Origin of the sequence: Mannheimia sp. E30BD (genome assembly GCF_041807785.1) — a bacterium.
Lineage (GTDB): Bacteria > Pseudomonadota > Gammaproteobacteria > Enterobacterales > Pasteurellaceae > Mannheimia.
The window spans coordinates 57,672-115,342 of record NZ_JBGTYX010000007.1; the positions used below are offsets into that span (position 1 = coordinate 57,672).

A 57,671-nucleotide genomic window follows, 5' to 3' on the forward strand; every position below is an offset into this window, starting at 1 on the left:
CCGCCACCGCCAACAGGGGCAAAAATGTAGTCTAAATCTGCTTTCTGCTGAACCAGCTCCAAGCCAATCGTGCCCTGTCCTGCAATCACATCTGGGCTATCAAATGGGTGGATAAAGGTCATTCCCAGTTCGGTTGAAAGCTCAATCGCTTTGGCTTTTGCCTCGTCAAAATTTGCCCCATAGAGCAACACTTCGCCACCGTAACCACGCACCGCATCGACTTTAATTGCTGGTGTATTTTGTGGCATTACAATTAAAGCTCTTAAACCTAAATGTTTCGCTGAAAGTGCCACACCTTGAGCGTGATTACCTGCAGAAGCAGCAATTACACCTGCTTCTTTTTGTGCTTTGGATAAATTCGAAATCATCGCAAAAGCCCCACGCAATTTAAAACTATGCACAGGCTGGCGATCTTCACGTTTAATAAAGACATTATTGCCTAAACGTTCAGACAATTTTTCCATTTTTTGCAGCGGGGTAACTTGGGCGAGATCATAAATGTTCGAGCTTAAAATCGAACGTAAATAATCGATAGATTCGTTTTGTTTGCTTTCACTCATAAGATAGGATTTTGAATATTGTTATAAAGACATTGGTAAATTTTCCGAAAAAATGAACCGCTTACCAGTGGCTTTATAGGTAAAAACTGCACATTTAAAAAAGGATCTCCCTCCAAAACGGAGGGAGATGTAAAAATTAGTGATGACCACCGCAGCCACAACCACCGTGGTTATGATGATGGTGATGATCGTGATCATGACCGCCACAGCAACCGTCGTGACCACCGTGAACGTGTCCGTGAGCGATTTCTTCTGCTGTTGCTTCACGCACGCCAACCACTTCCACAGAGAATAATAACTCTTGGCCGGCTAACATATGGTTACCATCAACAACCACTTCATCACCGTCCACTTCAGTAATCACAACAGGTAATGGGCCTAAGTCTGTGTCTGCGATAAAACGCATACCCACTTCTAGCTCATCTACACCCATAAATACATCTTTTGATACACGTTGAACCATATTGTCGTTATATTCGCCGTAGCCTTCTTCCGGTTTTACACGCACTTCAAATACATCGCCAACCGCTTTGCCTTCCAGTGCTTTTTCTAAACCTTCAACTAGGTTGTTATGACCGTGTAAATACTCTAATGGTTGATTTACTGGCGCTTCATCCACTAACACACCATCTTGAGTACGCACTTGGTAAGCAATGCTTGGTACTAAATCTTTAGTAATTTTCATTTTGAATCCTTTAATTCGCTTAGTTAATAAAAATGGCAAGCCATTGTAACGCTTTATTTTATATTTGCAATCTATCGGCGAATTTTAACCGCTTGCAATCAATATTAATCGATAATATCAGGGGTTACCGCATCAACCACATCAACAGCCGTTCCTACAACACCGCCAACAACTGAAGTAACCAAGCAACCACTTAATAAAACTGTAGCAGAAATTAACCCACACAATTTAATGAATGTTTTCATTTTACAATCCTTACAAAAATGAAAAACAGCCCTAACCAAATGATTAGAGCTGCACAACAATTTAAGCTAAATTATTTCTCTTCAGCAATAAAGCGATAAACTACTGCACCGATGATTGCACCTACGATTGGAGCAACCCAGAATAACCATAATTGTTCAATCGCCCAGCCACCTTGGAATAATGCCACACCAGTTGAACGAGCAGGGTTTACAGAAGTATTTGTTACTGGAATGCTGATTAAGTGGATTAAGGTTAAACCGATTGCGATCGGGGCAAAACCTGCCGGTGCACGTTTATCGGTTGAGCCCATAATGATGATTAAGAAGAACGCAGTTAATACCACTTCAATTAATAATGCTGCCATTAAGCTATAACCGTGCGGAGAGTGTTCACCGTAACCATTGCTTGCAAAGCCAGCTGTTGCATCAAAGGTTGGAATACCTGCAGCTAGCACAGCACTACCACAACCACCGAATACTAACCAGAATGTGCCGAAAAATTCAGCAAAATATTTTTCATTTTTAATCCTTACCCATCAGGGCAAATAACACATAAATGTTTACTTTCCGAAAATGCTATAAATTATAGCCAATAAAAAATATGAGTATCACAGTAAGCCATACATACTCATATTTCTTGTGTAGTAGTATAGACAAGTTTCGTTATCAAATTAAAGCGAAAATACACGTCTATACAAAACTATACAATTCTATTCAAAATCAACGCTACCAGAAGCTGAGGCAGAAATTGTCGTTTTGCCAGCCTCTAATGGCATTACATCGGCAGATTTCCCCATTGCAGCTTGCTCTGTTGCATACATCGCACTTGCCATACGAGATCTGTATTCATAACCACCATCACTCGGTGTTTGTAAATTAACCATACTTAAACGATATTTTTTTGCACCTAAGGCTTTTTGGATAATCTCCGCTTTATCTTGGAATTTTTTGATCACCTCAAGCAACATCTCTTCTTCTAGCGAAGCTACTTTCTCAGGCGATACGCTGAAATAAATAGATTGAATAGCCACATCTTTACCTAAATTTTCTAACACCTCAGCCATTGCCTCGAAATCTTTACTTTTTAGGCTCACGCTACCATAGGCTTGCCAGCCATCAATATTGCCTTTGCTATTGTAATTGGCGTTATTGCTAATGCCCTCAGCCTGTACCTCAATCGCAGGGTGCTTTTTCGCAATTTCCAATACTTTATTTAAATTTTGCGAAACGCTTTTTTTAAGTTCAGGTAATGATTTCCCTGATTTTTGGCTGTAAACCGTTGCTTGCATTAAATCTTGCTCAACGCTGCGAGTTACTTTAGTTGAAAAACTAAAATTTGACGTATTGTTTTTCTCTGTTGAAACCACTGTACCAATAGATGCTACTTCAGCCGTAGCCGTTTCTGCAGAAGCCGCTATGGTCGCTACTGCAAGCGGTAGAATTGTGAGAAAATTTTTCAATTTCATAATCAGTCCTTAAAGGGGTTAAAATTCAGTTATTAGATCTCGCCAGTTTCAGAAAGTTCATTACTCAATCGAAAGTACGAGTACTTGCTCACTATTCTCTATTTTCCAGCGAATGTTATAACCAGCAAGGTTCATTCCATAAATTCTATCGGATACTTTCCCTTGTTGATAAGCTGGGCGGGGGTCTTGAGCAATCACATCTCGAATAAAGGTAAGTGGTTGCTTAATACCAAATTTTGCAAAATTTTGGCAAAATTTGACCGCTTGTTGGGCTTCTTCGCTAAATACAACGGTTAGTTTCCGCTTTGGCTTGTCTTGTGCAAAGCCCGAAACTGCATCAGGTTCGCTATCTGCATAGGCGATGTAAGGTTTAATATCAAAAATGGGTGTGCCGTTTACTAAATCCACGCTGCCTAACTTCAAATACACTTCACCATTCTCAACAACAACCTCTTCCAGTTTTACTTTTGATAAGCCTAGCGGATTAGGGCGATGAGTAGCACGGCTGGCAAAAACCCCCACTCTCTCATTTCCGCCCAAACGAGGCGGACGAACGGTGGCGTGCCAATCTCGTTCAGGAATATGATGAAACTGAAACATTAGCCAAATATGACTAAATTGCTCCAAACCTCGTACTGCATCAGGGCTATTATAGGGTGGAACTAAATGCAAAATACCTTTGCCTTCCGCCACTAAATTAGGCTGACGAGGTACAGAAAATTTTTCATCATAAGGGCTTTCAACGAAACCAATAGGGTTTAATTGAACTGGGGATAATTGCATAGAGGTAGAGTTCATCGGGCTTTTTTCTGTTAAAATAATGACAATTTACGATTATTTTAAATGAAATATAAACGATGAACAAAAATTCTCTTTTTTCGATTTGGTTTACCACCGCACGCCCGAAAACCCTACCACTGGCGTTGGCGTCGATTATTGTGGGTTCAGCCCTTGCACATTGGGCAGGAAAGTTTGATTTTATTACAACATTGCTGGCTTTTATTACCACTATTTTGCTACAGGTTCTATCCAACTTTGCGAATGATTATGGCGACCACGTTAAAGGCTCTGATACCAAAGAGCGAATTGGTCCACTTCGAGCCATTCAGCAAGGGGCAATTAGCAGAGAACAACTTAAAAAAGCAGTGATTATTTTAAGTCTGCTTTCTTTTATTTCAGGCGTGGCATTAAGTGTTTATGCGTTTGAAACCATTCAAGACTTGTTCTTTTTTATCGGGCTGGGCGTGGTGTCGATTGTTGCCGCCATCACTTATACTGTTGGCAAGAAAGCCTATGGCTATTTAGGGCTGGGCGACTTATTCGTACTGATTTTTTTTGGCTTTGTGGCTGTTATCGGCGTGTTTTATCTGCAAGCCCATAGCGTACCGCCAATGATTTTTCTACCTGCTTTCGGTTGCGGATTACTTTCTGTTGCGGTATTAAATATCAATAACTTGCGTGATATTAACCAAGACAGACAAGCTGGCAAAAATACACTGATTGTCCGAATTGGCAGCCAAAACGGGCGAAAATACCACGTTGTCTTATTGGTACTAGCGGTCATTTCTTATCTGATTTTTGCCATTTCGGAATTTGAGCATTGGTATAGTTTCATCTTCTTGCTTGCTGTGCCACTACTCGCAAAACACGCTCGTTTTGTTTATCAGCACCGAGATCCAAAAGAACTTTACCCGATTTTAGGGCAAATGGCAGGGTTGGCATTAATCACTAACTTGTTGTTTAGTTTAGGGATTGTGTTGGGATAAGTTGCAAAATTTCAGCAAAAATGAACCGCTTGTAATAACGATTACAAGCGGTTTTTTTTTAACTAAAACTTACAATTAATTTTCAAGTTCCTCTGCAAAGAGCCCATCTTTTTCGCCACGTTGATAATCTGGATTGAGTAACTTGTTGATGCTATGCCAATCCGCTTCTACTTCTGTATCGCCTTCCGCATAAGCCCCTAATTCGTATGGTGGGTAAACGAAGACAATGCCGCTTGATGTGAAATAGAATTGCTCGGAAACACGGAACTCTTTTTGATTTCCAAGTCCATTATAGTTACCATTTTCATCCACTCGCTCACGGCTGTGAATTTCCCAAAGCATTTCTTTTAGTTGTGCTTGATTTTTTTGGCTGATTAAATCATTTAATCCAATGACCGCTTTTTTATCTAAATCAACATTAATATATTGAGTAAAATGCATTCCGTGAGCACCGCCTGTGTAGGTATAATGGGTCATCAAGAAAGTCGCAATATTATTACGTTGCCCGATAAAAGTGCTGGAAATATGTTCATCATAGCCAATAACAGGCTCGCTTTTCACACTTCCAACCAAACCTTGATAAACCTCTTCATAGTGTTTTTTAAACTCTTCTTCGGTTAGGTTTTTCAGCTTTCTGCCAGCTTCTTCATTGTAATCATAAGCCTGATTAATCAAAAGTTGGTTAAGCCAATCAAAATTGGTTTTTGGTAGAGATACAAACGAACTAACCGTACTTTCTTCTATTGCAAATTCTTCTTTCGGATCAACTTGATGCTTAATCACTTCTTTTTTATCGAAGATTTTTACAATTTCAACCTGTAATGCTGTATTTTGTTGAGCTTTCTCGAGTTCCGCTTTTAATTTTTCATTCTCCGCTTTAACTCCTGAAAGTTCGTTAACTTCGGCTTCCTTTTTTGCTAACTCTGACTGAGCATTTTTTAATTCTGTGCCTAAGTGAACAATTTGTTTTTCAGCTTCTAGTACTGTTTGTGTCATTTTGCCGTCTTCACAGCCACTCATCACAAATACCGAGCTAACTAAAAGTGCTAATAGTGATTTTTTCATATATCTCCCTTATGGTAAAAAATGCGATAAAAACAACCGTTTGTTCCCAATCTTAAAACAAAAACCCCTGCACCACAAGGCACAGAGGAACTTATTAATCGTCTAAGAAACTGCGTAAGGTTTCCGAACGGCTTGGGTGGCGAAGTTTGCGGAGTGCTTTCGCCTCAATTTGACGGATACGCTCACGAGTCACATCAAACTGTTTGCCGACTTCTTCGAGTGTATGGTCGGTGTTCATATCAATACCAAAACGCATACGCAACACTTTCGCTTCACGCGGGGTTAAGCCCTCCAACACTTCGTTGGTTGCCATACGCAGGCTTTCTGCGGTAGCGGAATCCAATGGCAATTCAAGGCTTTCGTCTTGAATGAAATCCCCTAAATGTGAATCGTCATCGTCACCGATTGGGGTTTCCATCGAAATCGGCTCTTTGGCAATCTTCAATACTTTGCGGATTTTATCTTCCGGCATTCCCATACGCTCAGCAAGCTCTTCCGGTGTCGCCTCACGCCCCATTTCTTGCAAACATTGGCGTGAAATACGGTTGAGTTTGTTGATAGTTTCAATCATATGCACCGGAATACGAATTGTACGGGCTTGATCGGCAATCGAACGAGTAATCGCCTGACGAATCCACCAAGTCGCATAGGTTGAGAATTTGTAACCACGACGGTATTCAAATTTATCTACCGCCTTCATCAAGCCTATATTCCCTTCTTGGATTAAGTCCAAGAACTGTAAACCACGATTGGTATATTTCTTCGCAATAGAAATCACTAAACGTAAGTTAGCTTCCACCATCTCTTTTTTCGCACGGCGGGCTTTTAGCTCACCATTGGAAATACGCCTGCCAATTTCACGGATTTGTGCAATCGTTAAGCCTGAGGTTTGCTCTAAATTTTGTAAGTTTGCGATATTAACACGAATATTATCGACATAATTAGCTAATTTGGGTGCTGCATTCTTCTTCGCATTAATCGCTTTTTCAATCCACGCTTCGCTTAATTCGTGCCCTTGGAAGGCTTTTAAGAAGTCCGCTTTTTTCATACCCGAATATTCAACCGCATAGCGTTGAATTTGGCGTTCTTCTGCTCGTACTTTCTTCATTAATTCTTGCATAGAGGCAACTAATAGATCAAACTGTTTTGGTACTAAGCGGAATTCACGGAAAATAGTTGATAAAATTTCGATCTGTTCTTTTGATTTTTTACTTGTTCTACCGTGTTTTTGAATTGCTAACAACACTTTTTCGTGTTGGTGACGCAGAGCCTCAAATTTTTCACGGGCTAATTCCGGATCAATAGAGTTATCATCACTGCTGTCCGAGCTGCTATCGCCATCTTCATCTTCACTTTCGTCATCGTCCACATCAGAGACTTCATCAGATTCTTCATCCTCATCTAAATCAGGATCAATTTCATCTAATGGAGCATCTTCCAAAATATTAGGATCAACAAAGGCAGTAACTAAATCTGCAAGGCGCATTTCACCACTTTCAACCTGAGCATAGCATTCTAAAAGCCCTGTTAATGCCTCTGGATATTCTGCAATCGCACATTGTACTTCGTTAATCCCTTCTTCAATGCGTTTTGCAATATCAATCTCACCCTCACGGGTTAAAAGCTCTACTGTCCCCATTTCGCGCATATACATACGCACAGGGTCAGTGGTTCTGCCCAGTTCTGATTCTACGGTAGAAAGCACTTTTGTCGCTTCTTCTACCACATCTTCATCAGCGATATTTTCAGAAAGGAGTAAATCATCCGCATCGGGGGCAACCTCTAAGACTTGGATACCCATATCGTTAATCATCTGAATAATATCTTCAATCTGCTCTGCATCCACTAACTCTTCCGGTAAGTGATCGTGAACCTCAGAAAGCGTTAAATACCCCTGCTCACGCCCTTGTGCGATCAGAAGTTCTAATTGGGATTGCTGTTCTAATTGTTGATCTGCTTGGTTTTCCATAGTTTATCCGTTTATTTATGCGAGCAAAAATAGTAATGGATTATACCACTAAATTCAGCTTGGCTTGGTAAATTTGCAAAAAATTTATGAATTTTACTCACAATCCTTGTAAGGATTGTTCGCAGCTCCGCTGCCGTTGGCAAAGCCAACGTTTAAAAAGCAATGCTTTTTTTGACCGCTTGTTGTGGACTCACTCAGTGTATTCGTACTATTGAAACATTAATAAAACGTACTCTTTTTTCTCATCATCGGTTAAACCCACCATTCGGTCTTTGGCAATTAGCTCTTCTTTGCGTAATTCCACTAATTTTGCATAGAGAAAATCGAGAGTTTCAATAAAGGTTGTCTCAACATTTTCCGGCAACACTAAATGTTCCCAGCTTGCGAGTGTTTCAATGATTTTATATTGGGGATTCTCTCGATAATGTTCAAGTATCCCCCCCATACTAATGCCTGCATTTTGCTGACAAATCGCCACAATATCCGTTAATAATTCAAAGCCTGGTTCTTTTAAGGCGTTCAGAGAACTCACATCAGGCACAAATTTCACTAAATACGGGTTTTGCAATAATAAGGCGATTAGTAATCGCATCGGCGTTCGTTTGATTTTAACCGCTTGATGATCTGCTCTCTCTTCCGCTTTTTTATTCGGCAATAAGGCTTCTATCTGTGTAGGGTCGAGAATACCTAACTTCTGCCCTAAAATATTGCGTAAATAAACCCGCAACATTTCGCCTGGAATGCGGTTAATTAGCGGCACGGCTAAAGCTGCGAGCTTTGATTTCCCTTCTTTTGAGGAGAGATCCACATCAGCCAGCAAACTATCGAACAAGAAATCACTTAGAGATTTAGCATTCTCTGCCAAATACTGCTCAAATCCCTCTTTGCCTTGTGAGCGAATAAAAGTGTCTGGGTCTTCCCCATCAGGCAAGAAAATAAATTTGAGCTGACGACCATCTTGCAAGTAATGCAAGGCATTTTCTAACGCTCGCCACGCTGCGTCTCGCCCTGCTCTATCGCCATCATAGCAACAGATAATTTGCTCAGTACAACGGAACATTTGCTGAATTTGCTCGCCTGTGGTGGCTGTTCCAAGTGAAGCTACGGCATTATTGACCCCAAATTGAGCTAGAGCCACTACGTCCATATATCCTTCAACCACAAAGAGATAATCAGGATTTTCATTCACTTTAAGTGCTTGATATAAGCCGTATAACTCACTACCTTTGTGATAAATGACGGTTTCAGGCGAGTTCATATACTTCGCCCCTTGCTCATCGTTCGGCAGCACTCGACCACCAAAGGCGATCACTCGCCCTCGCTTATCCCGAATAGGGAACATTACCCGATTGCGAAATTTATCGTAAATTCGACCGCTATCATTTTTGGTTAAAATGCCCGTATCGAGCAATTTTTGGGTTTCTTCAGACGATTGCCCAAAAGTACGCAAGGCGGCATCAAAGGCATTCGGAGCAAAGCCAATTTCGAAACGTTCGATAATCTCCGCCGATAAACCACGTTGTTGCAAATAGCTCTGTGGCTCAATTTGATGAGCGAGATTTTGCTGGTAAAACTTCGCTACAGATTCCATCAATTCATAGAGGTTACGCTTAGTTTTAAAATTCGCTTGCGGTTTGCCATCACGATTAAGCATATTCTCTCTCGGCACTTCTAAGCCGTGCATAGCTGCTAGTTCTTCAATCGCTTCGGGGAATTCTAATTTGTCATAATCCATCAAAAAAGTGATGACATTACCGTGCACACCACAGCCAAAACAATGATAAAACTGCTTCGATTGGCTAACCGAAAAGGAAGGAGTTTTCTCGTGATGAAAAGGACAACAGGCTTGGTAATCTCGCCCTGCTTTTTTGAGCTTAACTCGACTGTTGATGACCTCAACAATATCAGTACGAGCAATAAGATCATCAATAAATGAACGTGGAATTGTGCCTTTCATTGATTTCCTCCTGCTCTTGGTTGATACAAGCGATTACATTTTACAAATTTTTTGCAAAAAATGACCGCTTGAAATAGAAACGTTAAAAACACCAAAACCGTGAGCCTAACAGGAATCACGGTTTCGATATATTTTTGCCAATTAGCGAGCTAATTAGTATAAACGTGTGTTGCGTGCGTTCTCACGGAAGTTACGTTTAGCGTGGCGTTTAGCAAGTGATGCTTTTTCACGTTTACGAATTGTAGTTGGTTTTTCGTAGAATTCACGAGCACGAACTTCTGCTAAGATACCTGCTTTTTCGCAAGAGCGTTTGAAACGACGTAATGCAACGTCAAATGATTCATTTTCACGAACTTTAATTACTGGCATATGCCATCACCTCAGAAAAATAGAATTAAATTATTAACCGCACACAATTTTGGCGGCATAGAACAAAAAAGGTAGTGCATTTTACCTTAAGCACTTACATAAGTAAAGTAGTATTGTGGCATAAAACCGCCGTATTATGTTGCCTTTTTCTACAATTCGTATAATTTCTCAGTTGAAAAACTTAATGCGGGGAACACAACCGAAGTCGCTACTTCATCTTCCGCTACAGGCTGAATACCGATATATTTACCGTTCTCCAATACAAAAATCTGAATGGTGCGGGTTTCGGGAGAAACAATCCAATACTCTTTTACCCCTTGTTCTTGGTAAAGTTCATATTTATCTTTCATCTCTCGTTTAGTATTACCCGGAGAAAGGATTTCCACTACTAAATCCGGTGCCCCTACACAGCCTCTTTCGTCTAATTTGCTAGTATCGCAAATTACACAAAGATCCGGTTGCACTACAGTTTTGACTTTTCCGTTTTCATCGGGAAACCGAACGTCAAAAGGCGCAGAATAAATCTGGCATTGGTGATTGTCAAAAACCTCTAAAAATTTTGCTGTCATCTTCATAGAAATTCGCTGATGAAAACGAGTAGATGCCGGAGACATTACCATAATCTTCCCTTTGATAATCTCAACCCGCTCTTTAAATTTCCACAGCAAATAATCAGCGTAACTGTAACTTTTTTGTAAATCCAATTGATTTAAGCTGGTAATTTCGTTCATTGGTAATAAGCTCATACCGCCTCCTTTTTCAGAAACATAAGGATATTATGCAGAATAATCCCTCAAATTCAACAAAACTTTGCTAAAAGGATAGATAGAAACTCACTACTTAGTATAAAATGGCAACGATTTTTTCATCATTTTAGGACAAGTCAATGCTTCATCACCTGAGAAAAATAGAAAAGCCACAAATTACGCTTTTTGTGAATATATTAGTTGCTGCATTTTTTGTAACAGTGCTGACCTTTAAAAAAGGATATAGTTATGTGCCGATGACTTTAGGCGTTATTGCAACATTTAGTTTCTTATATTACAGATTTAAATTGAAAATAAAATGGCAGCTCGATAAAGAGGATAAATATTTTATTTATGCTCTTATTGCTTATTTTTTAGCATTCCCAACCTCTGTTATCACAAATCAAGATAGTATCAGAATAATCGATACTCCAAGTAGAGTATTGTTATTTATTCCTTTAATTTTCTTATTTAGCCTTTACCCTATAAAGAAAATAACAATCTTCTATTTTATCCCTATTGGTTCTTTAATTATTGGTATATTGGCAATATACCAAAAATTTATTCTCAAATTACATCTTCCTTTCCCGGAAATAATGATTATCCAAGCTGGAGATATTTGTATGACATTATCCCTATTAAGCATAGTTATTAGTTTTTATTGGTTCAATAGGAATATTAAAATAGCTGCATTATGTATTTTATGTGCAATACTTGGGCTGGTAGCGAGTATTCTAACCGGTGCAAGAGGTGGTTGGATTGCCTTTCCTTTCTGTTTCTTACTTATTTTAGTATGCTATTATAAAAATATTAACAAGAAGATATTATTAATGATTGTTTCATTTGTTGTTATTGCTATTTCCCTATTGATCACCAGACCGGAATTTGGCTTTCAACAAAGATATGATTCTGCTAAAGCAGATGTTATAAATTATATAAACAATGGGGTCAAAGAATCCTCTCAAGGTGCCCGTTTAGATATGTGGAAAAATGCTCTCATTGCTATTAGTGAGAAACCAATATTAGGGCATGGAAGTTTAGGTTACGAAGAATTTAGAAAAAGACAGATAAACTCAGGCGAAATGTCAAATGTAACGCTTGATCTTAATAGCCTTCATAACCAATACTTAGAAGCTTTTGTTAAAAGAGGAATCGCAGGATTTCTTACGTTGATGACCGTTCTGATTATCCCTCTAATTATTTTTACAAAAAGATTAAAAACAAAAGATATGGCATTAAAATGTATTGCAGTTTTGGGAATAATACATATTATCTCCCACTCATTCTTTTTCTTGACTCAATCATATTTAGCTCATAATTCAGGCTCAATCTTCTATTTCTTTACATTAATTCTGTTATACCATTTAGTAAAACAGAAAGAGAAGAACATATAAAATAAAGGCAGAAATTAATTTTCTGCCTTTATTTTTTAACCCACTATTCTTTATTATCTAAATACCAATTTACTGTTTTACGAAGACCACTTTTAAATGTCTCTTGAGGTTTCCAGCCTAACTCTTTTTGAATTTTAGTCGCATCTAATGCGTAGCGAACATCATGCCCCGGTCGGTCTTGAACATAGGTAATTAGATCTACATATTTTTGGACATTCTTAGGCTTATTCGGCACTAACTCCTCTAACAGTTCACAAATCGAATAAACCACCTCAATATTGCTTTTTTCTTGATGGGAACCAATATTATAACTTTCACCTACTTTACCTTTAATTAACACATCATATAAAGCACGAATGTGATCTTCGACGAAAAGCCAATCCCGAATTTGCAAGCCATCACCATAAATAGGCAAAGACTTACCTTGCAATGCGTTTAAAATCATCAATGGAATTAATTTTTCAGGATATTGATAAGGACCAAAATTATTGGAGCAATTTGTAACAATCGTCGGTAAACCATAAGTTCTATGCCAAGCACGCACTAAATGATCAGCCGATGCTTTGGAAGCAGAATAAGGGCTACTTGGAGCATAAGGTGAATTTTCAGCAGATGGTTCAGCTGTTAATGGCAAATCACCATACACTTCATCTGTTGAAATGTGGATAAAACGAAACGCTGATTTTCGAGGTTCGAGCAAATGCTCCCAATATTGTCGAGTGACTTCTAACAGAGAATAAGTTCCAACAATATTAGTTTGAATAAACTCACCAGCACTCTTGATTGAGCGATCAACATGGCTTTCAGCAGCAAGATGCATCACTGCATCAGGCTGATATTTGCAAAAAATCTCGGAAATTTGACCGCTTGCACAGATGTCAGCTTGCTCAAAATAATAACACTCAGAACTTTGTACTGTCTTAAGTGAGGCTAAATTCGCAGCGTAAGTAAGCTTATCGACATTAATCACTGTATGTTCTGTCTGCTTAATCAAAAAACGAATTAAGGCAGAGCCGATAAAGCTGGCTCCACCAGTAATAAGGATTTTCATTGATATACTTGTCAATTATATATTGCTACTTTCTTCCAAACTAAATCACAGATATGATCTACCGGATTAAATCCGGTTGGCATTTTGAGTAATAACGATCTAATTTCTTCAATATTATAATCATCACAATATTTTTCTAAATGTGATAAATATACTTCTAATATTGGCCAATCTAGCATATTTTCTTTTGCTTTCATTATTCTTGGGTGTTCTGTTTTATCTACATTATCTCCAATAAGTAACTCTTCATAGAGTTTTTCTCCAGGTCGTAAACCGGTAATTTTGATTTCAATATCTCCATTGGCATTATTTGAATCTTTCTCTTTTAAACCACTTAATTGGATCATTCTCCTAGCAAGATCAATAATTTTAACAGACTCTCCCATATCCAATACAAACACATCTCCGCCTTCTCCCATTGCCCCTGCTTGAATAACCAGCTGTGAGGCTTCTGGGATAGTCATAAAGTAGCGAGTAATATCGCTATGAGTAAGAGTAATTGGTCCACCGGACTCAATTTGCTTCCTAAATAATGGCACAACAGAACCTGATGATCCAAGAACATTACCAAAACGAACCATACAGAAACGTGTTGCTTTTTGTTTTTTTGATAATGCCTGTAAAACCAATTCTGCAACACGTTTTGTTGTTCCCATCGTATTAGTTGGACGAACTGCTTTATCAGTAGAAATTAATACAAATGTTTCTACATTATTTTCAATTGCTGCCAGAGCACAATTCAAAGTTCCTATAATATTGTTCTTACACCCTTCTACAACATTGTATTCAACCAATGGAACATGCTTATATGCAGCGGCATGATAAACCGTATTGATATGGAATGACATCATTACTTTAGATAGATGAGCTTTATTTTGTATAGTTCCCATAATGGGTATAAGCTCAACTTCTAAATTTTTAGCTTTAATTTTTGCTTTTAATTCTGACTCTATTTGATACAAATTAAATTCACTTAGCTCAAATAAAATCAGTCTCTTTGGCTTTTGATTAATAATCTGCCGACAAAGTTCAGAGCCAATAGAACCTCCAGCACCAGTAACAAGTACAGATTTATCTTGAATATTAGCTGATAGCAATTCACGAATAGGCAATACAGGTTCTCTGCCTAACAAATCATCAATAGAGATTTTATTAAGCATTGTAAGTTGAGCCTTACCAGTTAGAATATCCTCCATTGATGGTACAGACATAACTTCACACGAGTATTGTGAAATATCTTGGATAATTTCTTTTTTACGAGAAATGGATACACTCGGCATCGCTAATAAAATTTGCTTAGTTTTATACTTATTTATTAAATCAGGTAACTGTGAAGGAGAATATACTCGAATACCATGTAGCATTAGTTTATGTAATTTTCGGTTATCATCAACAAAAGCTACTACAAAATAGCCTGTCATTTGGTTAAGCATAGTAAGTAATTGACGCCCGGCATCCCCAGCCCCATAGATAATAACTGCTTGTTTCCTATCTCTTTCTATATTTAATATAGTTCTAAATAGTAACCTTACACTTATTGTTATAAAAGTTAATAGAATAAAATATAGAAATGTGACTGTTCTAGGTATATTAAATTGAGAATAATAAGAAATTATGAGTAATAATAATGTAGATGCTGTTGTTCCGAGCAGTACAGTTTTTACAATACTAATTGTAATAAAACGTAAGACTGCACGATATAATCCTAGTTTAATAAATACAATAAGAGTTATAGACAGCAATGAAATGTAAATAAGCCAGTAAGCAGAAGAATAAAAGAAAAAATCATCTTCATATCGAATTAAAAATGCCCCAAAAAATGCAATAGCAATAATAAGGGCATCCATACATATGGTAATTCCTCTCTTTAATTTTCTTGGCATTTTTAATATAAAATCTAACATTTTTATTTATTTCCTTTAAATAAAGAAAGAGAGATTAATCTCCCTTTCAAATATTACTTTATGCGTTCTTTAATATATTTTATTGCTTGAACTGTTTTTTGTATATTTTCTATTGATAAAGTAGGGTGTATTAAAAACATTAAGCTCGTTTCCCCCAACTGTTTAGCATTTATCAAGCGCTCTTTGGGTCTCCAATTAGTATTATCAAATGCTTTTTCTAAGTAAACTTCCGAGCATGAACCACTATAACACGGCACATCTAATCCGTTAATTTCTTGCATAATACGATCTCTTGACCAACTTTTTGGTAAGGCATCATTATTTACTTGCACATAGCATTTATATGCTGCGTGAACATAATCAGGAGAAGGTCTAAATACTGTAAAGTAAGGGCTATTCTCAAATGCTGATAAAATTTTATTCATATTTTCATTACGTTTTTCCGTCCATTCAGACATTCTTTTTAATTGAATACGCCCAATAACAGCCTGAATTTCCATCATTCGCCAGTTTGTGCCAAATGATTCATGTAGCCAACGGAAACCGGCAGGGTGTTCCCTATTATAAACCGCATCATAACTTTTACCATGGTCTTTGTAAGACCACATCTTTCTCCATAAAATTTCATCATTGGTAGTTACCATACCACCTTCACCACCAGTAGTCATAATTTTATCTTGGCAGAATGACCAAGCACCAATATGACCGATTGAACCGGCTGAATACCCCTTGTACATCGCACCGTGAGCCTGAGCACAATCCTCAATTACATACAAGCCTTTTTCATCAGCAAGTTGCATAATTGGATCCATATCGCACATTAAGCCTGCCAAATGCACACAAATAATCGCCTTAGTATTTGGGGTTAAAACAGCCTCAATAGTACGGCGAGAAATATTTTGGGTGTCTAGCTCCACATCTGCAAAAATAGGATTAGCACCAGCTGTCACAATTGAGCTGGCAGAGGCTAAAAATGTACGGGAAGTTACAATAACATCATCACTGGCTCCAATATCTAATGCTTTTAGAGCAACATCAAGGGCAAGAGTGCCATTTGCCAACGCAACCGCATATTTCGTTTGTGTAAATTGAGCGAATTCTTTTTCAAATTCACGACATTCTGTACCTGTCCAATAATTAACTTTATTGGATAAAAGTGTTTTTGAAATAGCATCAGCTTCTTCAGGAGTAAAGGACGGCCACGGTTCAAAGTTTGTATTTAGCATAATAAAATTTTTCCTACTCTATAAAACATAAAACTTTACTTAAAGTTCAAAAATACTAGTCATTGTCAGTTTCATATCTTCTAACAATTCTTTTTCTAATTGTAAAATTTTAGTAGAAGACCTAGCCTTTAGAGGCTTACAATCAATCCCTGTATAAATCGTCCAAGGCTCTAAATTCTTTCTTACAATAGCCCCAGCCCCAACAGCAGCCCCTTCACCAATAGTAACTCCTGGTAAAATAGTCACATTTGTTCCTATAATTGCATGTTTTCCTATTTTTATTGATGATTGCTTAACATTTGTATATTTTGAAGGAACAGTTGGGTTTGTTAATCCTCCCCCCATAAAATCATCGCTTCCAGTAATAATTCTGCATCCAGCACTTAAACCAGAAAAATGATCCATATAAAATTTTCCACCACCAATAATACTTGTAAAGGAAGATATGTGAACGAAACTTCCAATAATGCTCTCTTGACCACAATTAAAAAAAACAAAATCATCAATCTGAGAATAATTGCCAATTCTAAGGTTAGCACGATTAATTATTTTAGCACCATCATAAATTCTATACATTATCCCTATTTCCTTTAAATGCAGTTGTTGTTACTTCACCAGGCTTAGAAATGCCATCACGTAATAAAACCTTAATAACTGTTTTAAGTAGAATCTTAATATCTAACCACAATGATCGATTTTCCACATACCAAACATCAAGCTCAAATTTTTGTTCCCAGCTAATTGCATTACGCCCATTAACTTGTGCATAGCCTGTAATTCCAGGACGGACATTATGCCGTTTGGCTTGTCGTTCATTATACAATGGCAAATATTCCATCAATAATGGACGAGGACCAACTAGGCTCATATCACCTTTTAAAACATTCCACAGCTCAGGAATTTCATCAAGGCTTGTCGCTCTTAGCATTTTACCAAATGGTGTTAAACGCTCACTATCTGGTAATAGATTGCCATTTTGATCTATAGCATCTTTCATAGTACGGAATTTCACCATTTCAAAAGGCTGACCATATAATCCCGGTCTTACCTGCCGAAACAGTACGGGAGACCCTAGATTTTGTTTTACTTTATAAGCAACTATTAAAAAAACAGGCAATAAAACCAATAAAGCAACTAGAGATGTAGTAATATCAAATAATCTTTTTAACATAAATTAAAGCTCTAAAAAACTAATTAACCTCTGATTAATCTTATCAACATCAAACTTCTTTTGTGCAATTCGATAACTTTCATTTCCCATCAGCGTAATCTGCTCTGGATTTTCAATAAAATAAATCATTTTCTCCGCTAATACTTGGCTATCCCATACCGGTATTAGAAAACCATTTAAACCATTAACTACAGTTTCCCTACAACCTGGTACATCAGTTGTAATAACAGCTCGACCAACTGCCATTGCTTCTTGCGTACTCCTTGGCACACCTTCACGGTAAGATGGTAATACAAAGACTTGACTATTGACAATCCACTCTGATACATTAGAAACTTGCCCAGGATATTCAATTAAACTGGTTTGAATACAACTATCTAACTCAGTTTGTGACAACGCCCCTAAGTTCATCTTATCAATCGCACCTAACACAGTAAAAATTGTATTCGGATACCGGGCTTTAACAATTTTTGCTGCCGCAATAAATTCATGAATACCCTTTTCTTTTAATAAACGGCCAATAAATAAAAATCGAATATTTTCAGTCTGAAGAACAGGTTGATAAGGATAATCTGAGAGATTTAACCCAATACCACCTAAAACTTCCACTTTTTTAACTTTAATTTGGTGTTTCTCCAACAAATCTCTTGGATCGTCTGGATTTAAGAAAATCACTTTATCAGCTAATGGTAATGACAAGCGGTATAAAATCACTTGAATTTTGCGAATTATTTTAGCTTTTCTTGAAAACCCTTCAGGCTGCTCAGTAAAGGTATAGCCCAATCCTTCTAACATTGCAAAAATTTTTGGTACTCTCGCCATTTTGGCAGCTAATGTACCAAAAATAACCGGTTTCGAAAAATAGCTAAATACTAGATCAGGTTGAATCCTTCTTATTTGATTTGCTAATTTATAAGTTGCCCAAACATCAGCTATGGGGTTTAATCCACCACGATTTAATTGGTAAGGAATAACAGTTACCCCCATAGCCCAAATTTTATCTAATTCTGTTTGCATATATTCCGAAACAAAAGCATATATGTGATATCCTCTCTTTTGTAATTCCGCAATAAGTGGTTGTCTAAAGCCATAAATACTTGAGGCAACTGTTGCAACAAGAACTATTTTCTTTCTACTTTGCATAAATATCCAACCAAGTTTCTACTGACTTTTCTAATGAAAATAACGATTCTATACGCATTCTAGCTCTCTCATTATTTTCTTGAATTATTCCTGGTGATAATGTAAGAGCATATAAGATAGCATCAGCTAACTTAGCTGGATTTTGGGGTTCGACCAAAATCCCCGTATCTCCCATAATTTCAGCAGGTCCTAGAGAATTTGTCGATATAACAAAACATTTACAAGCCATCGCTTCAGCTACAACTAAGCCAAAGCCTTCATACTTGGAAGGCAATATAAAGAAATTAGATTGATTTAGTAACTCGGGAATATCAGCTCTTGCCCCCAAAAGAATAATATCATTACTAAGTTGCATTTTTTCTATTAAATTTTCTAGTAAAGGACGTAGTCTTCCTTCACCAGCTATATAAAATTTAATTGGCTTATGATATATTTTTTTTACTAAATAAACAGCTTTAATTAGGTTTGGATAATCCTTTTGCTTTTCAAATCTTCCAACTGATAAAAAATTTACTTCAGAAGAATTAAAGCTACTAGGGTTAATATCTCTTTTATTATCACAATTGAATTTATCTAAATCTATCCCATTATAAATAGTTTGAATATTATCTCTTGTAAAAGCACCTGATTTGATAAACGCTTCTGTTGCTGCTTGACTAACATTAGTATTAAAATTTGACAAAAAGTTTGTATATTTATATGCCAACATTCTTATTTTCCCGCCTTCGTTAGAATTATGGGCGGTACAAACTAACTTAGGTATTTTTTTTAATATACGGTTCAATCTTGTAAAAATATTTGCATGAACCATATGAGAGTGAACCACATCAGGCTTATAACTATTTATAAGATCTCTATATTTTTGACTTGCAGAAAGAAATGACATAAAGCCTTCTAAACCTAGATAAATAATCTCAATATTTTCAATTTGTGGTTTAACTTTAATATCCCCTGTTAAATAAGCAATTTTAATTTGATGACCATGCTTATACATTTCATCTGCTAAATTAGCGACAACTCTCTCAGCTCCACCTAAACCCAAACCCGTGATTACATATAATATTTTCATTTATACTTCCTTTTATTATCTCTTATTTACCTATTTCTTGAAATTGACTATTTCTAATACTCTCTGAGAATATACTTTCATAAGGCATCATATCTCCACCATCTCTTAAGAGCATTATTCTCAGAAACATAGAGATAAAATAGAATGATATCCCTATAAATAAAATTAGCTTATTTATATTATTACGACCAAGCATTAGTTGATGACCTAAAAAAATAACAACACCGATAAAAGGATACCAAGAGAACCGAGAAAACCCACTAAAGCTAGAGACAATTAAATTAAAAACAGAATAAAATATTGCCAAGTTAAAATAGAAATTATATTCCCTTCCTATAAGGATAATTCTTTTCCTATATGAAACAAGCAGAAAAAAAACAACCAAAGATTCAAAAAAATAAAAAACATTTAAATCTCTACTTAAATAATTACCAAACTTATCAATATTAATAAAGCCTAATATTTTTTCCAGAGGAAGAAATAAAAACAAAAAACCTAAAAAGAATAGAAAATATAAACTACCTTTACTATAACTCTTATTTAAAAACAAGAAAAATATAGATATAATTGCGCTTATATGAAAAGATGATGCAACTAGAGTTAAAAATATAAAAACCACTTTTCTGTCTTTAGATAGATAAATGCAGCCAAGCCATACCAAAACAACAGCAAGCACTTGCCTTAAATAGACAAAACTATAAAAATAAAATTTACAAAAAATCAGAAAAAATATAAAAAAATAATGCTTCCTACTAATTTCTCTAGATATAAAAAACACAGAAAAAGTATATATAGCTGCAATTACAGAAAAATAAAAAAACCTATCCTCACTAATCAGATAAATTAATTTTGTAAAATAATAAAAGCCCTGCTCATAATTAAAATAATTCCCCAATTCATTTATATTTTCAAAATAAAATGCATATACAAACACATCATACCCCCCAATCATATTTCTAAACATATTAGTATATAGACTGAAGATAAAACCTATTATAAATATAAATCCGGCTAGCATTTTCTCTATTTCTCTTTTAGCAAAAACTTGAATAAAAGAAGAAATAAGAAGTAGTGCTAAAGTACATAAATATACTGACATATATAACTCATTATAATTTAGTTACAATAAAAAAACGTATATAATTTACTACCCCCCTCAATCGATAAAAGAACGGAACCCTATTATTTAAGAAAAGCTCTTTATAATATGTTAGTGTTGCTTTAGGAGATTTCTTTCTAATTTCATATATATTATCTGTTAGCCCCCCTCTTTGGTATTCACAAAAATAAATATTTTTATAGAAAAAAAACATATTATATTTTTCTGCAATCCGATTCCAAATAAGTGCTTCAGGACAAAATTTCTCTCCTTCAAACTCTGGAAATTTAAAATTTTTTAAAATATCAGTTTTGAAAACTTCCGCTTTATCGCCAGAAATTTTTAGTTTATACCTAAAATCAAGGTAATTACAAACCATATCTTCATGGTATTCCCCACCCCCAACAACAGTACCATCGAAAAAGCTTTTTAAACCACATACTCCAGATATTTTATTAAAATCTTCTCGTTTAGATATCAAATTAATCTTATCAACAATCACTGAAACGCTATTTTCAGGTAACATATCATCACTATCTACAATAAAAACATATGGATATTTTGCTAACTCAACGCCAATATTTAATGCAGTATGTTTGCCGCCATTTTCTTTGTAGTAAGTAGTTATATCCAAGTTTCCACATAAAAATTCGGACAATCTTTCTTTAGTATTATCTGTACTACCATCATCTACGACTATCCACTCAAACTCCATTGAAGTTTGCTTACATAAACTTTTATAAAGCCGTTCAAGAAGATGAGCTCTATTATATGTCGGTGTAATAATGCTAATCATTTATTTTTTCCTTATTATAGAATCTATCAGCCAGAAAATTCTTTTTCTTATATTTGCATATCTAATAAGAAAATTAGGTGGCAAAATAGCATTTAACTCTCTTAGCTTATATTTCCTTTCAATACCGTCATTCCTATAATATTGAACTCTTAATGAAATCACTAAATCTTCAATTTTTTTATCTACAGGATGGTAATCTATAGATTGAATTTTTTTTTGGACTTTTGAAAATTCCATTAACTTTTCTAAGACAATTATTTTAGAATTGAATTTTTTTAATTCTTGCTCTTTGTTTATAGTTGTCATAATACTACCACTTCTTTGTAAATAGTTATAGGCAATGACATTTATAAACTTAAACCTTTTACAGTATGAAATTGCTTGCGGTGTAAATAGCTCATCTTCATGATATATCCCCTCAAGAAAATTCAATTGATTTTTAATAAGAATATCTTTTTTATATAAGTAAGACCATACATTAGATATACAAGTAAAAGTATCTAAAAATTCATTTCCACTCACAATACCAATATCTTGATAGTAATTTTTTTTGTTTATAACTTTCCCCTGCTCGGTTACTTTTCTAAAATCAAATGCTATTCCATCTAAATCGTATTTTTCCATTTCGTCAATGATAATACTTAATGCATCATCTTCTAAATAATCATCAGAATCCAAAAAGTATATATACTCACCTATTGCTTTTTCTAGACCAAAATTTCTAGCAGAACTCAATCCGCCATTTTCTTTATAATACAAATGAAAATTTTGATATTCTGAACAAAATTTCTCTGCAATTATTGCACTATTATCTGTTGAACCATCATTTATAATAATAACTTCACAATCTGTTAGATTTTGCCTAAGAATACTAGATAAACAGGCACATAAATATTTTTCCACATTATAAACAGGAATAACAATACTTAATTTCATTTATTTACCTTTTTAGAAGTTTAAACATAGCTTTATGAGTTTCTAAAATCAAACCTTCTTTAAATCTAAATAAATAATTATATATGGTTGCAGAAATCATCTGTAATAACAAAACAGATAAGACAGCACCATATATACCATATATTTTAATCATTACAAAGCTAAGAATAAAATTTAATATACATAACCTAATTGTTTTTTTATTTAAATAATCATACTCATTAAATTTAAACAAATATTTTTCTGATATAGTTGCCAACCCTGAGAAACAGCAAGAAATTATAATAAAAATAATTATATCAGAAGCCTCTTTATACTGTTCCCCATAAAGTAAAACAATTATTAGCTCACCGAAACAGTATAAAAATAAAAATGCTAAAATAGATACCCCTATAACAATCCAATTTAACTTTGCAACTAATATCTTTGTTTGCTCTCCTTCTTCTTCCGAATAAACTTTAATCATAAAAGAAGAAATAAGTGCTGCCAGAATAAAATAAAAACTATTACCTAACGTATATGCAACAGAAAATATCCCCAACTTATATTTAGAATAGTAACCAAGCAATAATTGGACAACTTGAGTATATAGAGTTATTGATAGGCTATATAAAATTAAATGTTTACCTACATTAATCATATAGTTTCTATGTTTTACCCCACCAGACCTCTTTGCACCATTAGTATTTGCATAAATAATTCTCCTTAAAATATAAGGAAAAAATGTCATTAGTATAATAGAAATACTTAACCAATGATATTCCAAGTTAAGATATGGCACCAAATATCTCGCTAGCAATGACACTATCAACCCAATAGAATTACATAGCATATTTATTTTTGAATTTAGTGTTGCATTAAAATAAATATTATAAACATCATTTAATGAAAAGTAGGTTGCTATACAGGTAGAAAAGGAAAAAATAAAGGTCAAATAATCTGATGTAAAATATAAATATAATAGAAGTATTGGAGAAATAGCAAAAAAAAGAACGTTTCTTATAGTAGCAGAAGCAAACATTACTCTTTCACCCATTTTTCTATTTTTACTTATTTTCTGAAAAATAACATTTTCTAAACCAAACATACAAACTGTTTGAACAATAGCAAAAATAGATGTAACAAATGCCAGCTTACCAAAATTTTCCGGTCCAATATATTTAGCTACAAGCGCAGTAACAAAGATGAGTCCGAATAGGTATATCACTTTTTCAGACATCATCCATAATGAATTATTTATAACTGCTCTATTTGAAATCTTCATTCTTACTTATTTTTCTATCTATTAATTTTGATTTTCTAATAACATATAAAATGAAAATCAAGATTATTGCGATCACGATTCCTATCGCTAAACCTATTAACATAATAACCACTTTATTAGGCTTATCTTTACTTACCGGATAATTTGGAGAAGCCAAATAACGATATGCTTTCACATCTTTAATACCAGTCAATTTACTATATAACGGCTCTAATTGAAAAATTTTCCTGTCTATTTGATAGTACTCCAATGGGTAAGTAAATCCTTTATCTTTAGCAATATCCAATTGTGCCTGCAAATATTTTTCACCCAACATAAAAAGATAAGTTCCATCTGCCAACTTAGAATCTGAAATATTCAGTTTCGCTTCACCACCTAAATATTCCGGCATAATAAAAGATGTTTGAGCACTTGTTAGATTCCGAGTAAACTCCGCAATACCCGCCTTCTTAGCAATACTAAGCGCTTTTTCTAAGTTATTAACTTGAACTGTTTTTGATTCATCTATACTTGAGGCAATTTGTTCTCTATGAAATTTTAAATTATCTAAAAGTAAGTCAAAACCAACTTTAAATTCCTTATTTAATTCATTAACGACGTAGTTATTTACATATTCAAGATATTGACTTAATACATATTGAGCATTCTCCGGCTTTTCATTCGTAAAGGTAATCATAAGTCCTATTTCTTCTAACTCTGTTTCATCTTTTTTCTTATTAGCGGGTCTATGTACCTTTAAATAATTCATGATTAAATCAGAAACAAACTTGCGTTTTTCTTTTTCTGATTTATCCGCAAGCTCCTGATTTACCCAAGATGAGTTATCTAAAAAATCCTTCTTTAAATCATCAGATAATAAAAAATGTCTGAAATTATCATGTAATACGTTAGCCAAACCTTCAGCACTAAATTCATTGTTACCTGTAATTCGAGCATATTCAGCACGAATAGGTAATAAATTACCTAATTCTGTAATACGTGGAGCTATTACGTTAGCTTTAGACGTCCATTGCTCTTTCGCAGTAAACGCATAAATACTGGCAAGTAATGTGGTGATAAATATAGTTAGAACAATCCACCATTTTTTATCCCATAAAATACGAAAAACCTCAATCAAATCAATCTCATCTGAGCGTTGTTCAGTTGCTCTTAATGAATCTGCCATAATTTCCTCTAAATTTAACCTAATGTTTTTTAACAATTATACACTATTTCTTACTGAGCTATACCATGTTTTTACGTTCTTTTGAGATTGCACTTGCCATATAATTATTAGATAATACCCAATCATTCAAAACCTTGATCTAAAACAAAATGAGCGATATTCAAATTCCTTTAATCTTTACAGATGCGGCGGCTCGTAAAGTGAAAACCTTAATTGAGGGCGAAGAGAACCCGAATCTTCGCTTGCGTGTGTATATTACGGGTGGGGGCTGTAGTGGGTTTCAGTATGGGTTTACCTTTGATGATCAGGTAAATGAGGACGATCTCACTATTGAGAACCAAAATGTAGGCTTGGTGGTTGATCCAATGAGCTTGCAATATTTAATCGGCGGTACGGTAGATTATACCGAAGGCTTAGATGGTTCTCGCTTTGTAGTTACTAATCCAAATGCGAGTTCAACTTGTGGCTGCGGTTCTTCCTTTAGTATTTAATTGGTAAAATTTACCTAAAAGATAACCGCTTGTATCAAGCAAAATAGCCTAACTTTTTAGTTTAGGCTATTTTTCATTTCTCTCACATTTACAACATTTCCTTTCACGTGGCGGAACAGGGTCTTCCCCGCCCTCACTCATTGGATTACAGCGTAAAATTCGTTTAAAGGCGAGATATCCGCCTTTGACTGCACCGTGAATTTTAATCGCTTCAACGGCATAGGTTGAGCAGGTTGGGTAAAATCGGCAGCGAGGACCAATCAACGGGCTGATGGCATAGCGGTAGAAATAGATGGGAAGCAGGAATAATCTTGCCAATAAACTGACGCGTTTTGGCTCACTTATTGGTTGCTCTGATGATTGCTTTGAGCTGGCTTTTTGCTCAGGCGGATATGTCTTGCCCATAATTTTTCCAGAGTGTCGAGAAACGTTGCGTTGTCTAATTTACCAATGCCACCTTTTGCCACAAATACAAAATCAAAATTGGGTAATTCGTGCTGTTTTAGGCGAAAACTTTCTCTCACAATACGTTTAATACGATTACGATCGTGAGCTCGTTTAAGATGTTTTTTAGCAACGGTTAAACCGAGACGAGGATTATCTACTGTATTCTCTCTCGCAAGAAGGGTCATTTGAGGGGTGCTGGCTCGAAGTGGTTCTTCAAACACCGCTTTAAATTGAACGGGAGCTAACAAACGCAGCTCCCGAGAAAAATTTAGCTTCTTCACACTTAATTAGAAAGGTGTTTTGGCTTACTCTGCAATTATGCAGATAAAGATTTACGACCTTTAGCACGACGACGTGCTAATACTTGACGACCGTTTTTAGTAGCCATACGAGCACGGAAACCGTGTGTACGAGCACGTTTTAATACTGATGGTTGAAATGTACGTTTCATTGCTTATCTACCTAAATATTTAAAAAGTTGGCATACAAAAATGTTTCTGCCAAACAAGGACCATAAAAAAGAGTTGCAATTCTACAGGCAAACAAAACAAAAAGCAAGAATCAATCTAAGTACAAATCAGATTGTTTGCAAAGTTTTTGAAAAATACGACCACTTGTAATAATCGCAGAAATTTATATTACTTTATGGCATAATCGTTGCATACTCATTTATCTATAATTTTGGAAAATATACTATGAATCAGCAAAAAATCGGTATTTTATTAGCCAACTTAGGCACACCAGATGAACCCTCTGCCCCAGCCGTTAAACGTTATTTGAAACAATTTTTAAGCGATCCTCGTGTTATCGACTTACCCAAAGTGAAATGGCAGGCAATTTTAAACTTTATCGTATTGCCAAAACGCTCGCCAAAGGTAGCTAAATTATACCAATCGGTATGGAGTGAAGAAGGTTCACCATTATTAGTGATTTCTCGTGAGCAGCAACGTTCTGTTCAACGCTATTTTGATGCCAAAGGTAAAAATGTGGTGGTGGAATTGGGAATGTCTTACGGTAATCCAAGCATTGAAAGTGCAACAGATAATCTGATTAAACAAGGCGTTGAGCGAATTATCGTGCTACCGCTTTATCCACAGTATAGCAGCACCACCACTGCGTCGGTGTTTGACGCTTTCGCAAACGGTTTAAAAGCACAGCGTAAAATTGTGCCGTTCGATTTTATTCATAGCTATCACAACGATCCGCTTTATATTCAAGCGTTAGTGAATTCTATTCAAGTTGAACAAGATGAGCTATTACTTTTCTCTTTCCACGGTATTCCAAAACGCTATGAAGACGAGGGAGATTTTTACTCAAGACATTGTTATGAAACCGCTGAATTAGTAGCAGAAAAATTAGGCTTACCAAAGCATAGATGGCTTGTTTCTTTCCAATCACGTTTTGGCGATGAAGAGTGGTTACAGCCTTACACCGATGAAACTCTTGAAGGCTTCCCACAAAAAGGCGTGAAAAAAGTGGCGGTTGTGTGTCCGGGCTTCTCGGCAGACTGTTTAGAAACATTGGAAGAAATTGCGGAAGAAAACCGTGAGAATTTTGAACACGCAGGCGGAGAATCTTATCGCTATATTCCTGCACTTAATTCAAATGGCGATCATATCAAAGCATTAGTAAAATTAATTGAAGCTAAACTATAATACAATTTGGGCGGATAATAAATCCGCCCATTTTTTATCTACTCCCCATTAGGAATGCACTTATTTTATTTAATTTTCTCTAACATTTCTCTGTTAAATCCCATCAATTCTACTTTTGCATTCGGTAAATGAGGGAAGTCATTTAATAAATCTTCAAACTTATCCAACCAACGGTAATTGGTACTGGTTTGACTAACTAAAAACCAGAGAATAGCTACTCTTCCAAAAATCCTCTCCTTTGCTTTATCATCTAGTGATAAGTTTGAGAAATACTGCTGCATTTTTTTAAATTTAGATAAACGAGGATCATCTAGTTTAGGAATAGCAATATCACTGAATTTCCTGTTCCAAATACGAGAATGGTGAGCAGAAAGGTTTCTTACAATGTTTATTTCATTCAACCAATTCTTTAATGTATTCTCATCTACATTAAATTTCTTAGCAATTTTCCTTTGCTGTTGCCCATTTAATAATGAGTAAAACTTAGATAATGCACCAAAATCCCAGGTTTCAGTAATTACCCAAAATGGGATTTCCTTCTCATTTTTTCTATGCCATTCAATAGAATCATCTTTACTACGCTTAATTTTATTAGCTGTAGTTTCTAGCCAATTTGCATAAGCATAATTAGATTTCCATTGAAATTTTAAGAACTTTTGATTAATCAGAGAATAATCTTCATAAGCCAAAGGATTTTCACGCCCCAACTCATGAGCCATGATATTACGAATATTAACTTCTAAACGTTCAATAATATCCAATAATAAGAGTCTTAGTTTTTTATCAAAAATATATAGCTTATAAACTTCTTCAAACTGTACATTTTCGAGAAAAATTTCGCTAAGCCCACCATCTTGATTAGGTTTTCTAGAAATATGCCAAAATCCAGATAAACGATAATACCCTACCTGAGATAATTTTTTCTCTGCATAGCTTTTATCATTTATGAGCATTCCTCTAGATATGAGTAGTTCTACTAATTCGTGATACTCTTTATGTGGTTTTGTAGGCATAGAATTGAAGGCATTTTAAGAAAGGCAAGGGCGTAGCTTGACACTCTAAGTCGATTACATTTAGTAAACCTCAGGGACAGGGGCTACGCCACGATTACAAAGGATTATACATTTTAGGTGATTAAAGTCAAAAGGTTTCATCAATTAATAATAGCAATACTGTACTTTTAAGAACTATAATTGCAAAAAACTAATAAAATTTTACCACTTCTTACCTATTTGCGAGCCACTTTTACCACACCATTAATGCTAGATAATTTGCGTAAAATCGCCTCAAAGTGAGCTTTATCAATAACCGAGATCTGGAATATCACTTGATAAACATTGCCCTCTCTTGCTTCGCTATGAATGCTGCCGATGTTGCTGTCCATCTTCGCAAAGGTAGAAGTAATAGCAGCTAACACACCCGGCTCATTCATAATATCTAGCACAATTTCCGTTTCAAACTTGATGGCTTTTTCTTTAGCCACTTCCCACATTACAGGTAGATAATGGCTTTGATCAAGAGCATAATCTTTTACATTTGCACAACAAGTATTGTGAATAACCAAGCCTTTGCCTGAACTAACGTGAGCAATAATGTCATCGCCCGGTATCGGTAAACAGCATTTTGCGAAACTGATGAGATGATTTTCCACCCCTTCAATTTTTATCGGTTGGTTATTTTCTGGGTTGCCATCAGTATCAATTTGCAATGTTTCGCCTGATAAGCGTTGAGCGATCACGCTGCTCATCTGGTTACCCAGCCCAATTTCAGCTAATAAATCGTCAAAAGTCGCTAAGCGTAGCTCATCTAATACAGGCTGAATAACGTCTGGTTTAAGTTCATCAATCGAATTCAAATTCATCACACGAATTAATTGTCGCTTGCCTAATTCAATGGCTTCATCGTGTTCTTGATTTTTGAGGAACTGACGAATTTTCGCTCGTGCTTTACCCGTTACTACAAAGTTCAGCCAAGAGACTTTCGGTCGTTTGCCCTGCTCAGTAATAATTTCCACCGTTTGCCCTGTTCGTAGTGGCTCGGTAAGTGGATATGGATTACGATCTACAATCGCCCCCACGCAGCGATCGCCAATTCCTGAGTGAACGGCATAAGCAAAATCAATCGCCGTAGCATTCGCAGGCAATTCCACAATACGCCCTTTTGGCGTAAAAACAAAAATATCATCAGAGAATAGATCCGATTTTACATTTTCAATAAATTCCGCTGTGTTGCCAGCACTGTTTTGCAATTCGACGATACTTTGTAACCATTGCTGTGCTTTCAATTGAACTGTGGTGTTGTGTGGATTTTCGCCCTCTTTATAACGCCAATGAGCGGTAACTCCCATATCTGCCATTTTATCCATATCTTCGGTACGAATTTGTACCTCAACCGGTACACCGTGCGGACCAATCATTGAAGTATGTAATGATTGATAGCCATTTGGCTTCGGTACTGCAATATAATCTTTCACACGCTTCGGGCGAGGTTTATACAATGCGTGCATCTGCCCCAATACGCGGTAGCAATTATCCACATTTCCTACTACCACACGGAAAGCGTAAATATCTAAAATGGAATGAAAATGCTGATCTTTCTGACGCATTTTTTGATAAATCGAATAGAGATGCTTTTCACGCCCATAAACTCGAGCTTCAATTTTTACATCCTCTAAACGCCCTTTAATATCATCTGCAATGCGTTGAATCAGCTCTTTACGATGGCCTCTCGCACTCGCAATTGCCATTTTTAATACACGATAACGCTGTGGATGCATTGCCTCAAAACCAAGATCTTCCAACTCATTTTTGATATGTTCAATCCCTAAACGGTGGGCTAACGGGCTGTAAATTTCTAAAGTTTCTTTCGCAATACGGCGGCGTTTATCGGGGCGAAGCGAACCCAATGTTCGCATATTGTGGGTACGGTCGGCGAGTTTTATCAGAACTACACGAATATCTTTCGTCATCGCCAAAATCATTTTGCGGAAATTAGCTACTTCCGCTTCTTGGCGAGTGCGGAATTTTAACTTATCGAGCTTAGAAACACCCTGCACAATATCAGCAACGCTCTGCCCAAATTCAGCGGCAAGTTCTTCTTCGGTGTAAGGTGTATCTTCAATCACATCGTGTAGGAGGGCGGCAATAACGGCTTCGTGATCTAATTTCATCTCAGCAATGATAGAAGCTACCGCAACAGGGTGGGTGATGTAAGGCTCTCCGCTTGAGCGTGTTTGCCCCTCGTGAGCATCGCGTGCAATCACATAGGCACGTTTAACACGTTCGATTTGTTCACTCGGCAAATAGCCTTGAATAATTCGATCTAAAGGTTCAAAAAGATACACGTTATACCTCAACAACAGAAATAAAAATGGACAACGAATTTGCAAATTTTGAGGAAAATCCTACCGCTTGCAGACCCAATTGTCCATTCTCTCTTGACGAAAAATAAAATTACGCTTCGTTGCTCATTTCAGTTAAAAATGAAATCGCTTCTTGCTCTGCCGCTTCTTGTTTAATAGACTCGTGGTTTTCTAACTGATCCATAATATCAGTGGTAATTAAACCTTCTTCAATTTCACGCAATGCAATAACGGTTGGTTTATCATTTTCTTCAGGCACAAGTGGCTCACGCGTGTGAAGTTGTAATTGTCTTGCACGACGTGCGGCAATTAAGATTAAATCAAAACGGTTGCCAATTTTCTCCGCTGCTTCTTGTACGGTTACACGAGCCATAAATTTACTCCAAAGATATATTCATTTCTATTCATAAAAAGATTGCAGATTATACAGAAATTAGGCTGGTTCTGCAATTATGGTAAGGGGAATTTAGGGGATTATTTAACTTTGGTTAAAACCGCCAATAATTCTTGCTCAACCTCTTTCCCAAATTTCCCCATTCGGAAATCAGCGATAAATTCATCAGTTTTCTCGGGTTGAGCATTAATTTTATCTTTTAAAAACTGCGGAAATTCTGATAAGGCGATTTCAGCCTTATTACCACTCACATCAAAAATAGTAGGAATTTTTGGTTCAGAAACAACCGCTTGTAGCTGCTCATCGTGCTTAAATTGTTTTGCTTCTTGGGCCTCTTTGCAGGAAATATATTCCACTTTGATGTTTGAATTGAGCTTTGCCATACGTTGAAAATACGCCACAATTTCCACGCAATCAGGGCAATGCGGTTCTGCCATTACCAGCCAATCGCCTTGTACACTAAGTGCTTTCAGCTTGTCTTCCGTTTCTGGCTCTAGTGTTACCTCAACATAAACCTCTAGCTGATTTTCACGATCTTCATCGTTACTAAACTCAAGATATTCATAAAAATGTGCCATAACTTCCTCTTAAATCGATTTTCGCCATAAAATTTCGCAATCCACTTTCACACTTTCCACTCTCTTTTGGGCTAATTTTTGCTGAATTAACGTGAATGTTTGTTCTGCGATCTGTTGGTGATCTTGCTTGATTGAGTGAATATGAAACGGCAACGCATTCAATAAATGATGATCGTCAAAGGTGGCTAAATGCAGCTCTTGGGTTAAGAGTTTATCCATTTGTCGATGCTCGGTTAAATAACGCATTACCCCTTCAAGCAGGGTAAAGGAAGCAGTAAAGACTGCTTCAGGTAGTCGCCCTAACTTTTCCACCACTTGCGAAAACATTTGGTAGCCCGATTCAGGCTGATAATCTTGGTGTAACACCCAATTTTCATCAAAATCTAAATGCGATTGTCCCAAGCCCTCACGAAAGCCTTTTAGACGATTTTGGCTCGGCGAGAGCGAAAGCTGACCACCTAAATAGTAAAATTCTGTTGGCTGATAGGCTCTTACCATATTTTCCACCAACAGACTGATCGTTTCAGTGTCATTACTGGTAATAGATGGCACATCTAGCCCCAAAATATAGCGGTCTAGCTGTAAAATAGGGGTATATTGAGTAATACTTTTATAGTAGCTCGGCTCGTGAAATGTTGGAGCGGTAATGAGCAAATCCACCTGTCTATCTAACAAACGCTCTATCGCTTTTTTCTCGCCGTCAAAGCTGTCGTCAGAGCAAGCAATCACAAGTTGTAGCCCATTTTCACGGCATAACTTTTCGAGCGTTCTAGCAGTTAATGCAAAGCCGTAGTTGGTAAGATCGGGAATGACTAAACCAATCACATTGGTGCGTTGAGCTTGTAAGGATTTTGCATAAACATTGGCTCGATAGCCGTGTTTTTGGGCGATTTCTTTTACTTTTTGGCAAGTTTCAGGCTTAATCCTAAAATCATTACCTCGCCCGTTTAAAATCATACTTGCGGTGGTTTTAGACACACCACTGAGTTCTGCAATATCGCTTAGCGTTAAGCGTTTCTTCACACTCTCTCCTTTTTATCATTTCAGGGCTTTCCCGCCCGTCTTGCTTTATTCTACGCTAATTGGTATTACTTTTGCTACTCTCGCTTGCAGAGGTCGGGAACTTTTCACGCTATTTTCACGATTTGCGATAAAGAAACGAGAGGTTAGCACCTTTTCGCCACCGTTGAGGAAAATTTCCACCACCGAGCGGTCGAAGAAGATATCTAGTGTATCTAGTTTTTCAATTTGACAATGGCGAACTGTGCCGAACTGTTCCATTAAGTCCGTTTGCTCACTTTGGCTACGATCTAAACTAAACACGTCGTTTTCAAAACGCATTGTGAGCGTTTGCCCTTTATCATTGCTGAAGAAATCTAATACAAGCGGTTGATTTTCTACAGAAATTTGCAAATAAGCGGTATCTAAATTATCGATTGCAAAATTTTCTGAAATTTCGACCGCTTGTAGTTCGTCTAAATTCGCAATCGGTTGTTGCACTACTTTGCCGTTTTGTAGGGAAAGTTTGCGGGGCATTGTCAGCATTGAATGCCATTGGTATTTGTCGGTTGGATAAGTGAGATCAGGCAAGCCCACCCAGCCAAACATAATGCGATCTGAATTTTCTACCGTTTGCGGAGCATAGAAATCAAAGCCGTAATCTAATTCCTCAATATGCTCTGCATTGAACGAATTACCGTTTAGCTGCCCCACCGCATAAGTAGCGTGATAGTTATTTTGGAATTGATGGCTTTCACGCAGTTTACCCTGTGGCGACCAAACAAAGAGATCTTTACCGCCAAGTCTAAATAAGTCCGGACATTCCCACATAAATACGTTGCTGTTATCAAAATCGTTCACAGCCAACTCGGAAATTAAGCGAGGTGTATCATTTAAATCATTCATTTCATAAATTAACGCTGTGCCAGTTAAATTTTCACGCTGTGCCCCAAGCACAAAGCGGATCTTGCCTTCAGCGGTAATATAAGGTTTCGGATCACGAACGTGTTCGGTGTAACCTGCTGGGGCTTGGTCGATAATGCAACGTTTTTCGAGCAATTTGCCTGAAGTATCAAAAATCGCAATATTTTGATGCGGCACACGAGCGTTATCAGAAGGACGGCGAGTGTTGCCCGTATAGAAAGCCACAATTTTGCCTTGCCATAAAATCGCCCCACCTGAATAGCAGCCGTGCGATTCAAATAGTTCATCGGGAATTAACAACTCTCCTTTCTGAAAGGTTTGAAAATCTTCGGTCATAAAATGCTGCCAATGCTTCATTCCGTGCAATGCCCCGTAAGGAAACCATTGGGCAAAAATATGATGGTTTTTACCATCAAAAAGTAAGCCATTTGGGTCATTAAATAAGCCTGTTTCAGGGGCGAGATGGTAAGTTGGGTAGAAATCAAGATCAGAAAGGACAGTTTGACGAATGGTATCTAATTCGTCCTCGCTTTGAGCGTGCAGGCTTTTGTATTTGCCGTTGTTGAAAATGTGCATAGGGTTGTTCCTATAATTTCAGAATTACGATGGTGCAAGCGTCCACGCTTGTACCGTGATAAAAATTAGGCACAAGCGTGGACGCTTGCGCCATCATTAAACTATTCCGCCAAAAACGCTTCTAACTCCGCTTTGTTCGGCAATGCAGACATTGCCCCTTTTGCAGTAGTCGCTAATGCACCAGAGGCGTTGGCTTTGCGGATCACTTCAACTAACGCAGTTTCATCTTGCCAATTTGGCGTATTAGCTAAACCTGCTAATAGCCCACTCACAAAGGCATCGCCTGCCCCTGTGGTATCTACAGGTTTTAATGCTTTGCCTGCTACAATTTGGCTCTTACCGTTGAGGTGGTAAATTGCTCCGTCTTTGCCTAGGGTAATGATGATTAATTTTTCAGGATATTGTTCCGTAATAGCTTGGGTGGCTTGTTCTAACGTTTCAGTATTCGTTAATAGCGTTAGCTCTTCTTCTGAGAATTTGAGAATATCCGCCATTGAAACCACTGAATTTACCACCGATTTCATTTCATCAAGGCTTTTCCAGAGGGATTCACGTAGGTTCGGATCGAACGAAACATAGCCTCCTGCTTGTTTTACACGGAGGATGGCTTCAATGGTGGTAGAACGTGATGGGTCATTAATTAGGGCGATTGAGCAACAATGTAAGAAATCGCCTTTATTAAATTCAGGTAAATCGCCAACTTCTAAGAATTGATCGGCACTTGGATTAACCATAAAGGTAAAGCTACGTTCACCGTTATCTAAGCCCACTACAACGGTTGATGTGCGCTGGTTGTCATCTAAAATCATATTCTCAACAGAAACATTTTCTGCTTTTAGCACATCACGCATAAATTGACCGAGTGGATCGTTGCCTACACGCCCGATAAATCCTGCCTCAACGCCTAAGCGAGAAACGCCTACCGCCACATTTGCGGGAGCTCCGCCTGCACATTTTAAATAGTGATTTTCGCCGTCTGGAATTAAATCTACAACAGCGTCGCCTGTTACCCAAATCTTGCTCATAATGTTCTCTTTCTATTTTATGTAATCATAACTAAAACGATTTAGCTAAAATTATTATAAATTGTAAGCGGCTCAATTTCACTTACTTTTTGCATTTTGAGATGCGTTAAATTGCAAAAAAATCTAAAAAAATGACCGCTTGTATTATAGCTACAAGCGGTCATAAAATGTCATTTTTTTACAGATTCACAACGTATTTGCCAACGCCTAACTCATCTTCTTTACGAGTGCGAGCAATAACACTTTCGGCGGATTCCACTACGCGTAACCCCATCTCTTCTTCGGTGCGGATTACCTCGCCACGCAGGGAGTTAGTGTAAACATCGGTAATTTTCACATCAACGAACTTGCCGATCATATCCGGTGTACCAACAAAATTCACGACACGGTTAGTTTCAGTACGGCCTGTCAGCTCCATTAAATCTTTCTTAGATGGGCCTTCAACCAAGATACGTTGCTCTGTGCCAAGCATCATACGGCTGAACTGCTGGGCTTGTTGGTTAATACGCTGTTGTAAACGGGCTAAACGCTCTTTTTTCTCTTCTTCTGATACGTTATCAGGCAAATCTGCCGCCGGTGTACCCGGACGAGCTGAGTAAATAAAGCTAAAGCTCATATCAAAGTTTACTTGCTCAATCACTTTCATTGTTTGCTCAAAGTCTTCGGCAGTTTCACCCGGGAAGCCCACAATAAAGTCTGAGCTGATGAGAATGTCAGGACGAACTTCACGCAATTTACGAATAATCGCTTTATACTCTAATGCGGTGTGGTTACGCTTCATCATTGTCAACACACGGTCTGAACCGCTTTGAATCGGTAAGTGTAAGAAACTTACTAATTCAGGCGTATCACGGTAAACTTCGATAATATCATCGGTAAATTCGATTGGGTGGCTAGTGGTGTAACGCAGGCGGTCAATACCATCAATCGCAGCCACTAAACGCAGTAATTCTGCGAATGTGCAAATGCCTCCATCAAAGGTTTCACCACGATACGCATTTACGTTTTGCCCAAGTAAATTGACTTCACGCACGCCTTGTGCGGCTAGTTGTGCAATTTCAAATAAGACATCATCAACCGGGCGTGAAACTTCTTCGCCTCGTGTGTAAGGCACAACACAGAACGAGCAATACTTATTACAGCCTTCCATAATGGATACAAACGCCGTTGGGCCTTCAGCTTTCGGCTCTGGCAAGCGGTCAAATTTTTCGATTTCTGGGAAAGAAACGTCCACAATCGAGCTTTTTCCGCCACGGATTTGGTTAATCATTTCAGGTAAACGATGAAGCGTTTGCGGCCCGAATACAATATCCACATAAGGGGCACGATCACGAATATGTTCACCTTCTTGTGAAGCAACACAACCGCCCACGCCAATGATTAGATTCGGCTTGTCTTTTTTCCAGTTTTTCCAACGGCCAAGTTGTGAGAATACTTTTTCTTGTGCTTTTTCACGAATAGAACAAGTATTTAGCAGTAAAACATCTGCATCTTCCGGTTTTTCAGTGAGTTCAAAACCGTGTGTAGAATTGAGCAAATCTGCCATTTTGGACGAGTCGTACTCGTTCATTTGGCAGCCCCAAGTGGTAATATGTAATTTAGCCATAGTCAAAAATATAAATATATCAATTAGTTAGAAAAGAAAAGCGTAAAGCAATTTATTGTTTTTGTACTCAAAATAAACCCTTTACGCAAAATTTGTGGCATATTTTACCCTGTCGCCTATTTTTTATCTAGAAATAATCTGCATAAATCTGATATTCAGCAAATAAAAAAGCCACGATTTTTTATATCGTGGCTCTATTTATCATTTTAGAATTATTTTGTTAAGGTTAAAACAATGCTTTCGCCTGCAACAACTTGACCGCTTAATTTAGATAAGTTGCTGATTTCATCCATATTTGAAATCACGATTGGTGTTAAAACAGATTTTGCTTTCCCTTCAAGTAAGGCTAAATCAAATTTGATGATCGGGTCACCCACTTTCACCGTTTGACCTTCTGTTGCAATACGAGAGAAACCTTCGCCTTTTAATTCAACGGTATCAATACCGAAGTGAACGAATAATTCTACGCCATCTTCAGACTCAATAGAGAATGCGTGGTTGGTTTCAAAAATCTTACCGATTGTACCATTTACCGGTGAAACGATCGTATCGCCAGTTGGACGAATTGCAACGCCATCGCCTACAATCTTCTCAGAAAAAACAACATCTGGTACATCTTCGATGTTTACAATCTCGCCTGTTAATGGCGAATAGATTTTGATCTCTTGGCTCTCTTTTTGTTTTGAGCCGAATAATTTATCAAATAAACCCATCTTAAAATCTCCCTCAGATATTACAGAATTCCCGTACATTTTATACGAGAATTTTGTATTTGTATGCTAAATAATTTAAATTAGTTTAATTTTTGGTAAAAGGCTTCAACTAAACGTTCAATATCCGCAGCCGTTGGCTGAGCAAGGGCTTCATCAGCGAGTGCTTTTGCATCGGCAAAATTAATTGAACGAATGAGTTTCTTAACGTGCGGCACAGAAATACCGCTCATACTAAACTCATCTAAGCCCATACCAAGCAATAATGCCGTTGCACGTACATCACCTGCTAATTCACCACACATACCTGTCCATTTACCTTCTGCGTGTGAAGCATCGATTACTTGTTTGATTAAGTTTAATACTGATGGGCTTAATGGATTATATAAGTGAGCGATAATTTCATTACCACGATCCACTGCCAGCGTATATTGCGTTAAATCGTTTGTACCAATACTGAAGAAATCAGCTTCTTTCGCCAGGTGGCGAGCATTTACCGCAGCTGATGGCGTTTCCACCATAATACCGAGTTTTAAATTTTCATCGAATGAATGACCTTCATTACGTAATTGATCTTTTAACTCTTCAACGATTGATTTTAATAATCGGATTTCCTCTACCGAAATAATCATTGGGAACATTACCGCTAAATTACCAAAGGCAGAGGCACGCAATACCGCACGTAATTGAGTATCTAAAATTTCACGACGGGTAAAACCAATACGCACAGCACGCCAACCTAAGAACGGGTTCATTTCTTTTGGTAAATCAAGGTACGGTAATTCTTTATCGCCACCAATATCCATAGTACGAAGAATCACCATCTTATCGCCCATCGCTTCTACAATTTCTTTGTAAGCTTGGAATTGCTCTTCTTCACCCGGCAGTTGAGCTCTATCCATAAATAAGAACTCAGTACGGTATAAACCTACTGCTTCACCACCGTTACGCAATACGCCATCTACATCACGGATTGTGCCGATGTTACCTGCTACATCAACCTTATGGCCATCTAAGGTTTCAGCAGGCAGATCTTTTAATTTCGCTAATTCTTCTTTTTCCGCATTTAATTTATTTTGTAATGCTTTAAATTCTGCAATTTTTTCTTCTGATGGATTTAAATGCACTTCGTTGTTAATTGCATCTAAAATCAAGAAATCGCCAGTTTTTACTAAAGAAGTTACATTATTCGTCCCTACAATAGCAGGAAGCTCTAATGAACGAGCCATAATTGAAGTGTGAGATGTACGACCACCAATATCCGTAATAAAGCCTAATACTTTATCTAAATTTAGTTGCGCGGTTTCAGATGGGGTTAAGTCGTAAGCGACTAAAATAACTTCGTCTTGAATATCACCTAAATCCACAATATTCATATTTAAAATATTACGCACTAAACGATTACCGATATCACGAATATCGCCTGCACGTTCTTTTAAATATTCATCATCAATTTCCGCAAGCATTGCCGCTTGCATTTCAATGACTTTACTTGCTGCAACATCAGCTGTAACAAGATTATCACTCAGGTAACTTAGAATTTCTTCTTCAAGCTCTTCATCTTCTAAGATCATTAAATGACCTTCAAAAATCGCTTCTTTTTCTTCGCCCAACGTTCGGCGAGCTTTCTCTTTAATCGCGGTTAATTGTGCAGCTGCTTTTTCACGTCCTTCAAAGAATTTCGCTTTTTCAGACTCAACTTCGCTTTCATCAATTTTGCGAGTATTTAATACAATTGGCTCTTCTTTTAAAACCAATGCTTTTCCAAATACTGCACCGGGGGAAGCTGCGATACCTGTAATCATAATCGTGTCCTTATCTAAGACGATAAATCGTCTGGTGTTGCATAGCAAAACACTTTATCGCAGCATTTCGCTACAATAAAGTGGTATAAATCTTAATCCGAGAGTAGAAAAATTATTCTAAAGTAGGAATTAAATCAACTAAGAAATCAACTGCTTTTTGCTCATCTTCGCCTTCAGCAGAAATCGTGATTGTAGTACCTTGAGTTAAACCCAACGTTTGTAATTTAAATAAACTCTTTGCACTTGCACTTTTACCGCCAGACTCAACAGTAATATCAGAGGCAAAGCCTTTAGCCGCTTTAACAAATTCAGCTGCCGGACGGGTGTGTAAACCATTCGGGGCTGTGATAACAACATCTTTTGAGTACATAATGTATTCCTCTTAAATTTGAAAGTTAAAAAAATGTGTTTTAATTAAATCGATTTAGCTCACAACTTTACTACAAATTCAAATTAAACACACGCTAAAAAAATGAAAAACTTGTTGCTTTAGGCTAAAAAATTGCTAATTTTCTGAGCTGATTTAAAAATCATTTGCCAAATATCAAGATTTTAGCACACTGCCAAATGGAAATGTTACAATAATTTCCACTGAACTTTCCCTTAATTTTCAACATTGGAGCAATATGCTTAGCAAATTAACCAAAACAACAGCGTGGTTTATCTACTTTGGCATTATTGCTCTTTATGGTTTTAGTTTATGGGCACTGGTCGGATATCAACAAAACAGTACCTTAATTGCTAGTGTTGATGTGTTGAAAATTCTCGCTTATAGCTCGCTTCAGTCCACACTTTCTGCCGTAATTTCACTTATTTTAGGTGGTCTTTTGGCGAGATCTTTTTTCTACTTAGACTTTAAAGGCAAGCAATTACTTTATAAAACCATCTCTTTTGTTTGGGCATTACCGTCACTTGTGATTATTTTTGCCGTGATTGGCGTATTCGGCAATTCAGGCTGGCTGGCACAATTTTTTCGCTCTTTAGGCTTGGAGTGGCAATTTAATTTATACGGCTTACACGGCATTATTATTGCTCACTGCTTATTTAATATTCCTTTTGTGATGAAGTATTACATCAGCGGATTAAACCTTATTCCAAGCAGCCGTTTTCAACTTGCCGCTCAATTAAATTTAAAAGGTTGGAATTTCATCAATATTGTAGAAATGCCCGTTATCAAAACCCTGTTTCCTTATATTTTTATGACGGTGTTTCTCGTCTGTTTTACTAGCTTTCCGATAGTATTAATGCTCGGCGGCAGCCCGAAATATAGCACGCTGGAAGTTGCTATTTATCAAGCGGTTACTTTTGAATTTGATTTTGCAAAAGCGATTATCTTAATTGCCGTACAATTTGTTGTGGGCATTGGCTTACAATTTGTGATGAGCCGAATTTCTACCACCGCATTGAAAGAATTAAAACAACAATCCAACCGAGTAGAAATATGGAAACCAAAGCCAACAGGCTCGGCAAAATGGCTATTACAAGCGGTCATTTTTTTGCAAAGTTTTGCAATAATTCTACCGCTTGTAAGCGTAGTTTGGGCTGGAGTTGGCGTATCAAAATTCAGTGAGCGATTGCTCAACCCAGCATTATGGAAAGCAGCACAGTTCTCTTTGGTTTTAAGCCTGATTGCCTCTTTTGTCGTGATTGGCATTAGTTATCTAATTGCGTTAGAAGCCCGCCAACTGCTCTATAAAAAGGCCAAAATCGCTCACAGTATTTTAGGCAGCGTGGCGATTTATCCGTTAGTGCTACCTATCTTTTTATTGTCAGTTGGGTTATTTATTTTATTGATGAACCAAAATCTCTCCACAACGGAACTGTTAATTTTAGTTGGTGTATGTAATGGCTTAACCTTACTGCCTTTTATCTACCCAATGCTCTTTTCAGCAATGTGGAACAGCCTAACCAGCCACGACAAACTGGCTCGTGGCTTAGGGCTAACAGGCTTTCAACGCTGGTGGATTGTGGAAAAAACGCAGCTAATTCAACCGCTTGCAACCGCTTTTGCATTAGCGATGCCCTCCAGTTTAGGCAGTTTTACCGTGATTGCCTTTTTTGGCAATCGGGATTTCAGCTCGCTGCCTTATTTGCTCTATCAACAACTTGGGAGCTATAGAACTGAAGATGCTGCTGTTACCGCATTGATATTAATGCTTTTCTCCTTGCTACCATTTTTATGTATAAAGGACAAAATATGATCGAACTTGATCTTCACTTTACTTATGAACAGATGAAAATGCACTTCAAACTTTCTGCCAATAAAGGCGAACGCATTGCGGTTGTTGGCGAAAGTGGAGCAGGCAAAAGCACATTACTCAACTTAATTGCAGGATTTGAGAAAGCCGAAAAAGGCGAATTATTGTTAAATCAAGAACAACATACTCACACTGACGTGGCACAACGCCCTGTTTCGATGCTGTTCCAAGATAACAATATTTTTCCGCATTTAACGGTAGAACAAAATATTGGCTTAGCCCTTGTGCCAAGCCTCTCACTGAATGCAGAACAAAAATCACAAGTCAAACAAATTGCCACTCAAATGGGGATTGAAGAATCTTTACACCGCCAAGCGGATCAACTTTCAGGCGGACAAAAACAGCGTGTTGCCCTTGCTCACACACTGTTGCGTGATAAGCCAATTCTATTGCTAGACGAACCTTTCTCCGCCCTCGACCCAAAACGCCGAGAAGAATTACAACACATCGTGCTGGATATTTGCCAAAGCCGTCATCTCACACTTTTAATGGTAACGCACCAATTAGAGGAAAGTTTATTTTTGTTTAATCGGGTGATTATGGTTGATGACGGAAAGGTTATTTCCGATCAAAAAATTTAAACCTCATCGGTAGGGGCGAAAAATTTTTCACCCCTTGTGTCTCTTAATATCAAGTAACATAAAATCTCAGAGTAAGATATTGTAGATGCTACGTATATCAACCTTGGAGAATTTAAGCGTAATGCAAAATAAGTTGAAACTGAGGAGGATACCTCATTTTATATTCTAAAACTGTGAAATATTAGATTAACACATTCGCGATTGTAATACCGACAATACAAGCTGTAATTACACCCACTAAACCCGGAGCCATAAAGCTGTGGTTAAAGTAGTATTTACCGATTTTAGTTGTTCCTGTTACGTCAAAGTTCACGGTTGCGATATCAGACGGATAGTTTGGAATAAAGAAGTAAGCATAAGTTGCCGGCATTAACCCCACTAATAATGGTGCAGGTAAGCCCATTGCAATACCTACCGGTAATAACATTTTCGCCGTTACTGCTTGGCTGTTTACCACCACAGACACTGCAAACATAGCAAAAGCGAACGTCCAAGGTTGAGCTTGAACCATCTCCATTACACCTGCTTTAAAGGCTGGCATTGCGTAGGTAAAGTAGGTATCACTCATCCACGCAATACCAAAAATTGCAATTGCTGCCACCATTCCTGATTTAAACACTACGCCATTCGGCACTTTTTTCGGGTCGGTTTTCGTTAAAATCAAGATTAAACCACCAAAGGTCAGCATTACAATTTGGATAATCTGATCCATACCTGCTATTTTACCTGTTGCCGCAACTGTTGGCTTAATGCTTGGGATCATTGCGATAATCACAATAGTTGCAATCGCTGCTAAGAATAGGTAAACCGAGTTTTTCGCACTTGCGGGTAATTGTTCATCTAATGATGTTGCACTGGTTTGCTCAATTTGTTTACGCAATTCTGGGGCTTGCATACGGCGTTGATATTCAGGATCGTCCTCAAGCTCTTTACCACGACGTAAGCTATATAAAGACATCGCAATCACACCACAGAAGGTTGCGGTAATAGTTACTCCTACTACATTTAAAAGCGTAACACCTTCAAAGCCCGGTAACTTGGTAATTTCTGTTAAGTAGTAAGCAACCGCTGCAGATAACGGGCTACCTGTAATTCCTAATTGAGAGGCGACAGATGCCGCTGCCATCGGACGTTCCGGTCTTATTTTATTTTTTAAGGCAATATCGCCGATAATCGGCATAATTGAGTAAACAGAATGCCCAGTACCGAGCATTAAAGTCATTACATAGGTAACAATTGGGCCTAAGAAAGTAATGCGTTTAGGGTTGTTGCGTAAAATGCGTTCTGCAATCTGCAACATAAATTTCAAACCGCCAGCCGCTTCTAAAATAGATGCACAGGTTACAACGGCTAAAATCACTAACATAACGCTAATTGGTGGTGCAGAAAGCGGCATTCCTAAGAAGAAAACTTCAACGAATAAGCCGATACCGGAAACTACCCCTAAACCGATACCACCAAAGCGGCTACCTGCGTATAAAAAGGCTAATAAAAGCAAAAATTCTGCATAAAGCATAAGAACCTCAATTTAAAAATAATCACTGGAAATAAGTATACTTGAATTATTTTTTTAAACTTTGAAATAAATCAAAAATAACTAACTCTAAAGAGGTGGTTTGATGAAAAGTTGTTCTATTTTTTAGAAAAACGGATTACTCCGCACTTAATTACACTCTTACTTGAAGGCAAACGGTTGCTCTGATAGAATTTGCGGAACAAAAATTTAACTAAAATGAATAACTATTCATTTCTAAGGCGTTATGAAAAGCTACTCTTACTCATTAATTAATGTTTTTGCACCAAGCCATTTTGGTGGCAATCCGCTTGCGGTATTTTATGAAGCAGATGGATTAGATGACAACCAAATGCAGCTTATCGCCCGTCAGTTTAACCTTTCAGAAGTGGTTTTTGTTCAATCTTCCAGCCATTTACAAGCGGTCAAAAAGCTTAAAATTTTTACGCCTGATTATGAAATGCCCTTTGCCGGACACCCAACGATTGGTGCGGCTTTCGTTTTACATTCGCAACTCAATCTGCCTGATGAATATATTCTTGAAACCAATGCAGGTTTGGTGGAAATTCAGCACCAAAATAATAATATTAGCTTTGCTTTAAAAAACGGAATAAAAGCAGCAAATGCACCACTAAGCTGTACGGAATGTGCAGGTATTTTAGGACTTGAAATTGCCGATATCGCCTCTGAACCTTGCTATGTCAATACGGGCGTAGAGCAGCTATTAGTTAAGCTATCTTCCCGACAAGCGGTCGAAAATTGCAAAATAAATGCAAATTTGTTTGTGGGCAATGCTTTTATTAAAGGTAGCCTCTATGTTTGGCATAGAACAGAAAATAACGTAAAAGCCCGTCTATTTTTTACTTCACAAGGTGCGGTAGTGGAAGATCCGGGAACAGGATCGGCAGCGGCAAATTTGGGTGGTTGGCATATTGCAAAAGAGCTAACGCCATTGAATGTATCCATTTCTCAAGGCGATGAGATAAACAGACCGAATCGCCTATCCTTAACCGTTGATGAGCAAAATACGATCTTTGTTGGTGGGAATACAATTTTAGTAGGCAAAGGGGAATTTTATTTACCGTAAAATTTAAACTTTGCTTGATGTTTTATATTTTTATGCAATAATTCTGCATAATTAATCGTTTTAATGTTTACAGGGAGAAACAAAATGACACCTAACCTAAAAAACAGACATCTACTGAGTTTAGTAAACCATACTAAGCAGGAAATTCTTTTCCTCGTAGATTTAGCCCGTGATTTAAAGCGTGCGAAATATGCGGGTACGGAGGAGCAAAAGCTAAAAGGCAAGAACATTATTCTTGTTTTTGAAAAATCTTCAACCCGCACCCGTTGTGCTTTTGAAGTGGCTGCTTACGATCAAGGGGCTCACGTTACTTATATTGATTCCACTTCTTCGCAAATCAGACACAAAGAATCGATGAAAGATACGGCTCGTGTGTTAGGTAGAATGTATGATGCAATTCAATACCGTGGTTACAAGCAGTCTGTGGTACAAGAATTGGCAGATTATGCCGGTGTGCCGGTTTTTAACGGCTTAACAGATGAATTTCACCCAACCCAAATGCTTGCCGATGTATTAACGATGACTGAACACTGCGAAAAACCACTAGAGCAAATCAGTTATGTATATATTGGCGATGCCCGCAATAATATGGGAAATTCACATTTACTCATTGGGGCAAAATTAGGTATGGATGTGCGTATCTGTGCGCCCAAATCTTTATTGCCTGAAGAGTCTTTAGTGGAAATGTGCAAAAAATTTGCGGAGGAATCCGGGGCAAAAATTACCTTAACCGATAATATTGAAACCGCAGTTAAAGGCGTTGATTTTATTCATACCGATGTGTGGGTTTCAATGGGTGAGCCATTAGAAAGCTGGGGAGAGCGTATTGATATGCTAATGCCTTACCGAGTAACCCCTGAATTAATGAAAGCAACCGGCAATCCTGATGTAAAATTTATGCACTGCTTGCCGGCATTCCACAATACCGAAACGACCGTGGGTGCATCAATTGCCGAAAAATACCCTGCTCTTTCAAATGGCATTGAAGTAACTGATGAGGTATTTGAATCTCCGGCTAATATTGCCTTTGAACAATCTGAAAATCGAATGCACACCATTAAAGCAGTAATGGTTGCAAGTCTTGCCTAATTGAAATTAAAAACGGATTATTAAAAAATAATCCGCTTTTTTGTTATTTCAACATCAAATATTTCATTGCAAATCTATCTACCACATAGCCCACATCATCTTCAAAGAGGAGTTGAATATCATTGAGCGATAGCACTGCATTACCTAAATCAATGTTAAGCAGATCAAATTTTATGTTTTCCAATACGTCATCTTGATGTGTTTGGGTAATGTCTAAATTATGCTTAGCGAAAATTTTTCGTACTTCATCGTCTATATTAAATTGAATTTCCGGCTCAATACCTTTAAAGGCGATGATGAACTCCTTCGGTGCTTCTATTTCATCACAGGCTTGGGTAATTTCGGTATAATTATCAGCATTAAATTCATTATTGGTGAAATCATAACCTTGATAGATTAATGTTTGGCATTGAGTTCTATCATCTTCGGTGCTTCGAGTATAAATATGGCTTGGGCGATAAAACCGTTTCTCCAAAACAATAAACTCTTTCGCGTTTTCCATATCGGCTTTGGTTAAACGAATAGGATTGCGATTAGTCGTTTCAAAGATGCGTGGGCTATTATAATCTTTCTCGCTAATCAATTCATAAGCGGATTCAATACCATATTTTTCTTTAAATTGTTCAGAACGAAATTCTCTTGCAACATAGCTTAGCATTGAATTAAATCGTTCAATTTCAGCACGGTTATCGCCTAGTGATTGTTTATGTTTAAATACGGCTTCTTTGCTGATTTTATTATTCTCATCAAGCAAATTATGTTCACTCAAATAGTTATCTAAACGCTGGGTTTGGTCTTCAATCGCTATTTTTTGTGGGTCTAAAACAAAGACTGAAATTAAAATAACCACAATCGAAACCGCAGAGAATAAGCGGTATTGGGCAAAACGTTTCGTGAGTAATAAGCCATAGCAGATAGTTAGGGTTATCGCCCCAATCACTAAATAAATACGGGCTTCAGTTAAGCCGTAATTGCTTAGGCGAATGTAGATGGCATACCACACCAAAGCGAGTGGCAATAAGGCGAAATAAACATAGTAGCGGTAGAACCATTGCCATTTTGCATTTTTTAGCAATAATTGAACCGCTTGTATTAATAAGCCAATGGTTAAATAAGGGAAGGCTACGTTTGCCACCACGCCGTTTGGCATTTCACCCCTGATGATAATATAAACCACATAGGCATAAATAATGGCGGTATAGATAATTAACGCAGGCGATAAAATCCAGTTCAGCAGCATTTCGCCTATGTGATTTAAATATCTATCTGCAGTTGCACTTTGCTGTTCAAGGGTTAAAAACAGCACAGGGAATGCCCAGAAGCCGGCAAAAATACCAAATCGTTCAAAGAGAGGGCTGCTATACATATCAATATTGAATAAAAAGATAATCGCAAGTGTAATACAGCTCAATACCCCCCAAATAATCATCGCTAATGATCCCGCAAAGACCATATTGATGAGTTTATTCGACATTCCATCAATAAATTTGCGGTTGTCTTTATGCCAATATTGACTGATTAAGCAGAGAAACGCACAGAGTATCACTGCCCAGTAACGGGAGTATTCCAGTAAATTTAGAGTTATTTTATGATGGAAGAAGGCAACTGCAATCGGAATAGGAGCAAGCAGCCAATACACTTTGCTGTTACGCATAAGATATAACAACACAAAGCAGAGAGGGGAAAGGGCAATGAGGTTTTCCAGTAGTCTAAAATCATAAGAATAGCTAATGTTCTTAATTAAGAAAAAGGTAACATAAGTAACAAATAGAATTTCTAATGGGTGCTGAATAATGGTATGCCTAACCATTGAGGTGAAGCGTTGGAGTTTACTTAGCATAATGTGTCCTCAAAATAATTTGTAGCAGTATAATTGAAAAGTCCACAGTAGAAAACCGTGGGCTTTGCTCTTACAACCAACCTTTACGTTTAAAGTAAATATAAGGGGCGGAAGCAACGACTATCATCAAACCAATCGCCATTGGATAGCCATATTTAAAATGTAATTCAGGCATAAATTCAAAGTTCATACCATAAATAGAAGAAACAAGTGTTGCCGGCAGGAACATTACCGAGAATACCGAGAACAGTTTAATGATACGGTTCTGTTCAATATTGATATAACCCATTGCTGCTTGCATTAAAAAGTTTACTTTTTGGAACAGCGATTCATTATGCGGCTGGAGTGATTCAATATCTCGCATAATATCCCGAGCCTGTTCAAGCTGATTATTCGGCAGGCGGGTTTTACGTAGCAAGAAGCTTAATGCACGTTGAGTATCCATCAAACATAAGCGCACTTTTGAACTGGCATCTTCATATTCTGTTAAGCGAGAAAGAGCATCATTAAAGCGATCTTGCTCGTGTTTTCCATCTAACACCACGCGGCTTAATTTTTCTAAATCCGCATAAACTTCTTCAATCACATCAGCAAGCTGCTCGATTTTGGTTTCAAATAAATCCAGCAATAATTCATAGGCGTTGCTATCAATTAATTTCTCACGGCGTGAACGCATTCGGTATAAACGAAATGCAGGCAAATCCCGATCACGTAAGGTAAACAAACGCCCATCACGAATGGTAAAGGCAACGGTTGCAATGTCTGCATAATCATCGTCATCTAAACAGTAGAAGAAAGAGTGTAAGTGTAAGCCGTCTTCATCTTCAAAAAAGCGGGCAGAAGCCTCTAAGTCTTCTAATTCACGCTCTTCGGCAAGGGTTTGATCTAAACGGGTCTCTAGAACACTACGTTCGGCTTCGGTCGGATCGACCAAGTCAATCCAAATAGCATCATTTAATAGTGTAGGGTTTGTTTCGTCCACGCTGACTAAGCGTGCGTTATCCAGTCCAAAAGCACGAATCATATTAAGCTCCGAATGGTTAGGAGGCTTGGAACAAAAAGGAACAAAGATACTAGGCGAGCATTACCGACCTTGTCGGTAACATTGAGGTTAGACAAGATAGGTTAAAGAGTTAAGTATCGACTATGGCTGTCCAAAATGTGTAACCCTCAAGAAAAAATAGTGTGCGAATGTTACAGAATTTAGGCTTTTTAGTCAAGCAAGCAGAGGTTTACTTAGTAATGCAAGTAGTAATGCAAGCGGTCATTTTTTTACGGAAATTTGCAAATTATTAAGGAAAAACGACCGCTTTTTTGCTATGGTTACACCTAAATTTTAATGAAAGAGAGTGAGCTATGAATAACCTTCAGCAACCTGAACAAATTGAAAAATCAGACCAAGTGGCAGAAACTACCCACTTCGGTTTTAAAACCGTAGCGAAAGAAGAAAAACAGCAACTTGTGGCGAATGTGTTTCACTCGGTAGCAGGTAAATATGACTTAATGAACGATTTGCTTTCATTTGGTATTCATCGTGTATGGAAACGTTTTACCATTGATTGCAGCGGTGTTCGTAAAGGGCAAAAAGTGCTGGATTTAGCAGGCGGTACGGGCGATTTTACCGCAAAATTCTCTCGTATTGTCGGCGAAACGGGCGAAGTGATTTTAGCGGATATCAACAGCTCAATGCTTGAAGTTGGGCGTGAAAAATTACGCAATTTAGGCGTGGTGGGCAATGTAAGCTATGTTCAAGCGAACGCTGAATGTTTGCCGTTTGCCGATAACACTTTTGACTGCATTGTGATTAGTTTTGGCTTACGCAATGTTACCGATAAAGACAAAGCGTTGCGTTCAATGTTCCGAGTGTTAAAACCGGGCGGCCGCTTACTTGTGTTAGAGTTCTCAAAACCGATTATCGATCCAATCAGCCAGCTCTATAATTTCTACTCCTTTAACATTTTGCCGAAAGTGGGCGAAGTGGTGGTAAATGATGCGGAAAGTTACCGTTATTTGGCGGAATCTATCCGTATGCACCCAAAACAAGACGAACTAAAAGCGATGATGGAACAAGCTGGCTTTGAAAGCGTAAATTACTACAATCTAAGTGCGGGCATTGTGGCGTTACATAGAGGTTATAAATTTTAGTGATGTTACACGAACTTAAACAACAACTAATGTTTCCACAATTTGCTTTTGGGTTAATCGAAACCGCATTTAATGCGTTACTCAAGCGTTCACCACATATCGAGCCTAATTTACGCAAATTAGCAGGAAAAGTGCTAAAAATAGAGCTAACTTCGCCGAAAATGGATTCTTTTATCCTGTTTAGCGACAATCAAACAGATTGGTTAGGCAGCTATGAAGGCGAGTCTGATTGCGCCGTGCAACTGGCATTTGAAACGCTCCCAAAACTAGCCGATAAGCAAAAATTGACCGAGCTAATTAACAATAAATCCCTCGTTTTACACGGTGATATTCAAGTTTTACAGCATTTTACTGCGTTACTCGAACAGCTAGAAAAAGACCCAGCCGAGTTGCTTTCCCCTTTTCTCGGCGATGTATTAGCACAAACTTCCACCGATTTTGCGAAAAAAGTGGTAGGTAAAATCAAATCCCAATTTGAGCTCAATAACCAACATTTAGTTGATAACTTAATGCAAGAACGCCCAGTACTGGTGCACCGTTTACAAGCGGTAAATTTCTATGACCAAGTGGAAGAACTTGCACAACAAGCGGTTAAATTAGAGCAAAAATTCTCAAAACTTTTAGAGATAAAAAGCTGCTAGAACATTGCGACCGTACTGCGGTCGTAATTTAAAAGTGGGAAAGATGTAAGAGAGCTTAATTTCTTAATAGTGAACGCAGTGCGTTCACTATTTTGGAATAGACGAGCTAAAATTGTAGTGAATTAATGACTTTTTCAAAAATCGGTTCAAACTTTTCTTTTTCGGGAATATGATGAGAAAGGGTCAATATAATTTTTCTTTGATTACTTTCATCAGGAAAATTATAAATAAAAACAGACCAATCTCCTGCTCTATGGTAGTGAATTAATATCCCCGTTTTAGGCTCTCTGTTTAAAATTTTCACACTGACATTAGATACTGAGAATAGCATAGATTGTCTAATAAGGTCAGCCGCTATTTCCTTTTCCAGTTCTCTGCGTTCTTGAGAAGATAGGCTTTCCAATTCACTATTAAAATTAGGATAGTGGTTTTCCTCCACTTCATAAGATAAACGCAAGTTTGCTCCTAAACCACTACCCCCACATTTCATAGATAATAAAACAGTGCTGGTATGGGGCTCTCCTATTAATCTAGCCGCGTTCTCTCTTAAATCTTCCACTTCGTCACTCTCACGAATACGGCACTCTGTTGGAATTTGCAATGAAATCCCTTGTTCTGAGAAATTTGTAAACTCGTTTGCATAAGAATAAATTGGAAGCAGCAAGAGAGATGTAAAGACGATATTTTTAAGCATAATCTTCCTCTTATTGAACTTGCTTAATTAAATGAATAGCACTATTTTTTCTTATTATTTGACCAAAAAAACCAAATCAATACAACAATAGTTATAAACGTCCAATACATCTTTATACCTCCTTAACTTCTTCAATTTTAACTAATTAAAATTCAGTATGATTACTAAAACGATAATAAAGTAAGTCAGCAATATATTCTTTAGCTTGTAAAATAGCTTTTTCTATACTTTCAGACTTTACAAAATGAAAAGAACGATCAGCTTGTTGTTCGGTATAAGTATATTCAATCAAATAGACCATAAATGACATCTCCTAATATAAAATAGTTTAAGATAAGGTTTACTAGAACAAGTGTTTTCTCTGTCAAGAGAAAGCACACGAAGTGTACACTTCGTGTGCCTTTTCACTATAAAAATGAAAATATAAACTCTACGCCTTTAGCTGCTTTTTTGCTAAAATCTTACCAACTTCTATTAGATTAATATTTCAATGAACATCAAAAACCTTAACCGCTTTTACCATATTATCCGAACCTTCCTCCGCTATGGCATTGATGAAGCTATTCCTAATCTGCCGATAACTCGCAAAATAAAATTAGGGCGTAGGGCGTTGTTTTGGGTTAAAAATCAGCATAGTGAAAAGCCTTATGGCGTGCGTTTGCGTTTGGCATTGCAAGAGCTTGGGCCTGTTTGGATTAAATTGGGGCAGATGCTTGCCACCCGCCGTGATCTTTTTGCGCCAGAGTTGGCGGATCAACTCGCTCTTTTACAAGACAATGTTGAGCCTTTTGATGGCAAAATTGCTCGTCAAATTATTGAGCAGGCTTTAGGCGGAAAGCTTGAAACTTGGTTTGAAAACTTTGATGAAACGGCTCTAGCTTCTGCTTCGATTGCTCAGGTTCACACGGCAAAATTTAACCAAAATCAACCGCTTGCAGGTAAAGATGTAGTGCTGAAAGTGATTCGACCGGGTATTGAGCCTGTTATCAAGGCGGATTTAGAATTAATGTATGAAATTGCTGAGCTTATTCCGAAATTATCAAATGATGGGAAGCGTTTGCGTGCAGTTGAGGTGGTTCGAGAGTACGAAAAAACCATTTTAGATGAGCTGGATCTACGCAAAGAAATGCACAATGCGGTGCGTTTACGGGCGAATTTTGAAAACAGCGAAATGCTCTATGTGCCTGAAATGTATCAAGATTTCTGCCATAAAAACTTGATCGTAATGGAGCGAATTTACGGTATTCCTGTGTCCAATATTGCTGAATTGGAAGCAAACAGCACAAATATGAAATTGCTTGCCGAGCGTGGTGTGCAGGTGTTTTTTACCCAAGTGTTTCGTGATAGCTTTTTCCACGCCGATATGCACGCGGGTAATATTTTTGTAAACCGAGAACATCCTGAAAATCCGCAATATATCGGCATTGATTGTGGTATTGTCGGCACGCTTAATCATAATGATAAACGCTATTTGGCGGAAAGTTTTGTGGCTTTTTTCAACCGAGATTATCGCCGTGTAGCATTAATGCACGTGGAATCGGGCTGGACACCTGCTGATACGGATATCGATAAATTCGAGCAAGCATTCAGGGAGGTTTGTGAACCGATTTTTGCTAAGCCATTGTCAGAAATTTCATTCGGACACGTTTTGCTTAATCTGTTTAATGTTGCTCGTGAGTTCAATATGGAGGTTCAGCCACAGTTAGTGTTGTTGCAAAAAACATTGCTCTATATTGAAGGCTTGGGCAGACAGGTTTATCCACAGCTTGATTTATGGCAAACCGCTAAGCCGTTTTTACAAAATTGGTTAAACGAGCAGGTTGGCGTGAAAGCGATGATTAAAGATTTTAAACAGCGAATACCACAATATCGTGAACATTTTGCTGAATTTCCCGAAGCCTTATTTAAAGCGTTACAACAACAAAAGCAGATTAATTTCCGCTTAGCTGAGATCAATGAAAGTTTGAAAATGCAACATTCCAATGCAAATAGTCGTTTTATTGTGCTTTCACTCTCCGCAATTGTGATCTTTGGCACATTTTGGAAATTTGAATCTTTGCCAATCTGGCTAAGTGTGCCATTATTAACGCTATTTCCATTGTTATTAATTTTGACCCAGCGTAAATAAGCGGTCATATTTACTCGCTTTCGCTTCGCACTTCGTGCCATCGGCAAGGCCGATGTTCAAACGCGAGCGTTTGTTCAAAATTTTTTGCAAAATCCCTTTATTATATGTCAAACTGGCATATAATAAACAAGATTTTATTCACCCAACTTAAATGAAAGGAGTTTTTATGGGCGGTATTAGTATTTGGCAGCTTCTGATTGTGGTTGCAATCATTGTGTTACTTTTCGGTACAAAGAAATTGCGTACCTTAGGTTCTGATTTAGGCGAATCAGTAAAAGGCTTCAAAAAAGCAATGTCTGATGAGAAAAAAGACGCCGCATTTGATAGCCATGAAAAAGTTGAAGTGGTTGAAGTAAAAGAAAGAGTTTCAACAGAACAGCAGCAAAATATTGTAAAAGATAAAGAGCAGGTTTAATCCGTGTTTGATGTAGGTTTTTCTGAATTAGTACTGATTATGATTGTGGGCTTAGTGGTGCTAGGCCCAAAACGTATGCCGATTGCAATTCGCACTGTAATGGGTTGGGTGAGTACAATTCGAGGTTTAGCCGCAAACGTGCAAAATGAACTATCTCAAGAACTTAAACTGCAGGAATTAAAAGAGAGCATTAAAAAGGCGGAAGAACTTAATTTGAGTTCTCTTTCGCCTGAATTGAGTAAAACCGTAGAAGATTTGAAAAATTCAGCAACTCAGTTACAAGACTCTATTAATTCCGCAAAAAGTGAGTTTGACAACAATGTTGCGGCATCGGCAACAGTACCAAAGCTGACCGATGAGCAAGTGGCAGAAATCCAACAAAAAGTTGAGCAAGAAAGCCAAGAGCTAGAAGCTCAAGAGTTGCAAAAAACAGTAGAAAATCAACCGCTTGCAGTTGATGATTTATCTGAGCAATTACCTACTTCTCAAGCAGAAGGCGAATTATCGCCAGATGAAATCGCAGAATTAGCGGAAATGGAAGAATCGCTGGTTGATATGTCTGCATACTATCCGCCAGATGATGATTTAGCAACACCAACTACAACAGAAGCAGCGAAGAAAACGGAGGCAGAGTATGGCAGAAGTTGATGAATCTCAGTCGCTGATTTCGCATTTAATTGAACTCAGAAACCGATTACTACGCTGTTTTATCTGCATTTTAGTCGTTTTTTGTTGCTTGGTTTATTGGGCAAATGATATTTATACCTTATTAGCAACGCCTCTAACCGATAATTTACCGGCAGGTGCAACAATGATTGCAACTAACGTTGCAACACCGTTTTTTACGCCAATTAAATTAACCATTGTGGTATCGGTGTTTTTGTCTGTGCCGTTTATTCTGTACCAAGTTTGGGCTTTCGTTGCCCCTGCCTTGTATAAACAGGAAAAACGCTTAGTTTACCCACTATTGGTTTCAAGCACCTTGTTGTTCTACTGCGGTGTGGCTTTTGCTTATTATGTGGTCTTCCCATTAGTTTTCGGCTTTTTAACCTCAACTGCCCCAGAAGGGGTAACAATGGCAACCGATATCAGCAGCTATTTAGATTTCGTTTTAACCATCTTTATGGCATTCGGAATTTGCTTTGAAGTACCGGTAGCAATCATTTTGTTATGTTGGGCAGGTGTAACCACACCTGAAGATTTAAAAGCGAAACGCCCATATATTATCGTGGCAGCTTTTGTGATTGGTATGTTCTTAACGCCACCTGATATTTTCTCTCAAACTCTACTGGCAATCCCAATGTGTCTGTTGTTTGAAGTGGGGCTGTTATGTGCCAGATTTTATCGCCCAAAAGATGACGATGAACCATCAGAGCAGATTGCACAGTAATAATGTATTTTTAAAGGCATAGCACCTGCTGTGCCTTTATTCTTTTTAAGAAATAAGGAATTTCAAATGCAAGTAATTCAATCTCAATATCCTTTACGCCGTATGCGTCGTTTACGTAGACACGATTTTAGCCGCCGTTTAGTGGCAGAAAACCAATTAACCGCAAATGATTTAATCTATCCTGTGTTTGTGATTGAAGGCGAAAATCAGCGAGTGCAAGTGCCTTCAATGCCGGGTGTAGAGCGTTTAACGATTGATCAACTTTTAATCGAAGCGGAAGAACTCGTGAAATATGGCGTGCCTGCGGTAGCACTTTTTCCTGTAGTAGGCGATGCAAAAAAATCCTTAATGGCGGAAGAAGCCTATAACTCTGAAGGCTTGGCTCAGCGTGCGGTGCGTGCATTAAAAGCACAGTTCCCGGAGCTAGGGGTAATTACTGATGTTGCTTTAGATCCATTCACTACGCACGGGCAAGATGGCATTATTGATGAAACAGGTTATGTACTAAACGACATTACCACCGAAGTACTGGTAAAACAGGCGTTATCTCACGCAGAAGCAGGTGCAGATATTGTCGCCCCAAGCGATATGATGGATGGGCGCATCGGCGAAATTCGTGAAGCCTTAGAGGCCAATGGCTTTGTGAATACACAAATTATGGCGTATTCCGCAAAATATGCCTCGAACTACTACGGTCCATTCCGTGATGCGGTTGGTTCTGCAGGTAACTTAAAAGGTGGCAATAAATACACTTATCAACTTGATCCAGCCAATGGCAATGAGGGATTACACGAAGTGGCAATGGATATTCAAGAAGGAGCAGATATGGTAATGGTAAAACCGGGTATGCCGTATTTGGATATGGTATGGCGTGTGAAAGAAAACTTTGGCGTACCAACCTTTGCATACCAAGTGTCTGGCGAATATGCGATGCATATGGCAGCCATTCAAAACGGTTGGTTGAAAGAACGTAAGTGTATTATGGAAGGCTTACTCTGCTTTAAACGAGCTGGGGCAGACGGGATTTTAACCTATTTCGCAAAACGTGTAGCGAAATGGCTATACGAAGATGCACAAGCAAAATAATTAATGAACAGCAAGCGGTTAAATTTGCAAAAAAATTTACAAATTTAACCGCTTGTATCTTATCTACACCTATACTAAGTCAAACAGCAAAAATTCTACGTCATCTTGAGCATTGATTTCTAATAACTCTTCTTGGCGAATACCTAAAGCATCGCTGGTGTTTAGCTCAACACCGTTTACAGTTAAGTTCCCCTTTATTACTTGTAGCCAATAGCTGCGGCTGCTATCAAACGCAACTTGTTCTGTTTTTGCTGTTGGGTATTGGTAACGCCACAATTTCATATCTTGATAAATTTTGAATGAGCCGTCTTCTGCATTTGGCGAAAGAATTAACGTTGCTCCTTCTTTCGGTGCAAATTTATCTTGGCTGTAGCGTGGTGTTACATCTTTTTGATTTGGAATGATCCAAATTTGGTAAAGGTGTAAGGTTTCATCTGAAGATGGGTTTACCTCAGAGTGGAAAATACCTGTACCTGCCGACATAATCTGAAATTCGCCTGCTTTTACTTCGGTTTTATTACCCATACTATCTTCGTGAGCTACACGTCCGCTTAGCACATAAGTTAGAATTTCCATATTATCGTGTGGGTGTTTGCCAAAACCATAATTTGGGGCGATAAAGTCTTCGTTGATTACGCGTAAATGGGAAAAATGGATATGCTTTGGATCGTAATAATTAGCGAATGAAAAAGTGTGATAGCTTTCAAGCCAGTCAAAAGATCCATTGCCACGTTCGTTTGCTTTTCTAAGTTGTAACATAATTGATTCCTTGTTTTGTGTTTTATTATGAGTAGTTTACTTTATTATTAGAATAGATAAATATCTGTTTTATAGATTAATTATTTTCTATTGGTAAATAATTTAAAAAATAGAACCGCTTGCATTTTCGCAAAAAATCATTATGATTACACCCCCTTGAGTTCCCTTACCTCAAGTTTTTGTTCAACTAAAAAGGATACAATATGAACTTTAATACTTACTTTTCAGACGAAAGCAAATTTCGCTCGCTGATTTTACTTTCCCTTTTCCACATTTTTATTATTACCATCAGTAACTATTTGGTGCAGATTACCTTTGAAATAAATGTGCCATTTATCGATTGGGTGATCCCAACCACTTGGGGAACTTTTACTTTCCCGTTTATTTTCTTAGCCACAGATTTAACTGTGCGAGTGTTTGGGGCAGAG

Annotated in this window: 59 protein-coding genes (2 of these 59 cut by a window edge); 16 read left to right on the plus strand and 43 right to left on the minus strand. The window is 37.5% G+C overall.

Translation table 11 applies throughout. The annotated features are described in order from the left end of the window. The 6 genes from ilvA to tsaA form a co-directional block, all read right to left on the minus strand. A protein-coding gene (gene ilvA, locus ACERCG_RS06230; RefSeq protein ID WP_373611190.1) for a threonine ammonia-lyase, biosynthetic crosses the window boundary here: on the minus strand, nt 1-560 show its beginning. Its footprint begins 967 nt before the window's first position; the window shows 560 of its 1,527 coding nt (coding positions 1-560); it begins with the start codon at nt 558-560; its stop codon lies off the left edge, out of view. A 136-nt stretch (nt 561-696) separates the two neighbouring features. Further along, complete coding sequence (slyD, locus tag ACERCG_RS06235; RefSeq protein ID WP_373611191.1) at nt 697-1,245, minus strand: peptidylprolyl isomerase; 549 nt, start codon at nt 1,243-1,245, stop codon at nt 697-699. Nucleotides 1,246-1,349: 104 nt separating this feature from the next. Next, complete coding sequence (locus tag ACERCG_RS06240; RefSeq protein WP_373611192.1) at nt 1,350-1,490, minus strand: hypothetical protein; 141 nt, start codon at nt 1,488-1,490, stop codon at nt 1,350-1,352. Nucleotides 1,491-1,561: 71 nt separating this feature from the next. After that, the gene (locus ACERCG_RS06245; protein WP_373611247.1) at nt 1,562-2,017 is read right to left on the minus strand and encodes an aquaporin; all 456 of its coding nucleotides are present in this window, start codon (nt 2,015-2,017) and stop codon (nt 1,562-1,564) included. 183 nt (nt 2,018-2,200) lie between these two features. Beyond that, the gene (locus tag ACERCG_RS06250; protein ID WP_373611193.1) at nt 2,201-2,956 is read right to left on the minus strand and encodes an SIMPL domain-containing protein; all 756 of its coding nucleotides are present in this window, start codon (nt 2,954-2,956) and stop codon (nt 2,201-2,203) included. 60 nt (nt 2,957-3,016) lie between these two features. Further along, a complete protein-coding gene (gene tsaA, locus ACERCG_RS06255; RefSeq protein WP_373611194.1) occupies nt 3,017-3,754 on the minus strand; it encodes a tRNA (N6-threonylcarbamoyladenosine(37)-N6)-methyltransferase TrmO in 738 nt (245 codons plus the stop codon). A 59-nt stretch (nt 3,755-3,813) separates the two neighbouring features. Here tsaA and ACERCG_RS06260 point away from each other — a divergent pair, with 59 nt between their 5' ends. Continuing rightward, nucleotides 3,814-4,722: a 1,4-dihydroxy-2-naphthoate polyprenyltransferase gene (locus ACERCG_RS06260; protein ID WP_373611195.1), complete on the plus strand. Its 909-nt coding sequence runs from the start codon at nt 3,814-3,816 to the stop codon at nt 4,720-4,722. Nucleotides 4,723-4,797: 75 nt separating this feature from the next. Here ACERCG_RS06260 and ACERCG_RS06265 read toward each other — a convergent pair whose 3' ends face one another. The 5 genes from ACERCG_RS06265 to ACERCG_RS06285 all read right to left on the minus strand — a co-directional run bounded on the left by ACERCG_RS06265 (nt 4,798) and on the right by ACERCG_RS06285 (nt 10,828). Next, nucleotides 4,798-5,787, minus strand: coding sequence for a DUF3298 domain-containing protein (locus ACERCG_RS06265; RefSeq protein ID WP_373611196.1), 990 nt, complete (start codon nt 5,785-5,787; stop codon nt 4,798-4,800). A gap of 94 nt (nt 5,788-5,881) precedes the next feature. After that, nucleotides 5,882-7,756, minus strand: coding sequence for an RNA polymerase sigma factor RpoD (gene rpoD, locus ACERCG_RS06270; protein WP_373611197.1), 1,875 nt, complete (start codon nt 7,754-7,756; stop codon nt 5,882-5,884). Nucleotides 7,757-7,964: 208 nt separating this feature from the next. Next, nucleotides 7,965-9,713, minus strand: coding sequence for a DNA primase (gene dnaG / locus ACERCG_RS06275; protein ID WP_373611198.1), 1,749 nt, complete (start codon nt 9,711-9,713; stop codon nt 7,965-7,967). A 153-nt stretch (nt 9,714-9,866) separates the two neighbouring features. Next, a complete protein-coding gene (gene rpsU, locus ACERCG_RS06280) occupies nt 9,867-10,082 on the minus strand; it encodes a 30S ribosomal protein S21 (protein ID WP_006252283.1) in 216 nt (71 codons plus the stop codon). Between the two features lie 149 nt (nt 10,083-10,231). Then, nucleotides 10,232-10,828 (minus strand): Uma2 family endonuclease, encoded by a 597-nt coding sequence (locus ACERCG_RS06285; RefSeq protein WP_373611199.1) that lies wholly within the window; start codon nt 10,826-10,828, stop codon nt 10,232-10,234. 140 nt (nt 10,829-10,968) lie between these two features. Between ACERCG_RS06285 and ACERCG_RS06290 the strand changes: the two genes are divergently transcribed. After that, a complete protein-coding gene (locus ACERCG_RS06290; RefSeq protein WP_373611200.1) occupies nt 10,969-12,222 on the plus strand; it encodes an O-antigen ligase family protein in 1,254 nt (417 codons plus the stop codon). Nucleotides 12,223-12,265: 43 nt separating this feature from the next. Here ACERCG_RS06290 and rfbB read toward each other — a convergent pair whose 3' ends face one another. The 12 genes from rfbB to ACERCG_RS06350 are packed head-to-tail and all read right to left on the minus strand — an operon-like array spanning nt 12,266 to nt 25,046. After that, nucleotides 12,266-13,273 carry a dTDP-glucose 4,6-dehydratase gene (rfbB, locus tag ACERCG_RS06295; RefSeq protein ID WP_373611201.1) on the minus strand — a complete coding sequence of 336 codons (1,008 nt, stop codon included), beginning with the start codon at nt 13,271-13,273 and terminating at the stop codon, nt 12,266-12,268. A gap of 11 nt (nt 13,274-13,284) precedes the next feature. Continuing rightward, nucleotides 13,285-15,177, minus strand: coding sequence for a nucleoside-diphosphate sugar epimerase/dehydratase (locus tag ACERCG_RS06300; RefSeq protein WP_373611202.1), 1,893 nt, complete (start codon nt 15,175-15,177; stop codon nt 13,285-13,287). 53 nt (nt 15,178-15,230) lie between these two features. Further along, nucleotides 15,231-16,403 carry a DegT/DnrJ/EryC1/StrS family aminotransferase gene (locus ACERCG_RS06305; RefSeq protein WP_373611203.1) on the minus strand — a complete coding sequence of 391 codons (1,173 nt, stop codon included), beginning with the start codon at nt 16,401-16,403 and terminating at the stop codon, nt 15,231-15,233. 39 nt (nt 16,404-16,442) lie between these two features. Beyond that, nucleotides 16,443-16,979, minus strand: a complete 537-nt coding sequence (locus tag ACERCG_RS06310) for a DapH/DapD/GlmU-related protein (RefSeq protein WP_373611204.1) — start codon at nt 16,977-16,979, stop codon at nt 16,443-16,445. Then, a complete protein-coding gene (locus ACERCG_RS06315; RefSeq protein ID WP_373611205.1) occupies nt 16,972-17,574 on the minus strand; it encodes a sugar transferase in 603 nt (200 codons plus the stop codon). The genes ACERCG_RS06310 and ACERCG_RS06315 overlap by 8 nt, the downstream gene beginning before the upstream one ends. Nucleotides 17,575-17,577: 3 nt before the next feature. Beyond that, nucleotides 17,578-18,717, minus strand: a complete 1,140-nt coding sequence (locus ACERCG_RS06320; protein ID WP_373611206.1) for a glycosyltransferase family 4 protein — start codon at nt 18,715-18,717, stop codon at nt 17,578-17,580. Further along, the gene (locus ACERCG_RS06325; RefSeq protein ID WP_373611207.1) at nt 18,707-19,786 is read right to left on the minus strand and encodes a glycosyltransferase; all 1,080 of its coding nucleotides are present in this window, start codon (nt 19,784-19,786) and stop codon (nt 18,707-18,709) included. Before ACERCG_RS06325 ends, ACERCG_RS06320 begins: the two co-directional genes overlap by 11 nt. A 22-nt stretch (nt 19,787-19,808) precedes the next feature. Beyond that, the gene (locus ACERCG_RS06330) at nt 19,809-20,885 is read right to left on the minus strand and encodes an EpsG family protein (RefSeq protein WP_373611208.1); all 1,077 of its coding nucleotides are present in this window, start codon (nt 20,883-20,885) and stop codon (nt 19,809-19,811) included. A 10-nt stretch (nt 20,886-20,895) separates the two neighbouring features. Further along, nucleotides 20,896-21,681 (minus strand): glycosyltransferase family 2 protein, encoded by a 786-nt coding sequence (locus ACERCG_RS06335; protein ID WP_373611209.1) that lies wholly within the window; start codon nt 21,679-21,681, stop codon nt 20,896-20,898. Next, nucleotides 21,682-22,617, minus strand: coding sequence for a glycosyltransferase (locus ACERCG_RS06340; protein WP_373611211.1), 936 nt, complete (start codon nt 22,615-22,617; stop codon nt 21,682-21,684). A 4-nt stretch (nt 22,618-22,621) separates the two neighbouring features. Beyond that, the gene (locus ACERCG_RS06345; protein WP_373611212.1) at nt 22,622-23,881 is read right to left on the minus strand and encodes an oligosaccharide flippase family protein; all 1,260 of its coding nucleotides are present in this window, start codon (nt 23,879-23,881) and stop codon (nt 22,622-22,624) included. Then, a complete protein-coding gene (locus ACERCG_RS06350) occupies nt 23,865-25,046 on the minus strand; it encodes an LPS O-antigen chain length determinant protein WzzB (RefSeq protein WP_373611213.1) in 1,182 nt (393 codons plus the stop codon). The genes ACERCG_RS06345 and ACERCG_RS06350 overlap by 17 nt, the downstream gene beginning before the upstream one ends. 149 nt (nt 25,047-25,195) lie before the next feature. On the opposite strand from ACERCG_RS06350, the gene erpA reads away from it, so the two are divergent. Continuing rightward, nucleotides 25,196-25,537, plus strand: coding sequence for an iron-sulfur cluster insertion protein ErpA (gene erpA / locus ACERCG_RS06355; RefSeq protein WP_373611214.1), 342 nt, complete (start codon nt 25,196-25,198; stop codon nt 25,535-25,537). Between the two features lie 66 nt (nt 25,538-25,603). On the opposite strand, the gene yidD is transcribed toward erpA, so the two are convergent. From yidD to rpmH, 3 genes are read right to left on the minus strand one after another with little or no spacing between them, the layout of a single operon-like run. Next, on the minus strand, nt 25,604-25,942 hold the full coding sequence (gene yidD, locus ACERCG_RS06360; protein ID WP_373611215.1) for a membrane protein insertion efficiency factor YidD: 339 nt from the start codon (nt 25,940-25,942) through the stop codon (nt 25,604-25,606). Further along, entirely contained in the window at nt 25,879-26,265 is a 387-nt protein-coding gene (gene rnpA, locus ACERCG_RS06365; RefSeq protein ID WP_373611216.1) for a ribonuclease P protein component, read from the minus strand. Before rnpA ends, yidD begins: the two co-directional genes overlap by 64 nt. Nucleotides 26,266-26,300: 35 nt before the next feature. Continuing rightward, a complete protein-coding gene (rpmH, locus tag ACERCG_RS06370) occupies nt 26,301-26,435 on the minus strand; it encodes a 50S ribosomal protein L34 (RefSeq protein WP_005599701.1) in 135 nt (44 codons plus the stop codon). Between the two features lie 244 nt (nt 26,436-26,679). On the opposite strand from rpmH, the gene hemH reads away from it, so the two are divergent. Then, on the plus strand, nt 26,680-27,639 hold the full coding sequence (hemH, locus tag ACERCG_RS06375) for a ferrochelatase (RefSeq protein ID WP_373611217.1): 960 nt from the start codon (nt 26,680-26,682) through the stop codon (nt 27,637-27,639). A 65-nt stretch (nt 27,640-27,704) separates the two neighbouring features. On the opposite strand, the gene ACERCG_RS06380 is transcribed toward hemH, so the two are convergent. The 11 genes from ACERCG_RS06380 to ACERCG_RS06430 form a co-directional block, all read right to left on the minus strand. After that, a complete protein-coding gene (locus ACERCG_RS06380) occupies nt 27,705-28,652 on the minus strand; it encodes an Abi family protein (RefSeq protein WP_373611218.1) in 948 nt (315 codons plus the stop codon). Between the two features lie 215 nt (nt 28,653-28,867). Then, nucleotides 28,868-30,982: a bifunctional GTP diphosphokinase/guanosine-3',5'-bis pyrophosphate 3'-pyrophosphohydrolase gene (spoT, locus tag ACERCG_RS06385; RefSeq protein WP_373611219.1), complete on the minus strand. Its 2,115-nt coding sequence runs from the start codon at nt 30,980-30,982 to the stop codon at nt 28,868-28,870. A gap of 109 nt (nt 30,983-31,091) precedes the next feature. Continuing rightward, nucleotides 31,092-31,373 carry a DNA-directed RNA polymerase subunit omega gene (gene rpoZ, locus ACERCG_RS06390; protein ID WP_025216583.1) on the minus strand — a complete coding sequence of 94 codons (282 nt, stop codon included), beginning with the start codon at nt 31,371-31,373 and terminating at the stop codon, nt 31,092-31,094. 101 nt (nt 31,374-31,474) lie between these two features. After that, nucleotides 31,475-31,972 (minus strand): thioredoxin family protein, encoded by a 498-nt coding sequence (locus tag ACERCG_RS06395; RefSeq protein ID WP_373611220.1) that lies wholly within the window; start codon nt 31,970-31,972, stop codon nt 31,475-31,477. A 9-nt stretch (nt 31,973-31,981) separates the two neighbouring features. Then, nucleotides 31,982-32,995: a LacI family DNA-binding transcriptional regulator gene (locus tag ACERCG_RS06400; protein WP_373611221.1), complete on the minus strand. Its 1,014-nt coding sequence runs from the start codon at nt 32,993-32,995 to the stop codon at nt 31,982-31,984. A 45-nt stretch (nt 32,996-33,040) separates the two neighbouring features. Then, on the minus strand, nt 33,041-34,471 hold the full coding sequence (locus tag ACERCG_RS06405) for a glycoside hydrolase family 32 protein (RefSeq protein WP_373611222.1): 1,431 nt from the start codon (nt 34,469-34,471) through the stop codon (nt 33,041-33,043). 101 nt (nt 34,472-34,572) lie between these two features. Next, nucleotides 34,573-35,496, minus strand: a complete 924-nt coding sequence (locus tag ACERCG_RS06410) for an aminoimidazole riboside kinase (protein WP_373611223.1) — start codon at nt 35,494-35,496, stop codon at nt 34,573-34,575. 178 nt (nt 35,497-35,674) lie between these two features. Continuing rightward, the gene (gene miaB, locus ACERCG_RS06415) at nt 35,675-37,102 is read right to left on the minus strand and encodes a tRNA (N6-isopentenyl adenosine(37)-C2)-methylthiotransferase MiaB (RefSeq protein ID WP_373611224.1); all 1,428 of its coding nucleotides are present in this window, start codon (nt 37,100-37,102) and stop codon (nt 35,675-35,677) included. Between the two features lie 212 nt (nt 37,103-37,314). After that, complete coding sequence (crr, locus tag ACERCG_RS06420; RefSeq protein WP_373611225.1) at nt 37,315-37,815, minus strand: PTS glucose transporter subunit IIA; 501 nt, start codon at nt 37,813-37,815, stop codon at nt 37,315-37,317. 80 nt (nt 37,816-37,895) lie between these two features. After that, complete coding sequence (gene ptsI / locus ACERCG_RS06425) at nt 37,896-39,617, minus strand: phosphoenolpyruvate-protein phosphotransferase PtsI (RefSeq protein WP_373611226.1); 1,722 nt, start codon at nt 39,615-39,617, stop codon at nt 37,896-37,898. A gap of 112 nt (nt 39,618-39,729) precedes the next feature. Continuing rightward, entirely contained in the window at nt 39,730-39,987 is a 258-nt protein-coding gene (locus tag ACERCG_RS06430) for an HPr family phosphocarrier protein (protein WP_373611227.1), read from the minus strand. 256 nt (nt 39,988-40,243) lie between these two features. Between ACERCG_RS06430 and thiP the strand changes: the two genes are divergently transcribed. Further along, on the plus strand, nt 40,244-41,818 hold the full coding sequence (gene thiP, locus ACERCG_RS06435; RefSeq protein ID WP_373611228.1) for a thiamine/thiamine pyrophosphate ABC transporter permease ThiP: 1,575 nt from the start codon (nt 40,244-40,246) through the stop codon (nt 41,816-41,818). Then, complete coding sequence (gene thiQ / locus ACERCG_RS06440) at nt 41,815-42,456, plus strand: thiamine ABC transporter ATP-binding protein (RefSeq protein WP_373611229.1); 642 nt, start codon at nt 41,815-41,817, stop codon at nt 42,454-42,456. The genes thiP and thiQ overlap by 4 nt, the downstream gene beginning before the upstream one ends. A gap of 181 nt (nt 42,457-42,637) precedes the next feature. Here thiQ and ACERCG_RS06445 read toward each other — a convergent pair whose 3' ends face one another. Continuing rightward, on the minus strand, nt 42,638-43,972 hold the full coding sequence (locus ACERCG_RS06445; protein ID WP_373611230.1) for an anaerobic C4-dicarboxylate transporter: 1,335 nt from the start codon (nt 43,970-43,972) through the stop codon (nt 42,638-42,640). 244 nt (nt 43,973-44,216) lie between these two features. Here ACERCG_RS06445 and ACERCG_RS06450 point away from each other — a divergent pair, with 244 nt between their 5' ends. Together ACERCG_RS06450 and ACERCG_RS06455 are read left to right on the plus strand one after the other, a co-directional pair. Beyond that, complete coding sequence (locus ACERCG_RS06450; protein WP_373611231.1) at nt 44,217-45,056, plus strand: PhzF family phenazine biosynthesis protein; 840 nt, start codon at nt 44,217-44,219, stop codon at nt 45,054-45,056. Between the two features lie 84 nt (nt 45,057-45,140). Next, nucleotides 45,141-46,145, plus strand: a complete 1,005-nt coding sequence (locus ACERCG_RS06455) for an ornithine carbamoyltransferase (protein WP_373611232.1) — start codon at nt 45,141-45,143, stop codon at nt 46,143-46,145. 43 nt (nt 46,146-46,188) lie between these two features. Here the strand turns inward: ACERCG_RS06455 and ACERCG_RS06460 are convergent, their stop codons facing one another. Together ACERCG_RS06460 and corA are read right to left on the minus strand one after the other, a co-directional pair. After that, nucleotides 46,189-47,985, minus strand: a complete 1,797-nt coding sequence (locus ACERCG_RS06460; protein WP_373611233.1) for a DUF4153 domain-containing protein — start codon at nt 47,983-47,985, stop codon at nt 46,189-46,191. A gap of 70 nt (nt 47,986-48,055) precedes the next feature. Further along, complete coding sequence (corA, locus tag ACERCG_RS06465; RefSeq protein ID WP_373611234.1) at nt 48,056-49,009, minus strand: magnesium/cobalt transporter CorA; 954 nt, start codon at nt 49,007-49,009, stop codon at nt 48,056-48,058. A 332-nt stretch (nt 49,010-49,341) separates the two neighbouring features. On the opposite strand from corA, the gene ubiE reads away from it, so the two are divergent. After that, nucleotides 49,342-50,130: a bifunctional demethylmenaquinone methyltransferase/2-methoxy-6-polyprenyl-1,4-benzoquinol methylase UbiE gene (gene ubiE, locus ACERCG_RS06470; RefSeq protein ID WP_373611235.1), complete on the plus strand. Its 789-nt coding sequence runs from the start codon at nt 49,342-49,344 to the stop codon at nt 50,128-50,130. Between the two features lie 2 nt (nt 50,131-50,132). Further along, nucleotides 50,133-50,771, plus strand: a complete 639-nt coding sequence (locus tag ACERCG_RS06475) for an SCP2 domain-containing protein (RefSeq protein WP_373611236.1) — start codon at nt 50,133-50,135, stop codon at nt 50,769-50,771. A 106-nt stretch (nt 50,772-50,877) separates the two neighbouring features. Here ACERCG_RS06475 and ACERCG_RS06480 read toward each other — a convergent pair whose 3' ends face one another. Further along, nucleotides 50,878-51,465 carry a hypothetical protein gene (locus tag ACERCG_RS06480; protein ID WP_373611237.1) on the minus strand — a complete coding sequence of 196 codons (588 nt, stop codon included), beginning with the start codon at nt 51,463-51,465 and terminating at the stop codon, nt 50,878-50,880. Between the two features lie 145 nt (nt 51,466-51,610). After that, a complete protein-coding gene (locus ACERCG_RS06485; RefSeq protein WP_373611238.1) occupies nt 51,611-51,766 on the minus strand; it encodes a hypothetical protein in 156 nt (51 codons plus the stop codon). A gap of 189 nt (nt 51,767-51,955) precedes the next feature. On the opposite strand from ACERCG_RS06485, the gene ubiB reads away from it, so the two are divergent. The 5 genes from ubiB to hemB all read left to right on the plus strand — a co-directional run bounded on the left by ubiB (nt 51,956) and on the right by hemB (nt 56,484). Beyond that, complete coding sequence (ubiB, locus tag ACERCG_RS06490; RefSeq protein ID WP_373611239.1) at nt 51,956-53,593, plus strand: ubiquinone biosynthesis regulatory protein kinase UbiB; 1,638 nt, start codon at nt 51,956-51,958, stop codon at nt 53,591-53,593. A gap of 166 nt (nt 53,594-53,759) precedes the next feature. Beyond that, complete coding sequence (gene tatA / locus ACERCG_RS06495) at nt 53,760-54,008, plus strand: Sec-independent protein translocase subunit TatA (protein ID WP_373611240.1); 249 nt, start codon at nt 53,760-53,762, stop codon at nt 54,006-54,008. A 3-nt stretch (nt 54,009-54,011) separates the two neighbouring features. Continuing rightward, a complete protein-coding gene (gene tatB, locus ACERCG_RS06500) occupies nt 54,012-54,656 on the plus strand; it encodes a Sec-independent protein translocase protein TatB (RefSeq protein WP_373611241.1) in 645 nt (214 codons plus the stop codon). After that, on the plus strand, nt 54,643-55,398 hold the full coding sequence (tatC, locus tag ACERCG_RS06505) for a twin-arginine translocase subunit TatC (RefSeq protein WP_373611242.1): 756 nt from the start codon (nt 54,643-54,645) through the stop codon (nt 55,396-55,398). Before tatB ends, tatC begins: the two co-directional genes overlap by 14 nt. Nucleotides 55,399-55,464: 66 nt before the next feature. Continuing rightward, complete coding sequence (gene hemB / locus ACERCG_RS06510; protein ID WP_373611243.1) at nt 55,465-56,484, plus strand: porphobilinogen synthase; 1,020 nt, start codon at nt 55,465-55,467, stop codon at nt 56,482-56,484. A gap of 69 nt (nt 56,485-56,553) precedes the next feature. Here the strand turns inward: hemB and ACERCG_RS06515 are convergent, their stop codons facing one another. Then, complete coding sequence (locus ACERCG_RS06515) at nt 56,554-57,243, minus strand: pirin family protein (RefSeq protein ID WP_373611244.1); 690 nt, start codon at nt 57,241-57,243, stop codon at nt 56,554-56,556. A 203-nt stretch (nt 57,244-57,446) separates the two neighbouring features. Here ACERCG_RS06515 and ACERCG_RS06520 point away from each other — a divergent pair, with 203 nt between their 5' ends. Further along, a protein-coding gene (locus tag ACERCG_RS06520; protein WP_373611245.1) for a 7-cyano-7-deazaguanine/7-aminomethyl-7-deazaguanine transporter crosses the window boundary here: on the plus strand, nt 57,447-57,671 show its 5' end (the start). The gene runs 441 nt beyond the window's last position; only the first 225 of its 666 coding nucleotides appear in the window; its start codon is at nt 57,447-57,449; its stop codon lies off the right edge, out of view.

What these genes read in the sequence shown, in the direction of transcription:
- ACERCG_RS06335 (WP_373611209.1), bottom strand. Translation starts at nt 21,681, where the DNA reads ATGATTAGCATTATTACACCGACATATAATAGAGCTCATCTTCTTGAA.
- corA (WP_373611234.1), bottom strand. Translation starts at nt 49,009, where the DNA reads ATGATTCGTGCTTTTGGACTGGATAACGCACGCTTAGTCAGCGTGGAC.
- ACERCG_RS06240 (WP_373611192.1), bottom strand. Translation starts at nt 1,490, where the DNA reads ATGAAAACATTCATTAAATTGTGTGGGTTAATTTCTGCTACAGTTTTA.
- ACERCG_RS06430 (WP_373611227.1), bottom strand. Translation starts at nt 39,987, where the DNA reads ATGTACTCAAAAGATGTTGTTATCACAGCCCCGAATGGTTTACACACC.
- ACERCG_RS06395 (WP_373611220.1), bottom strand. Translation starts at nt 31,972, where the DNA reads ATGGCACATTTTTATGAATATCTTGAGTTTAGTAACGATGAAGATCGT.
- rpsU (WP_006252283.1), bottom strand. Translation starts at nt 10,082, where the DNA reads ATGCCAGTAATTAAAGTTCGTGAAAATGAATCATTTGACGTTGCATTA.
- ubiE (WP_373611235.1), top strand. Translation starts at nt 49,342, where the DNA reads ATGAATAACCTTCAGCAACCTGAACAAATTGAAAAATCAGACCAAGTG.
- ACERCG_RS06300 (WP_373611202.1), bottom strand. Translation starts at nt 15,177, where the DNA reads ATGTTAGATTTTATATTAAAAATGCCAAGAAAATTAAAGAGAGGAATT.
- ACERCG_RS06290 (WP_373611200.1), top strand. Translation starts at nt 10,969, where the DNA reads ATGCTTCATCACCTGAGAAAAATAGAAAAGCCACAAATTACGCTTTTT.
- ACERCG_RS06305 (WP_373611203.1), bottom strand. Translation starts at nt 16,403, where the DNA reads ATGCTAAATACAAACTTTGAACCGTGGCCGTCCTTTACTCCTGAAGAA.
- miaB (WP_373611224.1), bottom strand. Translation starts at nt 37,102, where the DNA reads ATGGCTAAATTACATATTACCACTTGGGGCTGCCAAATGAACGAGTAC.
- hemH (WP_373611217.1), top strand. Translation starts at nt 26,680, where the DNA reads ATGAATCAGCAAAAAATCGGTATTTTATTAGCCAACTTAGGCACACCA.
- erpA (WP_373611214.1), top strand. Translation starts at nt 25,196, where the DNA reads ATGAGCGATATTCAAATTCCTTTAATCTTTACAGATGCGGCGGCTCGT.
- ACERCG_RS06450 (WP_373611231.1), top strand. Translation starts at nt 44,217, where the DNA reads ATGAAAAGCTACTCTTACTCATTAATTAATGTTTTTGCACCAAGCCAT.
- rpmH (WP_005599701.1), bottom strand. Translation starts at nt 26,435, where the DNA reads ATGAAACGTACATTTCAACCATCAGTATTAAAACGTGCTCGTACACAC.
- ACERCG_RS06405 (WP_373611222.1), bottom strand. Translation starts at nt 34,471, where the DNA reads ATGCACATTTTCAACAACGGCAAATACAAAAGCCTGCACGCTCAAAGC.
- ptsI (WP_373611226.1), bottom strand. Translation starts at nt 39,617, where the DNA reads ATGATTACAGGTATCGCAGCTTCCCCCGGTGCAGTATTTGGAAAAGCA.
- thiQ (WP_373611229.1), top strand. Translation starts at nt 41,815, where the DNA reads ATGATCGAACTTGATCTTCACTTTACTTATGAACAGATGAAAATGCAC.
- ACERCG_RS06480 (WP_373611237.1), bottom strand. Translation starts at nt 51,465, where the DNA reads ATGCTTAAAAATATCGTCTTTACATCTCTCTTGCTGCTTCCAATTTAT.
- dnaG (WP_373611198.1), bottom strand. Translation starts at nt 9,713, where the DNA reads ATGAAAGGCACAATTCCACGTTCATTTATTGATGATCTTATTGCTCGT.
- ACERCG_RS06460 (WP_373611233.1), bottom strand. Translation starts at nt 47,985, where the DNA reads ATGCTAAGTAAACTCCAACGCTTCACCTCAATGGTTAGGCATACCATT.
- yidD (WP_373611215.1), bottom strand. Translation starts at nt 25,942, where the DNA reads ATGGGCAAGACATATCCGCCTGAGCAAAAAGCCAGCTCAAAGCAATCA.
- ACERCG_RS06455 (WP_373611232.1), top strand. Translation starts at nt 45,141, where the DNA reads ATGACACCTAACCTAAAAAACAGACATCTACTGAGTTTAGTAAACCAT.
- ACERCG_RS06330 (WP_373611208.1), bottom strand. Translation starts at nt 20,885, where the DNA reads ATGTCAGTATATTTATGTACTTTAGCACTACTTCTTATTTCTTCTTTT.
- ACERCG_RS06315 (WP_373611205.1), bottom strand. Translation starts at nt 17,574, where the DNA reads ATGTTAAAAAGATTATTTGATATTACTACATCTCTAGTTGCTTTATTG.
- ACERCG_RS06320 (WP_373611206.1), bottom strand. Translation starts at nt 18,717, where the DNA reads ATGCAAAGTAGAAAGAAAATAGTTCTTGTTGCAACAGTTGCCTCAAGT.
- ACERCG_RS06260 (WP_373611195.1), top strand. Translation starts at nt 3,814, where the DNA reads ATGAACAAAAATTCTCTTTTTTCGATTTGGTTTACCACCGCACGCCCG.
- ACERCG_RS06285 (WP_373611199.1), bottom strand. Translation starts at nt 10,828, where the DNA reads ATGAGCTTATTACCAATGAACGAAATTACCAGCTTAAATCAATTGGAT.
- hemB (WP_373611243.1), top strand. Translation starts at nt 55,465, where the DNA reads ATGCAAGTAATTCAATCTCAATATCCTTTACGCCGTATGCGTCGTTTA.
- crr (WP_373611225.1), bottom strand. Translation starts at nt 37,815, where the DNA reads ATGGGTTTATTTGATAAATTATTCGGCTCAAAACAAAAAGAGAGCCAA.
- ACERCG_RS06325 (WP_373611207.1), bottom strand. Translation starts at nt 19,786, where the DNA reads ATGAAAATATTATATGTAATCACGGGTTTGGGTTTAGGTGGAGCTGAG.
- ACERCG_RS06410 (WP_373611223.1), bottom strand. Translation starts at nt 35,496, where the DNA reads ATGAGCAAGATTTGGGTAACAGGCGACGCTGTTGTAGATTTAATTCCA.
- ACERCG_RS06380 (WP_373611218.1), bottom strand. Translation starts at nt 28,652, where the DNA reads ATGCCTACAAAACCACATAAAGAGTATCACGAATTAGTAGAACTACTC.
- ubiB (WP_373611239.1), top strand. Translation starts at nt 51,956, where the DNA reads ATGAACATCAAAAACCTTAACCGCTTTTACCATATTATCCGAACCTTC.
- ACERCG_RS06445 (WP_373611230.1), bottom strand. Translation starts at nt 43,972, where the DNA reads ATGCTTTATGCAGAATTTTTGCTTTTATTAGCCTTTTTATACGCAGGT.
- tsaA (WP_373611194.1), bottom strand. Translation starts at nt 3,754, where the DNA reads ATGAACTCTACCTCTATGCAATTATCCCCAGTTCAATTAAACCCTATT.
- tatA (WP_373611240.1), top strand. Translation starts at nt 53,760, where the DNA reads ATGGGCGGTATTAGTATTTGGCAGCTTCTGATTGTGGTTGCAATCATT.
- ACERCG_RS06250 (WP_373611193.1), bottom strand. Translation starts at nt 2,956, where the DNA reads ATGAAATTGAAAAATTTTCTCACAATTCTACCGCTTGCAGTAGCGACC.
- ACERCG_RS06485 (WP_373611238.1), bottom strand. Translation starts at nt 51,766, where the DNA reads ATGGTCTATTTGATTGAATATACTTATACCGAACAACAAGCTGATCGT.
- thiP (WP_373611228.1), top strand. Translation starts at nt 40,244, where the DNA reads ATGCTTAGCAAATTAACCAAAACAACAGCGTGGTTTATCTACTTTGGC.
- ACERCG_RS06345 (WP_373611212.1), bottom strand. Translation starts at nt 23,881, where the DNA reads ATGAAGATTTCAAATAGAGCAGTTATAAATAATTCATTATGGATGATG.
- tatC (WP_373611242.1), top strand. Translation starts at nt 54,643, where the DNA reads ATGGCAGAAGTTGATGAATCTCAGTCGCTGATTTCGCATTTAATTGAA.
- ACERCG_RS06310 (WP_373611204.1), bottom strand. Translation starts at nt 16,979, where the DNA reads ATGTATAGAATTTATGATGGTGCTAAAATAATTAATCGTGCTAACCTT.
- slyD (WP_373611191.1), bottom strand. Translation starts at nt 1,245, where the DNA reads ATGAAAATTACTAAAGATTTAGTACCAAGCATTGCTTACCAAGTGCGT.
- ACERCG_RS06475 (WP_373611236.1), top strand. Translation starts at nt 50,133, where the DNA reads ATGTTACACGAACTTAAACAACAACTAATGTTTCCACAATTTGCTTTT.
- rfbB (WP_373611201.1), bottom strand. Translation starts at nt 13,273, where the DNA reads ATGAAAATCCTTATTACTGGTGGAGCCAGCTTTATCGGCTCTGCCTTA.
- ACERCG_RS06350 (WP_373611213.1), bottom strand. Translation starts at nt 25,046, where the DNA reads ATGGCAGATTCATTAAGAGCAACTGAACAACGCTCAGATGAGATTGAT.
- ACERCG_RS06265 (WP_373611196.1), bottom strand. Translation starts at nt 5,787, where the DNA reads ATGAAAAAATCACTATTAGCACTTTTAGTTAGCTCGGTATTTGTGATG.
- rpoZ (WP_025216583.1), bottom strand. Translation starts at nt 31,373, where the DNA reads ATGGCTCGTGTAACCGTACAAGAAGCAGCGGAGAAAATTGGCAACCGT.
- rpoD (WP_373611197.1), bottom strand. Translation starts at nt 7,756, where the DNA reads ATGGAAAACCAAGCAGATCAACAATTAGAACAGCAATCCCAATTAGAA.
- ACERCG_RS06515 (WP_373611244.1), bottom strand. Translation starts at nt 57,243, where the DNA reads ATGTTACAACTTAGAAAAGCAAACGAACGTGGCAATGGATCTTTTGAC.
- ACERCG_RS06340 (WP_373611211.1), bottom strand. Translation starts at nt 22,617, where the DNA reads ATGAAATTAAGTATTGTTATTCCTGTTTATAATGTGGAAAAATATTTA.